Raw genomic sequence first — 57671 nt, 5'->3', positions numbered from 1 at the left:
CGGCGCGGGGAGCAACGGCCTGCGCCATGAACGCACAGATGGCCCGCAGGTCCTCGGCCTCAGGCTCGAGCCGGATCTTCTCCAGGGCAACGACGTCGCGGCTGTGAAACGGTGTGAGCAGCCAGCCGGTACGGGCGCTGGCGAGAACGGCGAGGTGCGGGCTGGATCCGCGTCGGCTCTGCTGGACCAGGGCGAGCAGCTGCGGGAGGTCGAGGTCCTTGGCCATGCTCTGGTTGAGGTAGTCGACGACAAGCAGCACGGGTGCGAAGCTCGACCGCACGACTGCGGCCAGATGGTCCACCACTCCTGCGGCGTTCCCGGGACGCACGTGCAGAACTGTCCAGCCATCCCTGACGGCCAAGCCGGCGACCTCGAGCAACGTGCGTGTCTTGCCGATGCCGCCGTGTCCGCTCACCAGGACGGCATTCGGGCCGTCATCGGCACGCAACCGCTGCCAGAGGTTGCGGGGATGCCAGGCGGCCTCGGGGCGGGGCTCGACGTAGGGCATGACGTCGTAGAGCAGGCTGGACCGGTAGCCGTTCAGTGAACGCAGAACCGTCTGGTGGTGCACGACGCACGCCGGGCCGGCCGGGCCGGGCCGCACGATGTGCAGGGGGAAGCTGCGGGTTATCCCGAGCGAGGGCCACCAGTCGTCCGCCAGCTCCGTGGCGAGGGGGATGGCGGTGAGCGCGCTGGGACCTTCCGGCAGGCCGTGTGTGGTCACCACCCCGACCAGGTGCCCGTCAGCAAAAACCGGCGCTCCCGAAAACCCCTGCCAGGGGGACCCCGACTCGACATTCGCCGGAGGGCTGCCACTGACATCTACGCGCAGCAGCGCTTCACGCCGCCGGGTCAAATCCTCTATCTTGCCGACGGCGGAGTAGGTGCTTCGGGCGGCTCCGCCCGGAGCCTCCATGAACCGGGGCCACCCCACGACGCGCACCGACTCCAGCGATCCCATGCCCGTGCGGTCGATCTCGGCGACCGGGAAGGGGGATGCGTCCAGCCCAGGGTCGTCGATTTCGACGACCGCCAGGTCAGGACCCGTGCCGGTGCCCGGCAGCCGTGGGTCCCCCAGACGTACGACGCGCCCGGTGTACTCCTTGCCCACGGCGTCGTTCAGGAGCACCGTGCGGGCGTCGGCGACGACGTGGGCGCAGGTGAGGACGGCTCGGCCCGCGATGAGGAAGCCCGAGCCGAAGCCGTATCGGCCGTCGGGATGGCCGACCCCTCGATCGGCGGCTATCCCGAGGACGCGTTCCGCGACTTGCATCGAAGGTTGACTACGGGTCACCTCACCGCTTCAACTGGTCTGCCGAGTCGGAGATGCTCACCTGGTTGCCCTGAGCGTCCACCGGAGCTCCGAGTTGCACGGTCACGGTGCTGACGACCTCGTTGTTGTGGCTCAACTCGCCGCCCAGTTCTGTCTGGACGAACGGAACCTTGAACCCGGCCTTGCCGGTCTTGGTGCGTGTCGCGACGACCTTCAGCTCGATCGTCGCCGACGTCACCGGGAACTTCGGATAGCTGGTCCGTGTGACGGCGGCTGCCGCAAGATCGGCCTTCAGGGCCTCGATCGCCTCAGCGAGGCCCCATCCCTGAGCGTCGTCGTCGATAGTCACTGGCTCGCCCTTTCTCCGCTCGACCGGCCCGGCGGTCGCACAGTGGACCGTATCAGTCAGGGTCCATGACGGGCCGGGGCCGAGTCGGCGCACGGGGCGAGCGCTCCGCCGCGGCGCGCGGCAGCGGCGGGCGGCAGCGGCGCGCCAAGGCGCTGGCCTTCTACACCGAGAAGCTGGGGTTCACCAAGAAGACCGACGTCCCCGCCGGCGGGGCCCGCTGGCTCACCGTGGTGTCCCCTGCCGACCCGGACGGCGTCGAGTTGCTGCTGGAGCCGGACGGTCACCCGGCGGCGGGTCCGTTCAAGACGGCCCTGGTCGCCGACGGCATCCCGTTCACCCAGTTCGCCGTCGAGGACGTGTACGCCGAGGTCGAGCGGCTCAAGGGGCTGGGCGTCGAGTTCACCCAGGAGGCGACCGACCTGGGGCCGGTGGTCACCGCCGCCTTCGACGACACCTGCGGAAACCTGATCCAGATCGCCGCCATGAAGTAGTCCAACGCCTCTCGGGCGCACAACGGGGCCAGGTGGTGCTCCGTGGCCTGCGGGTCCATCGTCGGTCAAGAGCGAAACGTCGTCATGCGGCTGCGTCACCGTGGCGTCGGCGGGAGTGGCCCTCCTGGTCAACCGGCTTCCGCGTACTCGGCGAGAATCTCGTCGACCACTCGTGCGGCCTTCTCTGCCACAGGGTGATCGCGGTGCGGCGCACCGGCGTAGACCACCAGCGCCTTCCACAGCGCCCAGCCCCGTCCACGGGCCCATGTGCCAGGGTCCGTGTCGAGCGTCGCGCGGAACGCTTCGCGGCTCGCTCCGGTCAGCAGCGTCCAGGCGATCGCCACGTCACAGGCGGGGTCGCCGACGCCGCAGGTGCCGAAGTCGATGACGGCGGCCAGCGCGCCGTCGCGGACCAGGAGGTTTCCCGGGGCGATGTCACCGTGGAACCACGCCGGCGGGCTGTCCGAGGACGCGCGCAGCGCCAACTGCCAGATTTCGGTGACGACATCCCGGGGTACCCGGCCGTCGAGCGCCTCGGTCGCCCGTCGCGCCTGGGGGTCGTAGACCCGCAGCGGCCCACCGCGAAACCAGTTGTGCAGCCCCGGCTCGGGTCCGCCGGTCGGGTCGACGCGTCGCAGCGCGACGAGGAAGGTGGCCAGGCTGACCGCGAACCCGGTCAGGTCGGTGATGGTGTTGATGCCGGCGACGTCGCCGTCGATCCATTCGTACACGGACCAGTGGAAGCCGAACTCTTCGTCGGGCTCGCCCTTCGCCAGCGGTGTGGGTATCCGCAGCGGCAGCTGTGGCGCGAGTACCGGCAGCCAACGGTGTTCCTTCTCCACCGCGAGCGCGTACTCCGCGGCCGTGGGCAGCCGTATCGACATACGGTCACCGAGGTGAAAGGTCTGGTTGTCCCAACCGCCGGTGGCGACCGGCCGCAGGGGCAGGTGAGCCCAGCGCGGGAACTGCCTGGCGATCAACCGTCTCGCCAGAGCCACATCAACCATGCGTCGATCCGGTACGGGGACGGTGTCCGGGTCAGAGGTCACGCCACAACGTCACGGTGAGGACGCCCCGACGGCAACCGAATTCGCCCCCGGCCCTCGGGTGACCGCGAATTCCCGCGACGACCTTCCGTCCTCGCGCCGGCCGGGAGCGACCACGGTCGACCGGGCCGGCTACCGGTGTCAGGCTGCCGACCCCTTGACAGGCCGCCCGCGCTGCCGCAACATTCTTGAAACCTGAATCGATTCAAGCAAGCGCTTTCCCGGCAATGGGTACGCCATCGCCGGCATGTCCACCTGCCGCTGTGTTTCTCGGCCTCACACGGCTAGCTCGACCCGCTGCGCGGCCCTCGATCGCCGCGCGGGCGGAGCTGAATCGTTTGTAGGGCGGGAGCGGTGCCATGGACAACAACCAGGCTCTGATCACCTGCCGAACGCTCCACGTCGGCGCCGGCGAGAAGCGTTCGGCTCGGCGGGGCGGTCGCGGTCGGGACCGACCCGATCACGCTCGCCCGCGACGCTGTCCACCCGGAGCCATGGGCACCCCCGGGTCACCGTCGACCTGACCGACGCACGGTGCCGCTCCGAATCTGACATCTCGTTCGACGCCCACGACGGCCGCTCCGGTACCGCCGTCTTCGGGCATTCAGACAGGAGGATCAGTCACATGGCCGCAGAAGTGTCCCGACGAACCGCTCTCGGACTGGTGGGCGCCGCCGCCGCGGCTCCCGTCCTGCTGGGCCGGGACGTCGCCTGGGCGGGGCCCAAGGCGCCTGACGTACAAATCCTGATCAACGGTGCGCCGGCGACGCCCGGCAGCCACCCGTTCCCGGGCGACATCAACACGCTGGTGCTCGACAACGGACTGATCCGGTTCACCTTCGGCCGGGACGACGCGGCCGGCGGCATCGTCACCGGCTGGACCGACGTCTCCATCACCGCGACCTCGGTCGTGGTGGACGGCGTGGAACTGGCGCACAACCTCAACGGCACGGAGCCCCGCGACCCGGACCGCCAGCACTCGTTCTACGTCGACGCGGGCGGCGGATCCAGTCGGCTGGTCTGTACCGAGGTCCGGGTACTGCGGGTCGGCAGAGATCTCGTCGAGGTGGCGTTCGTGGACAACACCAGCCCGCGGCTGCGCCACGAGCACCATCTGATCATGCGGCGCGGCCGGCGGGGCCTCTACGGGTACGACATCCTCACCGCCGTGGTCGCGCAGTCCATCAACGAGGTCCGGATGAACACCCGCTGGGACCGGGCCATCCTGGACCACGCGTTCAACTGGGAGCGTGGCAAGGGTCAGCAGCCGACGTACGCCTACCTGGGTACGCAGGTCGCGGTCCAGGACGAGGCCCGGCGGGTCGACGGCATCAACAACCCGGACCTGCCCTCGCCGGAGAGCAACTCGGGCAACCTGCCGCCCGGTAGCGTCTACTCCAAGTACGACTGGAGCCTGTACCACCACGAGAACCCGATGTTCGGGCACTACGGACACGGATTCGGCGCCTGGTTCACGCCGCTCGGCGGGGTGACCGACCAGACGCTCTGTGCGTTCTACGGCGTCGGCCCCAACCACCAGGACCTCGCCATCCACCAGGACGCGCTGATCCTGAACTACTTCGGTGCCAACCACTACGGGCTGCCGGCGTATCCGCTGTTCGCCGGATACCAGCGGCTGTACGGGCCGTGGTTCACGTTCGTCAACACCGGCGACCCGGACGACCCGGACGCGATGATCGCCGAGGCGGCCGAGATCGCCAAGGCGGAGATCGCGGAGAACCGGGCCGGTTCGTCCTGGATCGTCGACCCCTTCTACCCGCCGCCCGGCCAGCGCACCACGGTCACCGGCCGGCTGCGCATCGCCGACGGCCGGCCCGCCGGCGGGCACTGGGTGCTGCTGTCCACCCAGGACGTGGCCGACGTCTACACCATCCACGAGCCGACCTACTTCGTGAAGACCGCCGACGACGGCAGCTTCAGCCTGCCCGGAATCCCGCCGGCCTGGCAGCCGGGCACCCGCACGCCCGGCACGTACAACCTCTATGTCTTCGCCGCGACCGGGTCGGTGACCGACCAGCTCAAGCTGACCGGGATCACGGTCAGCGGACGACGGCACGATCTCGGCGACATCGAGTGGGCACCGACCAACCACAGCACGTTCCTCTGGCAGATCGGCGCCGCCGACCGGATGGGCGGCGAGTTCGCCCTCGCCACCGACCCGGAGACGTTCACCAACCCGCGCAACTTCGAGAAGCCGGCCCGGGTACCGGGGGACCTCACGTTCACCGTCGGGGAGAGCTGGGAGCCCCAGGACTGGTACTACGCCCAGACCAACGCGGGCACCTGGACGATCGCGTTCGAGTTGGACCGCGCGTACACCGGCACCGCGTACCTCACGGTCTCCAGTTCGATGCAGCGGAGCGGCCGGCCCACCGTGGCCGTCAACGGTTCCACGACGGGCATCACGGGCTCGCTGCCGAACAACAACGACTCGACGATCGCCCGCCAGGCCGACCGCAGCGGATTCCCCCGGCTCGCCACGCTGTCGTTCCCGGCGTCGATGCTGGTGGTCGGGACCAACACGATCACGTTCACCCGGGGCGCCGGCGCGCCGGAGGGCAACGGGCTGGGCTGGGACACGCTGCTGTTGGAGGCGGACGAGGACTCGGCGCCCCGCCCCGCGCGGCTCACCGGCCGGGTGGTCGGTGTCGACCGCGGGCACCACGGCCGGCCCGGTGCCACGGTCTGGACGGTCGAGGTGACCAACACCGGCCGTGGCGCCGCCAACGACGTACGGCTGGACGGCTTCGCACCGACCGGACCGGGTAAGGCCGGCAGGTCAGGCCACGCCATCACGAGCCGGGACCCGGGTCGGTTCCCGGTCCCCGTCGCGGCCAGCATCCCGCCCGGCGGGACCGCGAGGTTCGAGGTGCGGGTGGACCTCACCGGCGCCCCGAATCTGTTCCGGAGCAGGTTCGAGGTCAGGGTCAGTGCGAACGGTGGGCGGACCCGGGCCGCGTTCACCGGGCGCTGACGCCCGTGCCGGGGTCCGACCAGGTGGCGTCCGGCGGCGACCACCGATGAGAAACCCCGTCGCTGGTGATGCCTCGTGCCCGCCGCCGCACGGGCACGAGGCCACCCGTGCCGTACGGGTCCGCCGGCATTCTCCGTGTACCCGATCCGACCGGGGCCGGCGCCACACGCCGACGCCGGTGGTGACCCCGCGACCGTCGTCGTGCGGCGCCCTGAACCATTCCCGTCCCTGTCGCTCGAGGCACAGGCGCCGATCCAACAGGAGAGAACCCATGGAAAATCCGGAACTTCCGTATCCAGGCCGTACTTCCGGTCCGGACCCGGCTGGGGAGCGGGGCACCACCAGGCGGACCCTGCTCCGAGTCGTCGGTGCCTCGCCCCTGGGCCTGGCGGTCGCGACAGCCCCCGGCTCGGCATCGGGTTCGACGATCCCCGCCGCGCGGGGCGGAGCCGCGGTGCACGGATGCGTGGCGAAATTCGGCGCGTTCCCGACACTGCCCATCAGCACCGTCCAGGATCGGGACCAGATGCTCTGCCAGCTGGGTATCCGGCTGCCGAGCCTGGGGTCGTGGCTCGACGACCCGAACCGGTCGTCGAACGTGACCGGGGATCCCGCTGCCCGGCTCTGGTTCGACGCCCTCGGCCAGCCGGTGCGGAGGGGAGCACTGGGTGGACTCTGGACGAGCTATGACGACGCGACCGGCGACGGCGCGGTCGGACTCGGTACCGGCGACAACCCCGAGGTCGACGGGTGGGAATACACCCCGATCGAACTGTTGTCGATGAAGGACGGGACGCGGGTGCGGACGCCCGACGACTGGTGGAACAGGCGCCGCCCGGAGATCCTCAAGGCGGCCCAGGAGGAGCTGTACGGCAGGATCCCGGACCGCCGCCTGTGGCCGAAGATCACCTGGGAGCTCGGCGAGGTCTCGTACGGCACGGCGGACGGCGTCGAGTACGCCGAGCGTACGGTGACCGGAAACATCGACACGTCCCGCTATCCGCAGCTGCGGAACGCGCCACGGCTCTTCGGCACCCTGCGGATCCCCCGACAGGCGTACGACGCCCGGGCCAAGGTCCCGGTGGTGATCGTGTTCCGTGGTGCGGGAAGCGGAACCGAGAGATGGTCGCACCTGGGGCCGGTGGGGTGGGGCATCCTCGGGTTCGCCAACGCCCAGCTCCAGCCCGACAGCGGCGGGGCGAACATGTCCAGCTACATCATCGGCCTGATCAACAAGGGCAACTGGCGGAAGCCGGACGACTGGGGCACGTTGGCCGCGTGGAGCTGGGGCATCAGCCGGTTCATCGACTTCTTCGACGCGCCGACCGGGTACGTCGGTGTCGACGCCAACCGGATCGGGGTGCAGGGGCACTCGCGGTACGGAAAGGCCACCACCGTCGCCGCCGCCTTCGATCCCCGGATCAAGGCGGCCTACGCCAGCTCGTCCGGATCTCTCGGGGCGAGGATGAACCGCCGCCACTGGGGACAGGATCTCGAGGTGGAGGGCGACTACCCCAACAACGCCGGCGAGAGCCTGGAGTACCACTGGATGGCGGGGAACTATTTCAAGTGGATGGGTCCGCTGGTCGACGATCCGGACAACCCCGGTGTCGGCCTGGTGAAGAACGGCACCTACAAGCCGCGCAGGCTGGAACTGATGAGCGTCGACGGACATTCGATGGTGGCACTGGCCGCGCCGCGTGTGGTCTACATCACCGGCGGCAACGCCAGCGACGCGTGGGCCGACCCGCGGGGCATGTACCTGGCCGCCGCCCACGCGACCGCGGTCTACCACCTGGTCGGTGTCGACGGACTGGTCGTGCCTCCGGGTACCGAATTCACCTCGGGCCCCGGCGAGTCGATCGGTGGGACTCCGCCGTTCGACGAGGCGTTCATCGAGGGGTACGTCGGCTACCGGCGGCAGAACGCCGGTCATGTCGACTCTCCCGGGTGGCCCGCGTTCGTCGAGATGTGCAAGAAGGTCTTTGATCTCGCGCCGTTCCCCGACGTCACCGACGTCAGGTCGGGGAAGAAGGTGACCAGCCGGAAGTGGAAGGTCGAGGGCCTGACCGGTCCGACCCGGGTCAGCGTCGTCAACGGCGAGTACCAGACCAGGGGAGGCTGGAGCAGTAGGCCGGGCGTGATCGAGAACGGACAACAGATCCGGGTCCGGCACACGAGCTCCCGCTGGGCCGACGCGCCGGTGGTGACCACGCTGAGGATCGGCGACGACACGTACACCTTCACCAGCATCACCGCTGCCGACAGTGGCCATCCGATCCGACCGGGTCACGACCGCCCGTAGGCGTGGCTGGTCGGAAGGTCACCGGGTCGCACACCGGGAGGCCCGGGCGTGATGACCGGGCGGTCGGCGCCACCGGCTGGCGCCGACCGCGAGGCGTACTCCGGCGTCGGCCCGGCCGCGCCGGGGTACGCCGTCCGGCTGCCCTGGTCGCGCCGCGCTGGCGCTGTTCGCCGTCGGCCCGGTGGCCTTCCCGAAGCCCGACCGGCCCCGCAAGGGGCGCCGGGCAGTACGGATCACAGTGTCGCGGAGGGCGGCCGAAGAGGTGGTGCCGTCGCCACCGCCGGGCGCGGCCGGTCTCGGCAGTCGGGTGATCCCGGCCGGACGCGGTACGGGCTGACCCGTCGTCCACCGATCGGTTGACCGGCAGACCCACCGGGTCCCGCGCCAGCCGTGGCTGCGTGGTCGATTCGACGCCGGGGTGCGGACGGCACGCTTCTGACATGGCAATCATCGAGGTAGAGAACCTCGTCAAGCGCTACGGCGAGCACACCGCCGTGGACGGGGTCAGTTTCGCCGTCGAGCAGGGCGAGATCTTCGGCATCCTGGGCCCCAACGGGGCCGGCAAGACCACCACCGTCGAGTGCGTCGAGGGATTGCGCGCCCGGGACGGCGGCGCCGTACGGGTCTGCGGCATCGACCCGCAGGGCGACACCGGTGAGCTGCGGCAGCTGCTCGGCGCGCAACTGCAGGAGAGCGAGCTGCCCGACAAGCTCAGGGTCGGCGAGGCGATGGAGCTGTACAGCTCCTTCCACCGCGACCCCGTCGACTGGCGGGAGCTGATCGACACCCTGCACCTCGCCGACAAGCTCAACACGCAGTTCCGGCGGTTGTCCGGCGGGCAGAAGCAGCGGCTGTCGATCGCCCTCGCGCTGGTCGGCAACCCGAGAGTCGCGGTGCTGGACGAACTCACCACCGGCCTCGACCCGCAGGCGCGACGCGACGCCTGGGACCTGATCGAGGGCGTCCGCGACCGCGGCGTCACGATTCTCCTGGTCACGCACTTCATGGAGGAGGCCGAACGGCTCTGTGACCGCCTGGCCGTTATCGACTCGGGCCGCGTCGTCGCGCTCGACTCGCCGGCCGGGCTGGTCGCGCGGGTCGACGACCGGCAGCGGATCCGGTTCCGGCCGTCCGCGCCGTTGGACCACGCCGTCCTGACCGCGTTGCCCGAGGTCACGTCGGTCGAGCGGGCCGGCGGCCAGCTGGTGGTGACCGGTACGGGGAACCTGCTGCTCGCCGTCACCACCGTGCTCGCCCGCCACCAGGTCATCGCGGCCGATCTGCGGGTCGAGCAGACCTCGCTCGACGACGCGTTCGTCGCGCTCACCGGCCGCCCCATCGACGCCTGAGGAGACCACCATGTCCGCGCTGTACCGCCTCACCGCCACCGAGACCAGACTGTTCTTCCGCGAGCCGATGATCGTCTTCTTCACCCTCGGGTTCCCCCCGATCCTGCTCGGCATCCTCGGCGCGATCCCCGCCTTCCGGCAGCCCGAGGAGACCCTCGGCGGTCTGCGGGTCATCGACCTGTACGCGCCGATCATCGTCGCCATGGGTCTCGCCATGTTCGCGCTCAACAGCCTGTGCCAGCTGTTCGCCACCTACCGGGAGAAGGGCGTGCTGCGACGCCTGCGGACCACCCCGGTCGAGCCGAGGGTCATGCTCGGCGCGCAGCTGCTGATGTCCACGATCATGTCCGTCGTCACGATGCTGGTCGTACTCGCCGTCGGCCGGTTGGCGTTCGATGTCCGCCTGCCCCGGCAGGTGCCGGCGTACCTCGTCGGCTACGTGCTGGCGGCGTTGGCGATGTTCGCGATCGGTCTGCTCGTCGCCTCGATCGCGCCGACCGGCAGGAGCGCCGGCGCGATCGGGACCCTGCTGTTCTTTCCCGTCGTGTTCTTCGCCGGCCTCTGGGTGCCGCGCGACAGCATGAACGACGTTTTGCGGACGATCAGCGACTTCACCCCGCTCGGCGCCGGCGTGCAATCATTGCAGGACGCCACGGCCGGTCACTGGCCGCAACTACTGCACGTGGCCGTCATGATCGGCTGGACGTTGGTGGCCGGCGGGCTGGCCGCACGGTACTTCCGCTGGGAGTAGATCGTGAGCATCGAGGCCGAACTGCGTGCGGAGTTCGACCGCTGGGAGCGCACGGAGAACGCGGCCTTCCAGGCGCTTCCGTACCTCCTCCTGACGGTTTGCACCCTTGTCTCGCTGCTGCTGTCGCTCTGGGACGTGTCGCCGCACCTGCCGGTGGTGCTCGGACTCTCGATCGCGACCGCGATCTGGCTGCTCTGGTTCCACACGCTCCACCCGCAGTGGCACCGGAACGCCCCGCTGATGGGCGGGTACTACCTGGGCCTGATGGTGCTGACGGCCGGTCTGGTGGCGCTCGCGCCGTGGTACGGCCTCTTCGCCTTCGTCGGCTACCCCCAGGCGTTCGAGTACCTGCGGGGCCGCTGGCGGTACGCCGGCGTCACCGCCCCGGCGACGATCTCGGCGGCGGCGTACCTGGGCGGGCTGGCCAACATCATCGACGGCCTGTGGTGGGCGTGGATCGCCATCAGCCTGATCAGCACGGCGCTGGCCGGGGCGTTCTCCTACTTCGTCGAGATGGGCGAGCAGCGCAACCGCAAGCAGAAGCAGGCGCTCGTCGAGTTGCACGAGGCCAACGTCAAGCTGGAGGCGGCGCTGGAGGAGAACGCCGGCCTGCACGCCCAGCTGCTGGTCCAGGCGCGCGAGGCCGGGGTGCTGGACGAGCGGCAGCGGATGGCGCGGGAGATCCACGACACCCTGGCCCAGGGCCTCGCCGGCATCCTCACCCAGCTCCAGGCCGCCGAGCAGACGCTGGACGAGTCGGCGGTGGTGCGCCGGCACGTGACGAACGCGATGAACCTGGCTCGGGAGAGCCTCACCGAGGCCCGCCGGACGGTCCACGCGGTGGAGCCGGAGGTGCTCGCCGAGGCCCGGCTCCCCGAGGCGATCAGCGACGTGACCCGGCGTTGGTCGGAGGTGCACCACATCGAGGCGGTGCTGACCACCACCGGCGACCCCCGGCCCATGCACGCCGACGTCGAGGTGACGCTGCTGCGGGCCGCGCAGGAGGCGCTGACCAACGTGGCCAAACACGCGAAGGCCAGCCGGGTCGGCCTGACCCTGTCGTACATGGAGGACCTGGTGACGCTCGACGTACGGGACGACGGCGTGGGTTTCGACCCCCACGCCAGGCGCGCCCACGGTGCCACGGACGGCGGGTTCGGGCTCGCCGGCATGCGCCAGCGGGTGCAGCGCCTCGCGGGCCGGCTCGACGTCGAGTCGGAGCCGGGCGGCGGCACCGCGATCTCGGCCTCGGTGCCGGCGATTCCCGCCGGGGGTGGGCGGTGATCTCACTGCTGATCGTCGACGACCACCCGGTCGTACGGGACGGGTTGCGGGGCATGTTCAGCGCCGACCCGCGCTTCGAGGTGCTCGGCGAGGCCGGTGACGGCGCCGAGGCCATCGCCGCCGGGGAGCGGCTCCGGCCCGACGTGATCCTGATGGATCTGCGGATGCCGAGGACGGACGGCGTCACCGCCATCCGGGAGTTGGCGAAACGCGGAGTTCCGGCACGCGTCCTGGTGCTCACCACGTACGACACGGACAGCGACGTGCTGCCCGCCATCGAGGCCGGCGCGACCGGTTACCTGCTCAAGGACGCGCCGAGGGAAGAACTGTTCCGCGCCGTCGAGGCGGCCGCGCAGGGACAGGCGGTGCTCTCTCCCGCCGTCGCGACCCGGCTCATGGGGCAGATCCGCCAGCCCGCCTCGGAGCCGCTGTCGCAGCGTGAGCTGGAGGTCCTGCAGCTGATCGCCCAGGGGTCGACCAACCGCGAGGCCGCCAGGCAGCTGTTCATCAGCGAGGCGACGGTCAAGACGCACCTGCTGCACGTGTACGCGAAACTCGGCGTCAGCGACCGGGCGGCCGCGGTGGCTACCGCGTTCTCCCGTGGCTATCTGACACCGCGCCGCTGACGCCGGGCCCGGACCGGCCCGCCGGTGGCCGGTTCAGCAGGGTCGGGCGTCGTCTCGCAGGCCAGCCGCTCGGCGCCAGCGGGCGACCTCGGCCTCGTGTGAGCCGGCGGCGGTCGCGGCGGCGACCGCCGCCGGATCCGCCCGGCCGGTCAGCAGGGTCAGGGGCCAGGCCGGCACACCGCCGGCACCGTCGTAGGCGACCCAGGCCCACGGGCCGTCGAAACGCCACGCCCGGCCGTCGGCGTCGGCGACGTCGTCGCCCGCCTCCAGGAAGGCGTACGGTCGGAAGACCGGTTCGAGCGTGAACGGGACACCCGCGTCGGGCTCGATGCCCGTGCCCTGGAACTCCGCTGCCGGGTCCGGAGCCTCCCCGGCGGGCAGCACGATCAGGACGAGGCTCGGACGGGGAAGCCAGCCGGTCTCCTGTGGTGGGTCGTACTCGTGGACCTCGATGACGTGGATGATCCGGGCGGGGATGCCGACCCGGCAGGCGTCGCCGGGTGCGAGACGGCCGGCCGGCGGGTCAGTCGTGTACAACGCGTCCGGATCGGCGTGGCACAGCGCGGCCTCGCCGTTCCAGCGCACGCCCTCCGCGTCCGGGTCGATCTCCCACCACGGCCAGCGGACCACGACGTCTGTCTCGTCGACGTGGGTGACGACCGTTGGCGCGAACGGGCAGGAGATCCGGAGCACGTCCCCGACGCGGTAGGCCATGGGGGCAGGTTAGTGCGCGGCTGAACTGTCGCTTCGTGACCATCACCGGTCGACGTACCGCCGGAGTCGTCGCCGTTGTCACCGCCTGTCGGGCGGCGCGAACCCGGTCGGCGGAGAACGGCGCGCGGACGTCGTGGGGTGCTTGACACCCAACTAGTAACTCGGTTACTAATATGCGGTGACCATCGCAGAAACCTTTCTCGGTCTGCTCGAGCCCGCGCCGCGGCACGGCTATGACCTGCGCCGAGAGTACGAGACGTCGTTCGGCGAACGCCGGTCGATCAAACCCGCCCAGGTATACGCCACTCTCGGCCGGCTGTGTCGGGACGGCGCGATCCACGTCGTCTCGGTCGAGCAGGTCGGCGGCCCGGAGCGCACCACGTACGCGTTGACTCCGGACGGGGTGACCCGGCTGGAGAAGTGGTTCGCCGAGCCGGAGGGACACTCGCCGTACCTGCAGTCGGCGGTTTTCACCAAGGTGATCCTCGCGCTGCGCTCCGGTCGGCCCGCGGACCACGTGCTGCGGGCGCAACGGATGGCGCACACCGCGGCGATGCAGGACCTGGTACGACGCAAGAGCGGCGCCGACCTGGCCACCGTCCTCTCCTGCGACTTCACGATCTTCCACCTGGAGGCGGACCTGCGCTGGCTCGAGCACACCGCGGCCCGGCTGGACCGCCTGGCGGAGGAACTCCCGTGACCGGGGCGGCCACGGCACAGCCCGTCGTGCCGGAACCGATCCTGACCGCGGAGGAACTGCGGCTGTCGTTCGGGCCGACCCGTGCCCTCGACGGCGTCGACATCGAAATCGGCGCGGGCGAGGTGGTGGCGCTGCTCGGCCCCTCCGGCTCGGGCAAGTCGACGCTGCTGCACTGCCTCGCCGGCATCCTGCGCCCGGACAGCGGCCGCGTCCGCTACCGCGGGGCCGCCCTCGACGAGCTCTCCGAGGAGGCGCTCGGCCGACTGCGGCGCGCCGAGTTCGGCTTCGTCTTCCAGTTCGGTTCGCTCGTGCCGGAACTGACCGCCGTCGAGAACGTCGCGCTGCCGCTGCGGCTCGGCGGCGCCCGGCGACGGCCTGCCGAGGACCAGGCCCGGCAGTGGCTGGATCGCCTCGGTGTCGCCGACGTCGCCGGCAAACACCCCGGCGAGATGTCCGGTGGCCAGGGGCAGCGGGTCGCGGTGGCGCGCGCCCTGGTGGCCGGGCCGCGGGTGGTGTTCGCGGACGAGCCGACCGGCGCGCTCGACACGTTCAACGGCGAGTTGGTCATGGAGGAGTTGATGGGGGCGGTCCGCGCGGAGGGCACGTCGGTCGTGCTGGTCACCCACGAGATGCGCGTCGCCGCGTACGCCGACCGCGTCGTCGGCCTCTGCGACGGTGCCGTGCTCGCTCCGGCGGGCATCTGATGGGCGGCTTCGACGTCGCGCTGGGGCTGCGACTCACGTTCAGTGGAAGCCGGATCCGGCAGGTCATGATGGTCGGCGGAGTCGCCGTCGGAGTCGGGTTGCTCCTCGGCGTGCTGGGAGTGCTGCCGGCCGCGTCCGAGCGGACCGCCAAGACGACGAGTCGGGGTGTCGAGCCGGGCCCGGACCGGGCCGAAGGGGTCGACGCCCGGCTGTCGGTCGGCGTGTGGCGGGGCCGCGAGCTGCGGGTGCTGTTGGTCGAGACGGTGGGACCGCCGGTCGCGCCGCCGCCCGGCATTCCGCGTACCCCGGGCCCGGGTGAGGTCTTCGCGTCCCCTGAGCTGGCTCGCGCGCTCGCCGGTGCGCACGGCGCGGAACTCGCCCCCCGACTGCCCGGCCCGGTGATCGGCCAGGTCGGCCCGGCAGGGCTCGTCGGGCCCGAGGAGTTGTACGCGGTCGCCGGTGTTCCACCCGGCACCCTCGGCGGCGAGGGCTACGCGACCGGCTTCGCACGGCCGGTCGGCGGGCTGTTCAGCTCGCAGGCCGCGTACACCGACGGGACCGGTCAACGCAGCGAGTCCAACTCGGCCGCGACGCTCGCGGTTCTCGTCCCGCTCGCCGGTGTCGGCCTGGTTGTTCCGGTGCTGGTGCTGGTCGGGACGGCCACCCGGCTCTCCGCGGCGACCCGGGAACGGCGGGCCAGCGCCATCCGGCTCGCCGGTGCCACACCCCGTCAGCTCCGCCGGCTCGGTGGGATCGAAGGGGCGACGATCGGCGCCCTGGGCACCGTCGCCGGGCTGGCGCTCTTCCACCTGCTCCGGGCCCCGACGGCGGTGCTCGTCCCGGTACGGGACGGCCTGTTCGCCACCGACGTCGCGCCACCCCTGCCCGCCGTGCTCGCCGTCCTCGTCGGCGTGCCGGTGCTGACCGCCACCGCCGGGGTACTGGCGCTGCGCAGAGCGGTACGCGCGCCGCTCGCCACCCGTCGACACGTTGCCCGACCCCAGGCCGGTACGGACCGGCTGGTGCCGCTCGCGGTGGGCCTGCTCGCGCTGGCCGCGGCGTACGTCGACCGTGCCGCGCTGAGCACCGGTGCCTGGCACGCCCAGGCCCTGCTCCTCGGCGGTTCCGTGGCCTGCCTGCTCGGCATCGCGGTCGGTGCCCAGCCACTGTCGCGGCTGGCCGGGATGCTGCTCGCCCGTTGGGCGCCCGGTGTGGCCGGCCAGATCGCGGGGCGACGGATGCTGCGGGACCCGGCCACCGCCGCCCGCGCCGTCGTCGGCACCGCGCTCGCCGTTGTCGTCGTCGGCTGGCTCGTCGCGCTGCTCCCGGTCCTGGCCCCGGTGACACCGACGGGCAACGGCCACCTGATCGGTGTGCTGCCCGAAGGCACGGTGGTGGTCACCCTGGGCGACGCCTCCGACGTGGACCGGGCGACGGCCGCGCTGCGCGCCGTACCGGGTGTCCACGTGACGGCCGCCGTCCGGAACGTGACGTTGCTGCCGCCGCAGGTGCCGATGTCGCGGGAGTTCAACGGCGACCCACGGACCGATCAGGGCGTCCGGGCGATAGTGGCGGACTGCGGACAGCTCGCCGCCGTCCTGGGAAGCGGCTTGCCGGGCTGTCGGCCGGACACCGTCCACCGCCTGCCGGACAGCTCCTTCGACGCCGCCACCCTGGCCTCGGCGGGGCAGCTCCAGCCGCTCGGCGCGGACGGCGACCGCTCCGATCCGGCCGCACCGGTGCTGCGCCTCCCCGCCGCGCTGGAGACGTTGACGCTTCCCGCCGGGCTGGGCGACGACACGCCCGTGGGTTTCGCGATCCGGGGTGACCTCCTCGTCCCGCCGTCAGTGCTGGCCGGCTGGATCGGTGTGGACCGATGGTTTCCGACCCTGCTGGTCGGCACCGACGGCCGCGCCGACACGGTGGAGGCGGTCCGCAGCGGGCTCGGCGCGACGCTGCTCCCGCTGCCGCCGGCCACACCCCGCGAATCCGTCGTCCTGGAACGGTCCGAGTCGGACGGTTACCGGCAGGTCGCGGTGATCGTCGCGCTCGCTGTCGTGCTGACCGGCGGGCTCTCCCTCGCGGTGACCACCACCGACGCGATCCGGGAACGGCGGCGGGCGCACGCCGCCCTGACGGCGATCGGCGTACCGGCCCGGCTGCTGCGCCGCAGCGTGCTGCTGCACACCGCGCTGCCGCTACTGCTCAGCGTGGGGTTGGCGATTGTCGTCACCTCGACCACCTCGTGGCTGTACGTGCGGTTGTTGAACAGCGACCCGGGTACGGTGGCGGTCGCCCTGCCCTGGACCGGCTATGTCGCGATCGGGGTCGCCGCCGTCGCGGCCTGTGTGCTGGCCACCGCAGCCGCCCTGCCGCTCGTCCGGTCCGCCACCCGCCCCGACGCGCTCCGATCCGAGTAGCCCGGACGGCGGGGCCGCCTCCCCGGAGGCGGCCCCGCCGTGACCGGCGGTACGGGACGGTGAGGCAAAGCCGTCCCACCTGGCGTACCTGACCGACCGGGTCCGTCGGGCCGAGGGCCGGCCGGCGCCCGGCGGGTGGCGTGCGCGGATACTCGTGCGAGGAGGTGCGGTGATGGCGCAGGAGCCGTACGCGGGGCTCGCCACGACGTTCGACACGGTCGCGGAGTCGTACGCGCGGATTCGACCGGGCTACCCGGGGCGGTTGTTCGCCGACCTGGCGGCGTCGACGGGGCTGTCGAGCGCCGGGACGCGGGTGCTGGAGGTCGGCACGGGCACGGGTCAGGCCACCCGAGGGCTGCTCGACCGGGGCTGGAGCGTGGTGACCCTGGAGCCGGGGCGGGAGCTGGCCGCGGTGGCCCGCCGCGTACTCGCCGAGCGCGGCGACGTGGACGTCGTGGTGTCGCCGTTCGAGCGCTGGGAGGCGGGTGACCGGAGGCCGTTCGACCTCGTCTTCGCGGCGACGTCGTGGCACTGGCTCGATCCGCGGGTCGCCTACCGGCGGGCCGCCGAGCTGCTGCGTCCCGCCGGTCACCTGGCGATCGTCGCCACCGAGCACGTGTCACCGCCCGGCGGCGACGACTTCTTCCAGCAGGTCGAGCGCGTTTACGACGAGGTCGGGATGGGCGACGGGCAGGGCGGCCCGAAGCCTCCCGAGGCGATCGCGGCCCCGGACGTCGACGCGATCGTCGACAGCGGGCTCTTCGCGCAGCCGGTCGTGCACCGCTACGTCTGGAGCCGGGACTACACCGTCGAGGAGTACCTGGAGCTGATCTCCACGTACTCCGGACACATCGCGGCCTCGTCCTGGCAGCGGAGGACGTTGTTCACGGGGATCCGGGAGCTGGTCGCCGCCCGTCCGTCCGGGACGGTGCGCAAGCACTACCTGAACATGCTCCAGATCGCCCGACGGCTCGACTGATCCGCCGGGCCGCCGGCCCGAACGGCGGGGCGTGCGCACGCGTGCCGCCGGCCTCCGCGGGCAACGAACAGGGGTGGCACCCGACAGGCGCCACCCCCGTTTGTCCATGCTGTTTACGTCGCCGTACAGGTCAGGGCCGGTGCGGCGTTCGTGCCGGTCCAGGAACCGTTGAATCCGAAGCTGGTCGACGCGTTGGCGCCCAGCGTGCCGTTGTGACCGACGTTCGCGGCCGTGACCGCCGACCCGCTCGAGGTTATCGACGCGTTCCACGAGTTGGTGATGCTCTGGCCGTTGGGCCAGGTCCAGCGCACCGTCCATCCGGAGATGGCGGCGTTGCCGGCCCGTACCGTGACCTGGGCGCCGAAGCCACCGGACCACTCGTTCGTCTTCGTGTAGGTCGCGGTGCAGCCACCGTTGCCGGCCGGCGGCGGAGTGGTCGGCGGCGGGGTCGTCGGCGGCGGGTTCGTGGGCGGCGGGGTGGTCGGCGGCGGGTTCGTGGGGTCGCCTCCGCCACCGCCGAAGGTCACGTCACTGCACAGGTAGTACGGCTGGTCGAGGTGGCTCGCCTGCCAGATCGTGTAGATGACGTGTCGCCCGGTGCGGTTGCCCGCGTTCACCTGGGCCTCGTACAGACCGGTGGTCGGGTAGCTGCCGGTACGCAGCACCAGGTCCAGGCTGCCCCAGGTGAGCGGCTGCCGTGTCGGGTCGAAGCCCTGCTTGGTGATGTAGATCAGCATGTAGTCGGCACCGTGTCGGGCACCGTCGGTCAGCGTCAGGGTGAAGTTGTTCGGCATCGGCTTCGCGACCCACGCGCCGACCGCGTCGAGCGAGGCGTAGAGCCCGCCCTGGGTGCGGCCGCCGCTGCAGAGCTGCCCGTCCGGGACGGCGGCCTGGTGGTTGCCGCCGACGTTCTCCCGGAACAGGCCGTTCCAGTTCCACATCGTGTTCGGGTTGGCCTGCCACGCCTGGGCGCACATCGGGTCGGTCTGCGCCATGTTCGGGTTGAGGTGGTCGTCACCCCAACGTTCCCAGCATCCGTAGTTCCGGGACGGCGGGTTGGTGACCGATCCGTGCGCCGAGGCCGGGCCGGCGTGGTTGACGACGACCATCGTGAACCCGGTGGCGAGGACGGCGACCGTACCAAGTATCAGACGGCGGGCTGTTCGTGAGAACTTCATCGATGCTCCAGCGTTCCGCCGGCACGTGTCGCTCGACGGGATGCCCGGACCCGCGAGGAAACACGCGCCGATCAACATGATGGACCTCGGAAGCGCGCGCTGTGGGGTTGCGCTTCCTCTGATGGCTGGACTCCCGGCGCCGATGCTACCAGCTGCATCCATGTAGGTAACTCAATCACTGTCGAAGACCCGCCGGACCCTCCGCGACGTGGGGGCCGTGGGTCCGCTCACCTGACAGCCGCGACCGGACCGCGGTGACCCGTTGCCGGGGACAGCGGTCCGGCCGACGGTGCTCTCCGGCCGCCCGGTCCGGGACGGTACGGAGCGGGCCGCCGCCCGTCAGTCGATGATCGACCGCCAGAACGGCACGTGGTGGTCGCGCTCGAGGTCGGTCCGGCCGATGCCGTCGCGACCGGGCGCGAGCGCCTGGACGTACCCGGCCTGAGCCTGCCACCGCGGCCACTCGGGCAGGTCCGACCGGTTGGGGTCACCGGTGTGGGCGAAGCTGCTCCAGTAGCGGACCATCGCGGTCGAGAGCGCCGTCTGGTCGGTGGAGAGCGGACGGGCATAACCGACGGCGAACAGGTACGGCAGCTCGGACAGGTGGTAGGCGCCGGTCGGGAAGCTGGGCGTCGCGGCTTCGGTGAAGAACGGCGCCTGCCGGTCAGCGAACTCGTACGCGTATGTGGGCACGTGGCGACTCGTCGCGGTGACGGTGTCCAGCATCGGTCGGACGTACTGGTGGTCGGTCATCACCGCGCCCAGCACCTCGCTCGCCTTGTCGGGCCGGGGGAGCGGGTAGCGACGCAACACCGCCGGGGCGTCGGCGCCGAAGGTGGCCTCGACCTGTTCGCGGTACTGGGTGCCGGTGAGCGGGCAGGGTGCCTGCTTCTTGGGTGGGCAGAGCATTCCGGTGCGTTCCATGCCCCAGACCTGCGCGCGGTACTCGTCCCGGGTCACGCCGACCAGCATCGGGACCCGGTGGAACGCGCCGCTGGCCAGCGCGGCGGCCGGGTCGACCGGCAGCACCGGACCACCGGCGACCAGTCCCGGCTCCCAGGGCCCCCGACCGGGGTAGCCGGCCCGCTCGACGAGTTCCGACGCGGACAGCTCACGAAGGCAGGCCGCGACACCGGCCGGATGCCGGTCGCATCCGGCCGCGGTGCCGAGCGCGGCACCACCGGCGTACGCCTCCCGCCGGGTCCGTACCGGGTTGGTGCACGCGTTGCTCTGCACGATCGCCCGGTGGAACAGCCCACGTGAGCCGGGGGCCGCCAGGTGCGCACAGACACTGGTGGCGCCCGCCGACTGCCCGGCGATCGTTACGTTGCCCGGGTCGCCGCCGAAGGACGCGGCGTTGGCCCGTACCCAGCGCAGCGCGGCCTGCTGGTCCTCCAGGCCGAAGTTGCCGGAGGTGCCCGCGCCCGGTGCCGACTCCAGCCCCGGGAGCGCCAGGAACCCGAGCGGGCCGAGGCGGTAGTTCACGGTGACCACGACGACGTCACCGTCGGCCGCGAGCCGCTGCCCTCCGTAGGTGTCGCCCTGGCCGAACAGAAAGTGCCCGCCGTGGATCCACACCAGCACCGGAAGCCGTCGCTCCGACTCGCGTGGGGGAGTGGTCACGTTCAGGTACAGGCAGTCCTCCGCCACGCTCGGCCGGTCCATCGGCAGACCCGGCAACTGGGCACAGGCCGGCGCCGGCACGGTCGCGTCCCGGACTCCGGTCCAGGCCGGTGCCGGACGCGGCGACGTCCAACGCAGCGCGCCGACCGGGGGCGCCGCGTACGGTACGCCGAGGAAGCTCCGGTGGTCGGCGGCGACCGTGCCGCGGACGGCACCGCTCTCGGTGCGGACCACGGCCGGGTTCCGGTCGCTGCGGCTGTCGGTGTCCACCGTCGCCGATCCGCCCGTCGGTGCCACGGCCAGCGTCAGGATGACGGCACCGAGGGCGCCGACCGCCCCGGGAAGCCGCCAGCGCCGGGCACTCCAACCAGTCATTCTCATCACTCGCTCCATCTCTCGTCGGCCGAGCCGCGCGACGCCGCGCGGGTCGGTACCGGAAGCATGGGCGGCGGTCGTCCGTCCCAGCCGGCGCGCGCTAGTGCACCCGGGACCGGGCCGGCGCCGGACCCGCCCGGGCCTGCCGGACGGCTAGGCTCGACGCCGCCGGGTGCACTAGACCGGGACCCGGGCGAGCCGGAGAGGAGAGGCGGTTGGCACCGGACGGCGAAAGTGGGGCGCCCTACGCCCGCATCGCGGCCGAGCTGCGCCGCCAGATCATCACCGGCGCCATCGGCGCGGGAGAACGCGTTCCGTCGACCCGACAGATCATGCGCGACCACGGCGTGGCGATGGCGACGGCCAGCCGGGTACTGGCCCTGCTCCGGCAGGAAGGGCTCGTCGAAGCGGTACCCGGGGTCGGCACCGTCGTGTCCGGACGGTCGGTCGACCCGGGACGGCCCCGTCGAGCGGGACGGCACGCCCCGGCCGCCGCGGCACAGGCCGGAGAGCGGGTCCCCGGCCGACCCGACGCCGAGGTGTTCCTCGACCGGGTCGTACGCCGAGCCATCGAGATCGCCGACGCGGAGGGGATGCCGGCCGCCACCATGCGTCGGATCGCCACCGACCTCGCCGTGCCCACCGTCTCGGTGCACCACCGGGTCCGGGGCCGGGAACACCTGGTCACCCTGATGGCCGACACCGTCTTCGCCGGGTACCCGGTACCGCTGCGGCCGCCGGCCGGCTGGCGCGCGCAACTCGAGATGTTGTGTCGGACGCAGTGGGCGATGTACCGCCGCCACCCGTGGCTGGCACACGTGGTGTCCCTGACCCGCCCGCTGTTCGCCCCGAACGCCATGGCGCACACCGAATGGGCGATGCGCGCGGTCGCCGGTCGGGGCCTCGACGCGACGACGCTGGTGCACGTCGCCGCCATGGTCGGCAACTTCGTGCGGGGTACGGCGGTGAACCTGGACCGCGAGGCGGATGCCGTACAGGACACCGGACTCACCGACGACGAGTGGATGCACGCGCAGCGGGAGAGCCTGGCCGCCGTACTGCGCACCGGCGCGTTCCCGATCCTCGCCGGCATCACCACCCGGCCTGACGTCGACCTCAACATCGACACCCTGTTCGAGTTCGGTCTGGCGCGCACCCTCGACGGCATCTCCGCGCTGCTGGACGAACACGCCCGATGAGCCGACCGGCACTGCGACCGCACGCCGCCGAACTGGCCAGCCGACGGCGGACCGGAGCACCACCGGCTCGACGATCAAATCCTCGCGCCGGCGTCGGCCACCCCGGCCGCGTCGATCACGGCCTCCACGGCGAGCCGTACCAGGGTCCGGACGTCCAGCCGATCCATGATCTGCGTCTCACGAACGCATCGAGTGTCCGGGCGGTGTCGTAGCCTCAGGGCTCTCGCGCCGACGGGTGCGGACAACTTCATCTGCTCCCGCGCGGGGGAAGCCGGTGCGAAGCCGGCGCTGACCCGCAACCGTGTGCGAGCCCGATCCTGTCGGTCCGGGCCCGTGAGTCGGAATGCCCGCGTGGGGAGTGAGCGGCTCAACGTCGTGGTCTACGGATCGAGCCCGGGTCAGCCAGGGCCGTACGCCGGCCGGGCGGACGCGGTGCGTCGGTCACCGCTCCGAAAGGCGACCCTCTGATGGCTCCTGGTCTAGTCGCCCGGCTCCAGCCGGCGCTGGTCCTGCTCGCGTTCCTCGTCGGCACCGGCGCGACCACGCTCGCCACCGGCGGTGTGGCCACCGCCCGGCGTCGCGTCAACTAGGTGGGCACCCTGTCGCGGCGGGTGCCACGGGCGTTGCATCCCGGCGCGTGGTGGCTGTGGGCGTTGGGGCTCGCCACCGCGGCCACCCGCACCACCAACCCGCTGCTGCTGGCACTGATCATCGGCGTGGCGGCCTGTGTGGTCGCGGCCCGCCGGGGTGACGCGCCGTGGGCCCTGGGCTTCCGGCTCTACCTGTGGCTCGGCGCGATCATCGTGCTCTCCCGGGTGGTGTTCCGGATCGTCTTCGGCGGCGGACAGGGTGATCACGTCCTGTTCATCCTGCCGGAGATCCCGTTGCCGGAACTGGCGGCCGGTATCCGGCTGTTCGGGCCGGTCGCCGTGGAACAGGTGCTCGGCGGCGTCTACGACGGGCTCCGGTTGGCCACGATGGTGATCTGCCTCGGCGCCGCGAACGCCCTGGCCAACCCGAAACGGCTGCTGCGGGCCGTACCCGCGGCCCTCTACGAGGTCGGCACCGCCGTCGTCGTGGCGCTGTCGGTCGCGCCGCAGCTGGTGGAGAGCGTGCTGCGGGTCCGGCGGGCACGGCGGTTGCGGGGTGCCCGGGGCGGTGGCCCGCGCGCCCTGCGGGGCATCGTCATCCCGGTGCTGGCCGACGCGCTGGACCGGTCGCTGGCGTTGGCCGCGGCGATGGACTCGCGCGGCTACGGTCGCCGGGGGCGCCAGTCGGCGGCGGTGCACACACTCACCGGACTTCTGGTGGTCGGCGGGCTGTGCGGGGTGTGTGTCGGGGTGTACGGGCTGCTGGACGCCTCCACCCCCCGCTACCTCGGGCTGCCGATGCTGGCCACCGGCGTGCTGGTCGCCGCCGCCGGCCTGACCGTTGGCGGCCGACGGGTGCTGCGCACCGTGTACCGCCCGGACCGGTTCGGCTGGCCGGAGGCGCTCGTCGCCGCCTGCGGGATCGCGGCCGCCGCCGGGCTCTACCTGACCACCCGGGTGGAACCCGGCAATCTCTACCCCTCGCTCAGCCCGTTGGCCTGGCCGCAGTTCGCGGTCCTGCCGGCCGCGGCGATCCTCACCGGGTTGCTCCCCGCCTGGCTGGCGCCGCCCCCACCCGACGAGACCGACCCTGCGGCGGCAGCCGTCGCGGCGACCCCGGAAGAGCCCGCCCTCCGATGATCGAGTTCGACGACGTCACGATGACCTACGCCGACGCGGCGGACCCGGCGATCAGCGGGGTGAGCCTGCACATCGGCGAGGGGGAGCTGTGCCTGGTCGCCGGGCGTACCGGTGCGGGCAAGTCGACGCTGCTGCGGGCGGTCAACGGCCTCGTGCCGCACTTCACCGGGGGACGGCTGCGGGGCCGGGTCACCGTCGCCGGTCGCAGCACCCGCGACCAGCCGCCCCGCGAGTTCGCCGACCTGGTGGGCGTCGTGGGCCAGGATCCGCTCGCCGGCTTCACCACGGACACCGTGGAGGAGGAACTGGCGTACGGGATGGAGCAGCTCGCCGTACCCGCACCGGTGATGCGCAAGCGCGTCGAGGAGACCCTCGACCTGCTCGGCATCGCCGAACTGCGCCGACGTCCACTGCGTACCCTCTCCGGCGGCCAGCAGCAGCGGGTCGCGATCGGCGCCGTGCTCACCGCCCACCCGAAGGTCCTGGTCCTCGACGAACCCACGTCGGCGCTGGACCCGACCGCCGCCGAGGAGGTGCTGGCCGCGATCACCCGGCTGGTGCACGACCTGGGGGTGACCGTCGTGGTGGCCGAACACCGCCTGGAGCGGGTCGTCCAGTACGCCGACCGGCTCGTCTACCTGCCCGGCGACGGCAGCGTCGTCACCGGTACGCCGGCCGAGGTGTTGACCGGTGCGGCGGTCGCCCCACCCGTGGTCGAGCTGGGTCGGCTCGCCGGCTGGCACCCGCTGCCCCTGTCGGTACGCGACGCCCGCCGGCTCGCGGCCCCGCTGCGTACCCGGCTCGCCTCGGTGTCCCCGCCCCCGGCGGCCACCGTGGAGGGTCCGGTCCTCCTGCGTGCCCGACAGGTGGTGGTCCGGTACGGCGCCGTGTTCGCGGTACGCGGTGTCGACCTCGACCTGCGCGCCGGAACCGTCACCGCGCTGATGGGACGTAACGGCTCGGGCAAGTCCTCGCTGCTGTGGGCGTTGCAGGGTTCGGGTCCGCGCCAGGGCGGCCGGGTCGACGTCAACGGTGTGGACCCCGGGAGGCGACCCGCCCGCGAGGCCCGCAGGCTCGTCGGCCTCGTCCCGCAGACCGCGAGTGACCTGCTCTACCTGGAGACCGTCGACGCCGAGTGCGCGCAGGCCGACCAGGAGTCCGGCGCGGTGGCGGGGTCCTGTCGGGCTCTGCTGGACCGGCTCGTGCCGGGCATTCCCGGACAGCGGCACCCCAGGGACCTCTCCGAGGGGCAGCGACTCGCCCTGGTCCTGGCCGTGCAGCTGGTCGCCGCCCCGGCGGTCGTGCTGCTCGACGAGCCGACCCGCGGCCTCGACTATCCGGGCAAGAAACACTTCGCGGCGATGGTGCGCCAGCTCGCCGCCGACGGTCGCGGCGTCGTCGTCGCCACCCACGACGTCGAGTTCGTCGCCACCGCCGCGGACCGGGTGGTGGTGATGGCCGAGGGGAGCGTCGTCGCCGACGGACCGACGCCCGAGGTGGTGGTCGCCTCACCCGCCTTCGCCCCGCAGGTGGCCAAGGTCCTCGACCCGCTGCCGTGGCTCACCGTCGACCAGGTCGCCGCCGCGCTGGACGGAACCCCGGCATGACCAGCGGCCCGCCGCAGACCCCGACAGGTCACCCTGGAGGCGTCCACCGGTCGCTGGTACGCCTGCGGGCCCGCAACTCGGTGGTCCTCGTCCTCGCCTCGGCCGCCGGGCTGGCGATGTTCCTCTGGCCGCTGTTCACCACCCCGGTGCCGACGGCGATGGCCCACTCCTCGGACGCCCCGCTGGTCTTCGTGGTGATCCTGCCGGTCATGATCGCCGTCGTCCTGAGCGAACTCACCTCCGGCGGCATCGACACCAAGGCCCTGGCCATGCTCGGTGTCCTCTCCGCCGTCAACGCCGCGTTGCGGCCGCTGGGCGCCGGAACCGCCGGCATCGAAACCGTGTTCTTCATGCTCGTGCTGGCCGGGCGGGTCTTCGGTCCCGGCTTCGGATTTGTCCTCGGCTGCACCAGCCTCTTCGCCTCGGCGCTGCTGACCGCCGGCATCGGGCCCTGGCTCCCGTTCCAGATGATCGCCTCCGCCTGGGTGGGGCTCGGTGCCGGCCTGCTGCCGCGCCGCGTACGTGGACGCGCCGAGATCGCCGTGCTCGCCGGGTACGGCATCTTCGCGGCCTACTTCTTCGGCTTCCTGATGAACATGTGGTTCTGGCCCTACGTCTCCCAGGGCACCCAGCTCGACTTCGTCGCCGGCGACCCACTGCTGGACAACCTGCACCGGTTCGCCGTCTTCACCCTCACCACCTCGACTCTCGGCTGGGACACCGGCCGCGCCCTGACCAACACCGTCGTCATCCTGCTCGCCGGTCCGGCCGTACTCGCCGTGCTGCGGAGGGCCGCCCGCCGGGCCGCCTTCGACGACCCCGTCGAGTTCGAACCACTCCGGCCGGGGCAGGGGCGTTGGCGGCCGGGCCGAGCATGAACAGGACGTCGGCCCAGGCGGCGCCGGCGATGCCGTACCAGCAGCCCGTGGACCGGCCCTCCGCGCCGGACCGGGTGCCGGCCAGCTTCCTGGCGACATCCGCCCGCCGCTGTCGGGTCAGCCTCGACGGGGCGTCGCCTCAGTCGACGAACTCGATCACGTCGGCCGGCTCCCGGCGCGGCACGCCCGGCGGCGGCGTGGCGTCGACGGCGAAGCCGAGCCGGATCACCAGGTACGGCTCGCCGACGCCGGCGAGCAGGTCGCGCATCAGCCAACGGGGCCAGTCCAGCTCGATCGGGTCGCTGAGCGGGGCGGTGGCGAGGCCGTCGGCGACGGCGGTGAGCAGCAGGGCGGACAGTGCCTCGCCGCCGGTGAGCAGATCGCGCGGGCTGTCGCCGCGACCGAACAGGATGACGTACGCGGCTCCGCGGTCGGTTCCCGCACCGGCGTCCAGGCCGGGTGTGCCGCCGAGGGCGTGGTCGCGGATCGGCACCCGGCGGGGTGCCGGGCCGACCGCCGAGGTGCTCGGCACGCCGTCGCGGCTGTCCGAGGGCCGGTTCGTCCAGCGGCGGAGTTCGGCCCGGTACGCCGGGTCGTCCAGTTCGGCGGCGGCGGCGTTGGCGGTCGCGACGGCGAGCATCGACAGCTGGTCAGGGCGGACCAGGTGCAGGTGGGCACCCTCGGCCTCGACGACCGTACGCAGCCTGTCGACCATTGCCCTGGGGACCGGCCGGTCGGCGAACGCCCGCCGGTCACTACGTCGGCGGGACCCGGCGAGATGCTGGCGGATCTCCGCCGGCTCCGGGTCGTGCCGACCGACGACCGTGACCGTGGCCAGCAGGTCCGGGTCGGAGTCGTCCGGAACCCGGGTGACCTCGGTACGGTGACCGGCGACGGCCAGCGCCAGCCGCGCGTGGTGCAGGGCGGCCCCACAGCTGACCAGCAGCAGCCGGCGCTGGGCGTCGGTGCTGCGCAGCTGCCTTGTCGGGTCGGCCCGCAGGGTCAGCACGTCGCCGGGGCCGACCCGCCAGCGCCACGGCTGGGTGTTGAACACCGAGGGCGCGCGGAGGGCGTACCGGGCGGCGGCGGTCAGCGCGGCCCGAACCTCGGTGGGCGTCGGGGCGGTGTTCGGGTCTGCGGTCATCACGGTCACTCCTCGTCGGGGTCGACACACCACGTCGGCTCGTCGACAGCGGACTGCTCCTCGTCCGGTCTCGACACCACCACGATGGGGCCGACCCGGGCGGCGGGGGCAGGGCCCCAGGTCCCCTCTCCGACGGGCCGTGGTCCCCCGCCGAAGGTCCCCGGCTCGGGACCTTCGGCCCTGTCGGTCCAGGCCGACGGCGGGTAGGAACAAGGGGTGATTCGTGTCTTCCTGCTCGACGACCACGAAGTGGTCCGGCGCGGCCTGGCCGACCTGCTGCAGAGCGACGGTGATATCGAGGTGGTCGGCGAGTCCGGGTCCGCCCAGGAGGCGACGCGCCGGATTCCCGCGCTTCGGCCGGACGTGGCGATCCTGGACGCCCGCCTGCCGGACGGCAACGGCATCGACGTGTGCCGGGACGTACGGGCGGTCGACTCCACGATCAAGGGTCTGGTGCTGACCTCGTACGAGGACGACGAGGCACTGTTCGCGGCGATCATGGCCGGGGCGGCCGGGTACGTGCTCAAGCAGATTCGTGGCACGGACCTGGTCGACGCGGTCCGCCGGGTGGCGGCCGGCCAGTCTCTACTGGACCCGGCGGTCACCGCCCGGGTGCTCGAACGGATCCGCATCGGTGTCGAGCAGCCCACCGAGTTCCAGTCCCTGACCGAACGGGAGCGCCGGATCCTGGAGTACGTGGCGGAAGGGCTCACCAACCGGGAGATCGCCGCGAAGATGTTCCTGGCCGAGAAGACCGTGAAGAACTACGTCTCCAGCCTGCTGGCCAAGCTCGGGCTGGAACGGCGTACCCAGGCCGCGGTGCTGGCCACCCGACTGCTCGGCGAACGACACTGAGCCGCCCGGCCCGGCTGACCCGACCTGGCGGGCCCTGTCGGCGGGACCTGGCGGTTCAGGGCGGGCGGGTCGGTGCCGGGCGGCGTACCAGGGCCGAGCGCGTCGACACCGGCTCAGTCCCGCAGCGGTACCCGCCAGGCGATCGTCGTACCGGTCGGCTCGCTTCGGCCGATGTCGAAGGTGCCACCGTGCGTCTCCGCGCGTTCCCGCAGGTTGACCAGGCCGCCCCGGGCCCGCGCCGGATCGGTGCCCGCCCCGTCGTCAACCACCCGGACCGCCAGTTCGCCGTCGCGTACCTCGACGAACACCGTGACCCGGCTTGCCCGGGCATGCCGGACCACGTTCGAGAGCGCTTCGCCGAGGACCGCGAGCAGGTCGGGACGTAACCGGTCCGGTACCGCGCTGTCCACCGGGCCGGACATCTCCAATCCCGGACGGAACCCCAACGACCCGGCGAAGCCGGCGACCAGGTCCCGGATCTCGGTCCGGAGCGCGGCGGTCATCGGGGTACGCAGCTCGAAGATCGCCCGTCGGATGTCCCGGATGGTGGCGTCCAGATCGTCGACGGTGTCGTTGAGCCGCTGCCGTACGTCCGGCCGGCCGGCCAGCGGTGCCACCGTCTGGAGTTGGAGGCCCATCGCGAACAGCCGCTGGATCACCACGTCGTGCAGGTCCCGGGCGATCCGCTCACGGTCCTCCAGGACCACCAGCAGTTCCCGTTCCTCCTGCGCCCGGGCCCGTTCCAGGGCCAGCGCCGCCTGCCCGGCGAACGTCGCCAGCAGGGTGCCGTCCACGTCGGTGCCCACCTGCTGACCGATCGGGTAGGCGATGACGAGCACACCGTGCAGGGTGTCGCCGGCGGTCAGCGGTGAGATCACCGCCGGGCCGGCACCGACCGGCGCGGGCCAGGGCGCCGCCTTGGCGAGGCTCTCCAGCACCGCCTGCCGGCGTCGGGTCACCGGTTCGACAAGGTCGGTGTCGGCGGCGGCCAGCACCGTGCCGACCAGGTCACCGGCGCCCCCGCCGTCCGCGACCTCGACGGTGAGCTGTCCGGTGTCGTCGTCGTAGAGCAGGACGAGAGCCAGGTTGGCCTCGGCGACCTCCCGGGCCCGCCGGGCGATCAGCCGCAGCGCGTCGGTGCGGCGTACCTCGCCCAGCAGCACCCCGGTGATCTCGGCGGCAGCCGCGAGCCACCGCTCGCGCCGATGTGCCACGGCGAACAGCCGGGCGTTCTCGATGATCACCCCGGCGGCGGCGGCGAGCGCCACGACGATCTCCTCGTCGTCGTCGGTGAACTCGGCCGTGCCCTGCTTCTCGGCGAGGTAGAGATTGCCGAACACCTGGTCCCGGATGCGTACCGGCACGCCGAGGAAACTGTGCATCGGCGGGTGGTTGGGCGGGAAGCCGTACGACTGGGGGTGCCGGGTGATGTCGGGCATCCGTACCGGCCGGGGGTCGGCGATCAGCAGGCCGAGTACGCCCCGGCCGTGCGGCAGGTCGCCGATCCGGTCCCGGGTCGTGGCGTCGAGGCCGTGGGTGATGAAGTCGGTCAGTTGCCGGTCGGGCCCGATGATGCCGAGTGCGCCGTACCGGGCGCCGGCGAGCCGGCAGGCCGCGACCACGATCCGGTCCAGGGTGCTGTGCAGGTCCAGGTCGGTGCTGATGCCGACGACCGCGTCCAGGAGCGCGCGCAGCCGCTCCCGGCTGGTGACCACCTCACCGACCCGGTCCAGCATCTCCTGGAGCAGTTCGTCGAGCCGGATCCGGGACAGCGGCGTGAGACCCAACGACGGTGCCGGGAAGCCCGCCTCGGTCGGAGACGGCTGCGTTGGCTCGGCCACCGGCCGATGTTACCGACCGGAGGGCCGACCTCGGCAGTCCCGGAGCGGGGTCGCCCTACGCCGTACGGCGCCGCCGACGAGTTGTCGGCCCGGGTACGCCAGCCCGCGCCGGTTCCGGCAGGCCGGCCAGCCCCGCGCCGGTTCCGGCAGGCCGGCCAGCCCCGCGCCGGGTCGGGCAGGCCGGCGAGGGCGTATCGCGGGCCGGAGCGGGCTCCCGGCGTCCGGCCCGGTCAGCGGGTGGTGTCGCGCGGGTCAGCTGCGCAGGAAGGCGAGCAGATCCTTGTTGACCTGGTCCTGGAGGGTCGCGGTCATCCCGTGCGGTGCGCCGGGGTAGTAGATCTCCTGCGCGTTCGCGACCAGTTGCGCGGTCTTGTGCGCGGAGTCGTTGACCGGGACGATCTGGTCGTCCTCGCCGTGCATCACCAGCGTGGGGACGTCGAACTTGGCCAGGTCGTCGCGGAAGTCGGTCTCCGAGAAGGCCTTGATGCTCTCGTAGGAGTTCTTCAGGCCGGCCTGCATGCTCCACAGCCAGAACTGGTCGAGAGTGCCCTTGGACACCTTTGCCCCGGGCCGGTTCGCTCCGTAGAACATCTGGGCCAGGTCCTGGTAGAACTGCGACCGGTCCTTGACGAGGTTGGCGCGCAGGTCGTCGAACACCTGGATCGGCAGGCCCTCGGGATTGTCCGGCGTCTGCACCATGATCGGCGGTACGGCGGAGATGAGCACCGCCCTGGCCACCTGGCGTGTGCCGTGCCGGCCGATGTAGCGGGCGACCTCCCCACCGCCGGTGGAGTGGCCGACCAGGGTGGCGTCGGTCAGGTCCAACGCCTCGATCACGGCGGCGAGGTCGTCGGCGTACCCGTCCATGTCGTTGCCCGCCGAGGCCTGGTCCGACCGGCCGTGACCCCGTCGGTCGTGCGCGACCACCCGGAACCCGTTCTGCGCCAGGAAGAGCATCTGACCGTCCCACGCGTCAGCCGTCAGCGGCCAACCGTGGGAGAAGGTGACGACCGGGCCGGTGCCCCAGTCCTTGTAGTAGATCCGGGTGCCGTCCTTGGCGGTGACCTGACCCATGACTTCCCCCGTACGCCGTCGATTCGGTGACTCGGCCCGACCCGTGCGGGGCCGACCGACGGAGCCTTTCCGGCGAGGAGCCCGGCCGGTTCACTCCGATATCTGCATCTTGCCGGCTTTCACCAGGTTGTGGCGGCGGATGACGGGTCGGCACCCGCGATCGAGCGCGACCTGGGCCATCCCGTCAATCAGCCCGGAAAACCCCAAACATAGCCAGATGGGAATCCGGGCCGCAAACACGGCTGGTTGTCGTCGCGCTCGTCGCGGGTCCGTTCCTCCCGGCCGGTACGGGTTCATGCACTGGCAGCCGCCGTGGATGGCCACACCGGGCGACGCCGTCCGGCCCGCCGCCCCGAACGGGGTACCCGGCCGGTCCTGCCCGGGTACGTCGAACGGTCCGGAGCCGTCCCCCACCGGCACCGGTACGACCTTTCGGTCCACAGCGGAGCGGCCCGTACGCGACGCGGGTGACCGCCGTCGTACCCGCCTTCGGCGTCGGCAGTCGGTTCCGGAAGCGGGATTCCCTACTCCCGTCGGCCCGGTGGCGACCTTCGGAGGTCGGGTTGGGCGGGTGATGCTCACCGCTGAGCCGCTCGATCATTGGTGGCTGGGGAGCGGAGTGGATAACTTCGAGCCTTCGGGGCGGGCGAGGGACGGGGGCTGGATGACGGACGGTAACGCGGCATATCGCTACAGCAACACGGTGGTGCTGTCAGTGACGGCGTTGGAGGCACCGGTGGTCGTGACCTCCGACCAGATCGACGACGAGTTGAGCGGGACCCTCGAACGGCTGCGGCTGCGCCGGGGCATGCTCCAGCGGATCGCCGGCATCCGGGAGCGGCGCTGGTGGCCGGACGACGTCAGCTTCGTCGACGCCGCGGTGACGGCCGGGGCGAAGGCGCTGTCGGAGGCGGGCGTCGACGCGCACGACGTCGGTCTGCTCATCAACACGTCGGTGTCCCGGGCACATCTGGAGCCGTCGACGGCGGTGGCCGTCCACCACTCGCTGGGTCTGCCGCAGACGGCGTTGAACTTCGACATCGCCAACGCCTGCCTCGGATTCGTCAACGGTATGCAGGTCGCCGCGAACATGATCGACGCCGGGCAGATCCGGTACGCGCTGGTCGTCGCCGGGGAGTGTTCCCGGCAGGCGCAACAGGCGACCATCGACCGGCTACGCGGCCCGCGGACGACCCGCGCCGACGTCCGGGACCAGTTCGCCACGTTGACCCTCGGCTCAGGTGCGGCGGCGATGGTGCTGGCCGCCGCGGACGCACACCCGGACGGCCACCGGTTGATCGGCGGGGTGAGCCGGGCGGCCACGCAGCACCACGAGTTGTGCGTGGGGGACCACACGAGGATGCGTACCGACGCGAAGGGGCTGCTCGACGCGGGACTGGAACTGGCCGAGGCGACCTGGGCGCATGTCGGCCCCTGGGACTGGCAGAAGATGGACCTGTACGTGATGCATCAGGTCTCGGTGGCCCACACCCGTGGTGTCGTCGACCGGCTCGGCCTCGACCCGGCCCGGGTCCCGGTGACGTTCCCGCTGCTGGGCAACGTCGGACCGGCGTCGCTGCCGCTGACCCTGGCACAGAACGCCGACTCGCTCAGCCCCGGCGAGCGGGTGTTGTGCATGGGAGTCGGCTCCGGCCTCAACACCTGCGCGCTGGAGATCGTGTGGTGACCGGCCCGGGGCAGTGGGGGCCGCCGGCCCTGCCCGGTCTGGAGCACGCCTGGTCCCGGTCGGTCACCGCGCTGGACAGCCAGGGCGTACGGCGTACCTGGCACGTGCTGGACAGCGCCTGGAGCGGAACGACTGATCACACCGGGTACGCGGGAACGCTGCTGTGCGTACACGGCAACCCCACCTGGTCGTACCTGTGGCGGCACGTGCTGGCCCGGTTCAGCCGACCCGGCGCGCCGCCCTGGCGGGTCGTCGCCGTCGACCATCTGGACATGGGTTTCTCCGAGCGCACCGGCACCGTACGCCCGCTCGCGCAACGGATCGCCGACCTCGGTACCGTCACGGACGCTCTCGGCCTGACCGGCCCGGTGGTCACGGTCGGGCACGACTGGGGCGGAGCCATCTCGCTGGGCTGGGCGCTGCGTCACCGCGACCAGCTACGCGGCGTGGTGCTGACGAACACGGCGGTGCACCAGCCGAGCGGGTCACCGGCACCCGCGCTGATCCGGCTGGCCCGACTGCCCGGCGTCCTGCCGGCGGTGACCGTGTCCACGCCGACGTTCCTGCTGGCCACCCTCGCGCTGGCGAATCCGTCGCTGCCGGCCCCGGTCCGCGACGGCTACCTCGCCCCGTACCGGTCGCCGGACCGGCGGGCGGCGATCGGTGGTTTCGTGGCGGACATCCCGCTCACCCCCGAGCACCCGAGCTGGTCCGCACTGACCGAGGTGGCGGAGCGCCTGGACACGCTGGCCGAGGTGCCGGCCCTGCTGCTGTGGGGGCCCCGCGACCCGGTCTTCGGCCAGGCACACCTGCGTGACCTGCGCGCCCGGCTGCCGCATGCCCAGCTGCACCGGTTCGAGGGTGCGGGGCACCTGCTCGCCGAGGACGCCGACGTCGCCGGTGCCGTGGAACGCTGGGTGACCGATCTGGACCAACCGAGTGTGGTGGCGGCCGCCGACCCGGGGCCGGAGACCGCGCCGGCAGCAGGGCCGACGGATCCGGCGCCGGAAACCGCGCCGGCCGTGGATCCCGCTCCGGAGTCCGTCCCGGCCTGGCGTCCACTCTGGGCGGCGCTGGAGGAACGTGCCGACGACCGGTCCGCCGCGCTGGTCGAACTGGCCCGGGGCGGCCGACAGGTGAGCTGGTCGCTGCTGTGGCGGCGGATCCGGGAGATCGCGGCCGGGCTGTCCGCCTCCGGAGTACGCCACGGCGACCGGGTGGCGCTGCTGGTACCACCCGGCGCCGACCTGACCGCCGCCGTCTACGCCTGCCTGCGTATCGGCGCGGTGATCGTGGTCGCCGACCCGGGTCTGGGACTGACCGGGATGAACCGGGCACTGCGCGGCGCCGCTCCCGCGCATCTCATCGCCATCGGTCCCGGGCTCGCCGTCGCCCGGGCGCTGCGCTGGCCGGGACGGCGTCTCGGAGCCGGACCCGGTGCCGCCGCGCTGGGCGCGTTGACCCTGGGCAAGCTCGCCCGGCTCGGCGCGGGGCAGCGGGAGCTGCCGGACCCACCTGAGCCGGACGACGACGCCGCGGTGCTGTTCACCTCCGGTTCCACCGGGCCGGCGAAGGGCGCCGTCTACACCCACCGTCAGCTCGCCGCGATGCGGGACGCGCTCTCCGGTCTCGGCCTGGACGCCGAGGCCGGGATCGTGGCGGCGTTCGCGCCGTTCGCACTCTTCGGTCCGGCCCTCGGCGCGTCCTCGGCGATCCCGGACATGTCGGTGACCGCACCCCGGACGCTGACCGCCGCCGCCCTCGCCGAGGCGACGGCCGCGGTCGACGCCTCGGCGGTGTTCGCCTCACCGGCGGCACTGCGCAACGTGGTCGACACCGGCGATCTGCTGGATCCCCGGCAGCGCGCCGCGCTGGCGGGGGTCCGACTGCTGTTCAGCGCCGGCGCACCGGTGCCCGCACCGCTGCTCGCCCAGGCGCGGGCGCTGATGCCCGGGGCACAGCCACACACCCCGTACGGGATGACCGAGGTCCTGCCGGTCACCGACATCACCCTCGACGAGATCGTCGACGTCGGGCCGGGTGACGGTGTCTGCGTCGGCCGACCGCTGCCCGGGGTGCGGGTGGCGATCGCCGTGCTGGACGAGACCGGTGAACCCGCGGCCGAGCCCGGCTGCCCGGTCGGGCGGACCGGCGAGATCATGGTCAGGGCGGCGCACGTCAAGGACCGGTACGACGCCCTCTGGCTGACCGAGCGGGCCAGCTCCCGGAACCCGGGCTGGCACCGCACCGGGGACGTCGGCAGGCTCGATCCGGACGGCCGGCTCTGGGTACAGGGCCGGCTGGCGCACGTGCTGGTCACCGCTGAGGGCGTACTCACGCCCGTCGGGATCGAGCAGCAGGTGGAGTCGTTGCCGCAGGTCGCCCGGGCCGCCGTGGTCGGGGTGGGTCCGCGTGGTGTGGCGCAGGTGGTGGTCGTCGCCGAGACCCGGCCCCCGGTACGCCGACCCCGGCTGGCGGGCCGGGAACTCGCCGACGCGGTACGCGGGGTCGTCGCGCCGCCGGTCGCGGCCGTGCTGCTGGTTCCGTCGTTACCCACCGACATCCGGCACAACTCGAAGATCGACCGTTCCCGGCTGAGCCGGTGGGCCGAACGGGTGCTCGCCGGTGGGAGGCTCAGCGGATGGTGAAAGTCCTGGTCACCGGTGCCAGCGGCATGCTCGGCCGCGCCGTCGCCACCGTCCTGGCCCGCCGGGGAGACGACGTCCGGGTCCTGCAGCGGCGGCCCTCCGGCCTGACCGACGTCGACGAGCGACGGGGCGACATCACCGACCCGGATGCGGTACGCGCGGCCGTCAGCGGGGTCGACGCGGTGGTCCACCTGGCCGCGAAGGTGTCGATGACCGGAGCCTGGGAACTGTTCGAACGGGCCAACGTCGGTGGCACCACCGCCCTGCTCGCCGCTGCCCGGCGAGCCGGCGTGTCCCGGTTCGTGCACGTCTCCTCCCCGTCCGTCGCCCACCACGGTGCCGGACTGGTCGGCGTCGACGCCGAGCCGGCCGACCCGGGACGGGCCCGGGGCAACTACGCGCGCAGCAAGGCCTCGGCCGAGCTGCTCGCGTTGGCCGCCGACTCGCCCGATCTCGCCGTCGTGGCGGTCCGCCCCCATCTCGTCTGGGGACCGGGTGACACCCAACTGGTCGCCCGGATCGTCGAACGGGCCCGGTCGGGCCGGCTGGCCCTGGTCGGTCGAGGCACCGCCCTGATCGACACCACGTACGTCGACAACGCCGCCGACGCCCTGGTCGCCGCGCTCGACCGGGCGCCCGAGACCGGCGTACACGGACGGGCTTTTGTGGTGTCCAACGGCGAGCCGCGGACGGTGGCCGAGTTGGTCGACCGGATCTGCGCCGCCGCCGGGGCGCCGTCACCACGGCTCCGGGTGCCGGTGGGCGTGGCCAGGACCGGCGGCGCCGTGGTGGAGCGCCTCTGGTCGGCACTGCGGCGCACCGACGAACCGCCGATGACCCGGTTCCTGGCCGAACAGTTGTCCACCGCGCACTGGTTCGACCAACGCCGGACCCGGGAGGCACTGCGCTGGTCACCACGGGTCAGCATGGAGGAGGGATTCGCCCGGCTGGCCGCCGCCCGCCCGGGCGACGCCGGCGACCGGACCGACCCCGCCGGGTGGTACAGCTAGGCCGCCTTCCAGGCGGCGTCCACCAGGGTGGGGAGCATCTGGGCCGCGGACCCTCGCAGGTTGACGGCGGATATCCGGTCGAGCGGTGTCGGCTCCGGGTTGATCTGGATGACGGTGGCGCCGGAGTGTGCCGCGATCCGGGGGATCTCGGCGGCCGGATACACGACGCCGGAGGTGCCGACCGTCAGCAGTACGTCGCACGCCGCCGCCGCGTCGACTGCCGCGCTCAACGCCGCCCCGGGCAGTGCCTCGCCGAACCAGACCACGCCGGGACGGACGAGTGCGCCGCAGTCGGCACATCGGGGCGGTGGTATCCGGCGTCCTTCCCCCGGCTCGTCGCCCTGACCGCCCTCCACCGCCGGAAAGGCCGCCGGGTGCCCCGCCTCCGCCACACAGCGGGGTGCGAAGAGACTGCCGTGCAGGTGGATCGGAGCGTGGGATCCGGCCCGTTCGTGCAGGTCGTCGACGTTCTGGGTGATCACAACGGTGCCCGGGACGAGGGCTTCGATGGCGGCGGTGGCCCGGTGTCCGGCATTCGGCTCGGCCCGACGCACCCGGGCGCGCCGCCACTCGTACCAGCCCCAGACCAGATCCGGGTCGGTGTGGAACGCCTCGGGAGTGGCGAGCCGCTCGGCGTCGAAGCGGGCCCACAACCCGGTGAGATCGTCACGGAACGTCGGTACGCCGCTCTCGGCCGAGATCCCGGCACCGGTGAAGACGACAACCCTGCGGGCCTGGCCGAGGAGCGCGGCGACCCCGGGTGGCAGAGCACTCATCCGGAAGATCCTGCCAGCCCGCAGGGAGCACGCCAGCCCCCGCTCGTGACCACCCTGTGCTGACCGGTGCCGGTCGGAGGGGACCGGCGGAGGCGCTGACGCCCCGCCCCGCAGGACGGCGGGACAGGGCAGGACGCCCGCAGGACGGCGGGACAGGGCAGGACGCCCGCAGGACGGCGGGACAGGTCAGGACGGCCGCAGCGCGCGGGCGAGGCGCTGGACGGCCTCGTCCATGAGGTCGGGTGGGGCGGCGGCGTAGGTGAGGCGTAGGTGCGGGGCCGGGGGCTCGGCCGCGTACCAGGGGCGGCCCGGAAAGACGATGACGCCTTCGGCGGCCGCGGCGGCGGCCAGTACGACGTCGTCGGTGCCCTCGGGCAGCCGGACCCAGAGGTGCAGACCACCGCGCGGGATCGACTGCGGGGCGAGTTCCGGCAGGTGCCGGCGGAGCGCGGCCAGCAGCGCCTCGCGGCGGTGGCGTAGCGCGGTGTGCAGGGCGCGGCGGTGCCGCGCCCAGGCCGGGGCCGTGACGAGGTCGAGGGCCGCCTGTTGCAGTGGACCGGCGACGAAGAGGTCGTCGAGCAGCCGGGCGGCGCGCAGGCGGGCGGCGGCCGGACCACGGGCGCCGATCGCGGCGACACGTAGCCCGGGAGCCGTCGACTTGGTCAGCGACCGCAGGTAGACGACGTGCCCGTCGGGGTCGTCGGCGGCCAACGGTGGCGGGGCGTGGCCGTCGATGGTCAGGTCGCGGGCGTAGTCGTCCTCGATCAGGAACGCCCCGGCATCGCGTACGGTGTCGGCGACCTCGGCCCGGCGGTGCTCGGCCAGGGTGGCGCCGTGCGGGTTGGCGTGCAGCGGTTGACAGTAGAAGAGCCGGGCGCCGGTACGGGCGAACGCGGCCGCGAGTTGGTCGGGCCGTACGCCGTCGGTGTCGACGGGCACCGGCACCACCCGCAGTCCGGCCGCCCGGGCGGCGGCCAGCGCCCCCAGGTACGTCGGCGACTCGACGAGCAGGACGTCGCCGGGGGCGGCGAGCGCCCGCAGCGCGGACGACAGCGCGGCCTGCCCACCCGGGCAGATCACCATGTCGTCGGCGCGCAGCCCGGCCCCGGATTCGCGGGCGAACCAGGCGCGCAGGTCCTCGCGCCCCACCACCGGCCCACGTTGCCAGGACGCGGGTTGCCGGGCGGCGCGGGCCAGCGCGGCGCCGAGCGCGGCGGCCGGCTGCAGCTCGGCGTCCAGGTAGCCGCCGGAGAGCGGGATCGCCCCGGCGGGCGGTAACGCCAGTAGCGCCTGCATCTCGTCCTCGCCCGGCCGGCGGGAGCCGAGCGCCACCGTCTGCCAGGACAGGTCGGCGACCCGTCGCTGCACCGGCGAGCCGGCCACGAAGGTGCCGCTGCCGGATCGCGCCTCGACCAGCCCTTCGGCGACCAGCTGTCGGATCGCCTCGGCGACGGTGACCGGCGAGGCCCGGTGCCGGGCGGTCAGCTCGCGTACCGGGGGCAGCCGGGTGCCAGGCTCCGCGACAGCCACGAGCGCGCGCAGATCTTGGATAACGCGGTGCACTGCGTTACCGTAATTCATGAAAGATCAGAGTAGCGCTACTGTCAACACCACGGTAACGGCGAAACGGCTGGCCGGCCTCGCGCTCGGCGCGCTGGGCGTACTCGCCTTCAGCATGTCGCTGCCCGCCACCCGGGTCGCCGTACAGCAGCTCGACCCGTGGTTCGTCGCCTTCGGCCGGGCGGTCGGCGCGGCGGTGCTGGCCGGGGCGTACCTGCGCCTCACCGGCGCGGGACGACCGAGCCGGGGACAGTGGTGGCGACTGGGTGTGGTCGCCCTCGGTGTTGTCGTCGGCTTCCCGTTGTTCACCTCACTGGCGCTGATCACCCAGACCTCCACACACGGCGCGGTTGTCATCACCGTGCTGCCCGCGATGACCGCCGTCTTCGCGGCACTGAGGGCCGGCGAGCGCCCACCGCCGCTGTTCTGGGTCGCGAGCGCCGGTGGACTGCTGGCGGTGCTCACCTTTCTCGGCGCCAGCGGAGCGGTGCACGGTGCGCTCTCCCCGGCCGACCTGTTCCTGCTCGCGGCGGTGGTGCTCTGCGGCCTCGGATACGCGGAGGGCGGTGCGCTCGCCCGGGAGCTCGGCGGTGCCCGGACGATCTGCTGGGCGTTGCTGCTCGCACTGCCGGTCACCGTGCCCACGGTGGCCGTCGCCGCCGTGGCCGACCCTCCGCACGCCGACCCCGTAACCTGGTCGGCGTTCGGCTACCTCACCGTGGTCTCGATGTTCCTGGGCTTCTTCGCCTGGTACGCGGGACTGGCCCGGGGCGGCATCGCCCGGGTCGGCCAGCTCCAGCTCGGGCAGCCGGTGCTCACCCTGGCCTGGTCGGCGCTGCTGCTCAACGAGACCGTCGGCGTCGCCTCGATCGCGGCCGCCGTGGTGGTGCTGGCCTGCGTCGTACTGATCCAGCACACCCGCGACAGCGTCCCGGTGCCGGCGGTGGGGAAGGTCTGACCAGGCCACCGGCGTACCGCGGCCGGCGGAGGAACCCGGCGCCACCCGTCCCGGTCGGGGCCGGGTCTACCGCGCCACCCGCCCTGGCCGGGTCCACCGCCCGGACGGATTCGGCACGGTCCGGCTCCGCGAACCCCCGTCCGGACCGCCGGACGCCGCTGCCCGACCTGACCGGACGGAACCCGATCGGCGGCGGCCCGGCGCCCGACCGGGTCACCGCCGGTCAGCGGGACTTGGGGCCCGCCGCCCCGGTTGGCAGGATGGACGGCGTGCCAGTCCTCCCGCAGTCCGCCCTGCGCCCCAGCTACCCGATCCGGACCGAGCGGTTGTCGCTGCGTCCGCTCGCCGTCGCCGACGTCGACGCGCTGCTCGCCTACCGGAGCCGGCCCGACGTCTGTCGGTACGTACCGTTCGAGCCGATGACCCGGGAGGCTGTCCACGAACGGCTCGCCACGCACTGGGCGGCCACCGCACTCACCGACGCGGGCCAGGGCCTGACCCTCGGGATCGAGATCGCCGAGACCGGTCACCTGATCGGTGACGTGATGCTCTTCTGGCAGAGCCGGGAGCACGCGGGCGGGGAGATCGGCTACCTCCTGCACCCCGACTTCACCGGTCACGGCTACGCCACGGAGGCGGCGTGCGCGATGCTGCACCTGGGTTTCGACCACCTCGGCCTGCACCGCATCATCGCGCGGGTCGACGAACGCAACGAAGCCTCGGCGAAGGTGGCGCGACGCCTGGGGATGCGACAGGAGGCCCGGCTCGTGGACAACGAGTTCTTCAAGGGCGAGTGGAGCACGGAACTCGACTTCGCGATGCTCGCCGACGAATGGCCCGGGTACCGCACGGCGTGATCGGTACAGGTGGCGGTGTGCCAGGCGCCCGAGGGGCAGCGGCGGGTCGCCGGGACGGTGACGGTCGCGGTGACGGTGTTCCTGAGCGCACGTCTGGTGCGCCGGATCGGTGCGGAGCGGCGGGGGTCTGTCATCCGGGGCGCGGTGGCGGCCGGCAGCTGAGGAGCGGCGGCGGGTCGGACGGGTGAACCCGCCGGGGGACCGGCGGCCCGCACCGGGGCGCGTCGGCTCAGGCGGTGGCGGCGTCGTCCGCCGTACCAGTGCTCGCGGACGTGCGGTGGAGGAGTTCGGAGAGGCCCGTGATGTCCATGGTCGCCGCGAGGAACGGTGGGATGTAGCGCATGTTGACTGGAATGCCGGACTCCTGACCTCGGCTCCAGGCGTACACCAGCACGGACAGCCCGGTACTGTCGATGAACGTCAGCTCCCCGACATCGAGCGTCAGCGTACGCGGAGCGGCGTCCAGCACCGAGGCCAGCGTGGACCGCAGCAGTTCGGCGCAGGGAAAGTCGAGGTCACCGGCGATCGTCACGACGCTGTGTTCGCCCTGATCGACATCGATCATCAGTGGCATCGACGCCGGTCTCGCGCGATCCACGTCCCCACCTCCCACGTCATCCGGCAGATTCAACTGTAGGGGACCGGCCGAGATGCCGCCTGACCGGCCGGTGGTCAGCGGGAGCCGGGACTGCCGTTAGATGCCGGGTGACAAGTAACCGCGTAGGCTGGGCCGCAGGGCGGACAGATCAGGAGTACCCGACGCACGTGAACAGCGCCAACGTTGCCGGATGGGATTCGGGCGGTCGCCGGGTTCCCCGGTTGGCGGCGCCGGACGGATCGGGGGCGAGCCCAGCGGAAGCACTGCCTGTGGTCGCCTCATCAGCAATCGGTGATGGGGTAGTCGACAATTTTCGCGAAGGTGTGGTCGTCTGCGACCCCGCCGGGGTTGTTCTCGGCTTCAGTCGGCCCGCCGCCCGGCTGCTGTCCGGACTTGTCGTCGGCCGTACGTTCGTCGGCTGCGGGCTGCCTCCGCTCGCCGCCGGTGAGCAGACCGTGGCGGGCCGGCGGCTGCGCTGTCGACAGGTCAACCTCACTGTCAGTGGCGACGCCCGCACGGTATGGTATGTCGAGGACGTGACCGACGCTGTCGCCCGCTCCGACGCGCTGCTGGCCGAGCGGGGCCGTGCGCGGTTCCTCGAAACCGCGAGCCAGGTGCTGGGCAACCAGTTGCAGGAGGACCGGGCCGCCCGGGCAGCCGCCCGACTGGCCGTACCCAGGCTCGGTGACGTCGCCGTCGTGGTGCTGACACCGCGTCAGGGCCGGGCCCGGTGGTGGCGTGCGGTCCTGGACGACGACCGCGAGCCCGTGGTGGACGGCGGCTCGCTGACCGCGGACCAACTGCCGCCCGCGATCGTCGAGGCCTGGCAGGGCGGCGAGCCGTCCGAGGCCGACTGGCTGGCCGACCAGTTCGCCGACCTCGGCTGGCTCGCCGCGCACCCACCGGCGTCGGTGCGGGTGGTGCCGTTGCCGGGCTGGGCCGGCCCGGTCGGCGGGCTGTTGGTGGTACGCCACGGGCTGGAGTTCGACAGTCACGACCTGGAACTGCTGCGTGGCTTCGCGGCACGGGCCGGCCGTGCGCTGGACGCGGCGGTGCTCTACCACGACCAGGCCGAGGTCGCCGACACGCTCCAGGCGAGCCTCGCGCCGATCGACCCACCACCGGTGCCGGGTGTGCAGTGGGGGGCGGCCTACCGCCCCGCGCAGAGTTCGCTGCGGATCGGTGGGGACTTCTACGGCGCGCACGCGCAGGCCGACGGCAGCGCACTGTTCTTCCTCGGGGACGTCTCCGGAAAGGGCGTCGACGCCGCGGTGTTCACCGGTCAGCTCCGCCAGGCCGTCCAGGCACTGCGTCGCATCGAGTCCGACCCCGCCCGGCTGATGTCGCTGCTCAACGGCACCATGTTGGAGACCACGCGGGCGCACGGTCACGGCCGGTTCGCGACGATGGTGCTCGGCCGGGCACATCCCGCGCCGTCGGGTGGCCTGGCCCTGACCCTGGCCAGCGGCGGCCATCTGCCGCCGCTGGTGCTGCGCGCCGACGGCACCGTCGAAACGGTCGACCTGCGCGGCATGCTGATCGGGGTGGTACCCGACGCCCGGATCGCCTCGGTCACCGTGCAACTCGGCCAGGGTGAGACCTGCCTGCTGTTCAGTGACGGTGTGACCGAGGCACGCGGCGGGATCCGGGGCGAGCAGTTCGGCGTCGCCCGGCTGGTCGAGGCACTCGGCGGTTGTCACCGGATGCCGGCCCCCGCACTCACCGAGCGGGTCGAGCAGGTGGTCAGCGACTGGCTCAGCGGACGCGACCACGACGACATCGCGGTCTTCGCCATCCGGGCGGTGTCACCGGCCGCGCCGGCGCGACACCTGCGGGTGGTCCCGTGACCGCCGTACTGGGCGAGCGGCTGGAGAGCGCCTACCCGGCGTACCTCCGCTGTCTGGACGAGGCCGACGAGAACGCGGCCATCGACCTGGCACTGGACCTGCTCGACAACGGCGTCGCGCCGGAAGACGTGCTGCTCTCCCTGGTCGCACCGGCGCAGGCCCAGGTCGGCGAGTGGTGGCAACGCAACGAGTGGAGCGTGGCTCAGGAGCACGCCGCGACCCACATCAGCGAGCGGGTGGTCGCGGCGGTCGCGTCGACCGTACGCCGGAAACCGTCCCGCGACCGGGTGGTCGTCGCGTGCATGGACGGCGAGTGGCACTCGCTTCCGGCTCGGCTGGTTGCCGAGGTGCTGCGCCTCGACGGCTGGGAGGTGACGTTCCTCGGTGCCAGCGTGCCGGCCGTTCATCTCGTGTCCTACCTGCACCGACACGACCTCCGGGCGGTCGCGCTCGCCTGCTCGCTGCCGATGCGGTTGCCGCACGCGGCCCGCTTCGTCGACGCGTGTCGGCGGACCGACGTGCCGGTGCTGGTCGGCGGCCGGGGGTTCGGGCCGGGCGGCCGGTGGGCGGCCCGGCTGGGCGTTCCGTGGGTTCCGGACGCCCGGGCCGCGTCCGTGGCCCTCGCCGCGATGTCCCTGCCCGCCCCGGCCACCCCCGCGGGCGTCGGCGACACCGACGTCGAGTACGCCGGGCTGCTGGCCGCCCGGGTCGAGCTGATCGACCTCTGCGTCGCCGGTATCCCCGACGTCGCGCGGTACACCCCGGCCCAACTCGACGCGACCATCGCGGACCTCGGCTACATCGTGGACTCGCTCGCCGCCGCGGTCTACGTCGACGACGTGACCCTGTTCGCCGACTTCACCACCTGGCTCGGTGAGGTACTGGGCAGCCGGAACGTGCCGCTGCGGACCGTCGACGCGGCGTTCGACCTGATGGCCGAGCGGCTGCGTGACTTCCCCCGCGCGTTCCGTTTCCTGCGCGGCACCCGGCTGGCGCCTGAGGGATCCTGACCGGTCCGGGGCGACGGCGGCGCCCGCGACGGCTGCCGCTCGTCGACGTCGCCGTCGGTAGCATCGCGCGGATGCGGGACATCGGGGCGCTGATTCCGGAAGCACGGCGTGCGGACACCGCCGGCCTGCGGGCGTACGACGCGGACGCACTCGCGCGGTACGTGGCGGACCCGGCACACCCGTGGTGGCGCCGTCGGCCCTGCGTGGTGGCGCTGGCCGGGCGGGTGCCGGAGGAGCGGGTCGCCGAGTTGGTCGCCCGGGTGTGTGATCCCACCGACGTGGCCGGGGTACGCGTCGCGCTCCTGGACCTCCTCGCGGACCGGACGGAACTCCTGCCCTGGCTGTGCCACGAGGACCGGCGGCACGAGCGGTCGTTCGGGATGGCCGAGGCGATCCTCAAGGTGCGTGGCCTGCTCGGCGACCGTTCGGCAGCGAGCGGGTTGGCGACGCTGGCGGCGGTTGCCTGGGGGCGTGACCAGGCGGCGGGCGAGGCCGGGTTGGACGGGCTGGTCGCCCGGTACGGTGTCGAGGCGGTGCTGGCCGAGCTCGGCGACGAACGGGCCGAGGACCGGATCTTCCGGGTCCGGATGCGGGACCGGGCGGGTGAGGACGTGACCGAGGCGCTCGCCGACCCGGACCCGGTGGTCGCCCATGTCGCCCAGTCGCTGCTGACCGACCCGGAGCGGCTCCGTGCCTACCTCGCCGAGGCGCCGACCACCGAGGCGAAGCTGTGGGCCGCGTACGCGTTGTACGGCCTCACCGACGACGCCGTCGAGACGCGGGTGATCTACGACGGGCTGGGCCGCCCCCGGGTGGAGGTCGACGGGCTGGACGAGGAACTCCGGCAGGTGATCCTGCACGAGTACGCACCGGGCTGTCAGCGGCAGAGCGATCCCCGGTGGCGGGTCGAGGTCCTGTGTACCGAGCCGCCGGCCCGACCGGACCAGGACGAGCAGCTCGGCCGCGCGGTGGCCGCGCTCGACGCGGCGGGGTTGGCGCCGAAGCCTCCGGTCCACTGCGGTGACGCGCACCAGCAGGGAGACGGCACGTACCACGTGATCGAGGTGGGCGGGAGCGAGTTGTTCATCAGCACGCTCGGGCCGTTCGCCATCGCCGAGCGGATCGACCCCGCCGTCCGTCGAGCCCTCGAGACGGCCGGTTTCCGGTGGATCGACGAGACCATCGGCGCCGTCCGGGCCACCGGTCTCCACGTCTACCACTTCGGCGCGCGTACCCCGCTCACCGTCGACACCCTGCTGTTCTACTGGCAGGACTAGCAGCTGGTGCGGCGTGGTCGACCCGCCCGGTCGGGTCGGCGACCCGGCCGTGGCGGCCCCTGTCCGGCGCCGCGTTCCACGCCCGTCGGGTGTCCGGAAGACCTGTCCCAGCAACATCCGGAGGTTGTCGGTGGAGCGGGCTAGCCTGTGCGTATGCGGGAGTCGAGAGCCGGGAACCCACTGTCCCGGGATGCACTGTCCGGGGGTGGGTGTGATGGCTGACGCCGCCGACGTCCGTCGTCTGGCGCTCGCACTGCCGCACGTGGTCGAGATCGACAGTGCGGGTTTCGACTTCCGGGTCGCCAACAAGGGGTTCGTCTGGTCGTACCCCGAGCGCAGCCCCGGTGGGCCGCGGGTCATCCGGACCGATGTCGCGGTGCTCTACGTCGGCGACGAGGCCGAGAAGCAGGCGCTGCTGCTCGGCGAGCCCGAGGTCTTCTTCACCACGCCCGCCTACGACGGCCTGCCCCTGGTCATGCTGCGGCTGGCCCGGGTGGACGTCGCCCGGCTGCGGGAACTCGTCACCGACGCGTGGCACATGCGGGCCCCGGACACCCTCGTCGGCGACCTCGACGACGGCGTCCGTCCGTCCGTCCCTGGTCTCAGCGGCGCCGAACGCTAGGTCGGGGATCGTCGTACCGACCGGTCGGCACGGGGCGTTTGCCGGTCCGGGGATCCTCTAGAGTTCCCTGCCATGACCGTCGTGGAGGCGCCCCTGGACGCGCCGACGTCCGCCGCCCCGGAAGGCGCGGCCCCGCCCACGCGGGTGACCACGCCACGTCCACTGGGACTCGCGGGCTGGCCGCGTGTGGTGCGTACGCTGATGATGATGGCCGGCGCGGCGACCGCACTCGGGGTCGCCTACACGAACCCGGACCGTCACCTGTCCCAGTACCACTCGAAATGGCTGCTGTGGGCGTCCGTCGCGGGGGTGCTCGGCGCACTCAGCGGGTCGACGATCGGCTCCGGTGTGGCGCGCTGGCACGACCTGCAGCAGATCCAGCGGGTGCCGGTACGCCGGGTCGTCCCGTCGGTGGTGGCCTTCCTCGCGCTGGTGGCCGGTGCCGTGGTCGCCACGCACGCCATCCTCGGCAGTGGACTCACCTGGCGGTCCCTGGCCTTCGTGTCGTTCGTCGTTCTGGGAGCGTTGCCGGCCGGGGCAACCCTCGCGGGGCTGCGGGTCGTGTCGATGCGTGGCCTCACCGGCACCCCCGGCGAGCAGTTGGCGGCGTTGATGCGCCTGCGTCGGATCCTGGTCCGCGTGTTGCAGATGATGGGTTCGCTGCTGCTCATGATGGTGCTGGTCGGCGCGACCGCCGTGGGCTGGGGCAGTTCGGAGCGGATTCCCCAGTCGACCGCGTTCGTGATCGGTGCGGCCGGCTCGATCCTGATCGCGCTGATGCACATCCCCACCGCGACCCTGCTGCGCCGCCGCTGCCAGGTGTACGTGGACGAGTTCTCGGACCTCGCCCACGTGGCGAAAGCCGATCTGATCACCGCCGCCGAGGACCGGATCAAGCTGGAGGAGATTCTCGGCGTCAACCGCACCTCCGTCAGTGAGCTGCAGTCCGGCCTGGTGATCCTCGGCCCGCTGCTCGCCACCACGATCGCCGCCGTCATCCCCAAGTTCTGAGCGGGCACCGGCCTGGGGCGGGCGTACGGTCGGCCGTGGCGGCGGGTGGCGAAGCCTCTGTCAGGTGGGCGTACGGTCGGCCGTCGTGGCGGGTGGCGGAGCCTCTGTCAGGCCGGGGTGGTTGGCTCCTCGGGCTCGCCGAGCGCGTTGCGCAGCCACTGCTCGACACCGGCGACGTGCACCGTGGCCCAGGCCCGCGCCACCTCGGGCTGGCGTGCCTCGATCGCCTCGCAGATCGCCTCGTGCTGCTCCCTGGTCCGTCGTACCGCGCCCTCCTGCGTCAACCCCCGCCAGATCCGGGCCCGGGTCGTCGGCCCGGACAGGCTGTCGATCAACGAGCAGAGCACCCTGTTCCCGGAACCCGCGGCGATGTGGCCGTGAAACCGGAGGTCGTTGGCGACCAGCGCCTCGACGGTCGGGGCGTCGCCCAGTTCGGCCAGGATCGCCCGCAGCTCGGTGACCTCGCCGTCCGTCATCCTGGTCGCGGCCATCTCGGTCGCGGCGGGTTCGAGGACCCGCCGCACCTCGAGGAACTGCAGCACGGTGTCGTCCTGGTGGAAGTCGACGACAAAACCGATCGTCTCCAACAGCAGGTCGGGTGCCAGGCTGGTCACGTAGGTGCCGTCGCCCTGCCGGACATCCAGCACCCTGATCAGCGACAGCGCCTTCACCGCCTCACGTAGGGAGTTGCGGGACAGGCCGAGCCGGTCGGCGAGGTCGGCCTCCCTGGGCAGCCGGGAACCGGGAGTGAGTTCGCCCTGCACGATCATCGCCTTGATCTTGTTGATCGCCTCGTCGGTAACCGGCACCGTGCGCCCCCTCACGAACATCCGATGTATCCAATCGTACCGATGGGGCGCGCGGACGCCCGTGATCAGCCTTGTTCACCACGGCTGGTGGGTGAGTGGCGACTCTGGGCACCTCCGCCGACGGCAAAGCAGACACACATCCGATGTATGTCTGCGGTGATCTCAGCCAGGGGCTCGACCGGATACACGTTTGTCTCTACGCTGACACATGTCCGCAACCTCCGACGGCCCCGGATTTTCGGCAGGTTCAGGGGCCAGGCAGGCGCGGTCAGCCCTTGCCGGGTGGTGGACCGCGCTCCGCCGGCCGGTCCGGCGCACTTCCGATCCAGAGGGGACAGCCCGATGACACCTTCTCTGACCGCGACAGTCATCCGATCTATCGGCACCGGCCCGGGTGTGCCCGCCATCGGCGCCGCCGACCGGCGCCGGCCGGACCCGCACCGCTCGGCGAGCGGAGTCGTCCGATGAGGCGGCCGGTCGCCGCGTCGCTCGTACCCGTGGTCGCCACCGGCGTGCTCGCCGTCGTCACCGCCGCCGGGCCCTCGAATCCGGCGCTCGCCGCGTCCAATCCCGCACTCGCGCTCTGGTACGACGAGCCCGCCGCCGACTGGGAGACCCAGTCCCTGCCGATCGGCAACGGCGCCATGGGTGCCAGCGTCTTCGGCGGCATCCAGTCCGAGCACCTGCAGTACAACGAGAAGACGCTCTGGACCGGCGGCCCGGGCGACGGCAACTACCAGAACGGCAACTGGACCTCGCCCCGTCCCACCGCCATCGACCAGGCCCAGGCGCTGATCGACAGCCAGCAGCGGGTGGCGCCGGACACGATCGCCGGCCTGCTCGGCGGCCCCCGCGCCGGATTCGGCGGATACCAGAACTTCGGCGACATCTTCCTCGACATGACCGGCACACCCGCCTCGGTGTCCAACTACCGCCGCGAACTCGACATCGCCGAGGCCACCGCCCGGGTCAGCTACGACACAGGTGGCGTCTCCCACCGGCGTGAGTTCATCGCCAGCCATCCGCGCAACGTCATCGTCACCCGGCTCACCGCGAGTCAGGCCGGGCGGGTCTCGTTCGTGCTCCGCCACGTCCCGGCGCGGACCGGGGCCACCACGACGGTCAGCGGCGACCGGATCACGGTACGCGGCACCCTGGCCAACAACGGGCTGCTCTACGAGTCGCAGATCCGGGTGATCCTCGACGGCGGCACCCGTACCAACGGCACCGACCGGATGACGGTCAGCGGGGCCGACAGCGCCACGATCATCCTCTCGGCCGGCACGAACTACGCGCCGACGTACCCCGGCTACCGGGGGGCGGATCCGAAACCCCGGGTGACCGCGGCGGTCGACGGCGCCGCCGGCCAGTCCTGGGACGCGCTGTGGAACCAGCACGTGTCCGACTACCGGGCCTTGTTCAACCGGGTGTCGCTCACCATCGGCGGCCAGATGCCGAACATCCCGACCGACGACCTCCGGTCGGCCTACACCGGCGGATCCAGCCCGGCCGACCGCGCCCTCGAGGCGCTGTTCTTCCAGTACGGCCGCTACCTGCTGATCGCCTCGTCCCGGGCCGGCTCGCTGCCGGCGAACCTGCAGGGCGTCTGGAACAACTCCAACAGCCCACCCTGGTCCGCCGACTACCACGTCAACATCAACCTCCAGATGAACTACTGGCCGGCGGAGATCACCAACCTCGGCGAGACCACCGCCCCGCTGTTCGACTACATCGACTCGCTCCGCCCACCGGGCCGGGTGACCGCACAGAACATGTACAACTCGCCGGGCTGGGTGGTGCACAACGAGACGACACCGTTCGGTTACACCGGCGTGCACGACTGGGCGACGTCGTTCTGGTTCCCCGAGGCCGGCGCATGGCTGGCCCAGCACCTGTACGACCACTACCTGTTCACCCGCGACGTCACCTTCCTGCGCGACCGGGCGTATCCGGTGATGAAGGAACTCGTCCAGTTCTGGACCGCCAACCTGCACACCGACCCGCGCGACAACCGGCTTGTCGTCTCACCCAGCTACTCACCGGAGAACGGCGACTTCACCGCCGGCGCGTCCATGTCGCAGCAGGTCATCTGGGAGCTGTTCAGCAACACCATCGCCGCCAGCGGCACCCTCGGCCTCGACAACGACGCCCGGACGCAGTGGCAGTCGACGCTGAACCGGCTCGACCCGGGGCTGCGGATCGGCTCGTGGGGGCAGCTCCAGGAGTGGAAGGGCGACTGGGACAACCCGTCGGACACCCACCGGCACGTCTCGCACCTGTTCGGTCTGCATCCGGGTCGGCAGATCTCCGCGCTGACCAACGCCGAGTACGCCAACGCCGCCCGGGTCTCGCTCAACGCCCGCGGTGACGGCGGCACCGGCTGGAGCAAGGCCTGGAAAATCAACTTCTGGGCCCGGCTGCGGGACGGCGACCGTGCCCACAAGCTGCTGCGCGAGCAGCTCACCGGCAGTACCCTCGCCAACCTGTGGGACACCCACCCGCCGTTCCAGATCGACGGCAACTTCGGCGCCACCTCCGGAGTCACCGAGATGCTGCTGCAGAGCCAGGTCGGCGTGATCGACGTCCTCCCGGCACTGCCCTCGGCCTGGCCGAACGGCGTGGTCACCGGGCTGCGTGCCCGGGGCAACGCGACCATCGACGTCGAGTGGGCCAACCGTGCCGCGACCCGGATCACCATCAGTGCCGGCAGTGCCGGCAACCTGACCGTCCGTAACCCAATCCTGGCCACCGCCGACGTCGTCGACGTCAGCACCGGCCAGGCCGTGCCGGTCACCCGCAACGGCCCGCAGGTGACGTTCGCGGCCGTGGCGGGCCGCAGCTACCGGGCCACCGCCGGCGCGACGCCGCCGCAGCCGGGCCGGATCCAGGCCGAGTCGTACTCGTCGCAGTCCGGCACCCAGAACGTCTCCGACGCCGGGGCGCGGGGCGGCGTCAAGGTCGGCCACATCGAGAACGGGGACTGGCTGGGCTTCGCGTCGGTCGACGCGGCCGGCCGTACCGGCATCACCGCCCGGGTCGCGTCCGGCGGTCCGGGTGGCCAGATCCAGGTCCGTACCGGCTCGCAGACCGGTCCGGTGCTCGGCACGCTGACCGTGCCCCACACCGGCGGGTACGGCACCTTCGTCGACGTGTCCACGTCGTTGACCAGCGGATCGGGTCCGGTTTTCCTGGTCTTCACCGGCAGCGGCGGTGGACTGTTCGACGTCGACGAGTTCGAGCTGACCGGTACCGGTCCGCCGTCCACCAGTAACCTCGCGCTGAACCGGCCGGCGACCGCCGACAGTTCGTGCGCGACGACCGAGGGGCCGGAGAAGGCGGTCAACGGCAGCGTCTCGGGCGGGTGGAGCGACAAGTGGTGCTCGGCGGGCTCGTCGAAGTGGCTGCGGGTCGACCTCGGGGCGACGACAACCGTGGGCCGGTTTGTCGTACGGCACGCCGGTGCGGGCGGGGAGTCGACGACCTTCAACACCCGGGACTTCGACATCCAGGTCTCCACCAACGGCACCACCTGGACGACCGTGGCGTCCCCGCGTGGTAGCACCGCCGACGTCACCACCCATCCGGTGAGCCCGGTGAGTGCCCGTTACGTCCGGCTGAACGTCCTGACCCCGACCACAAACGGCGACAACCGGGCCCGTGTCTACGAGTTCGAGGTGTACGCGTCCTGACCTCCACCCGTTGGTCCGAGCACCCCGACGTCGGCCCTCCGGCGTCGGGGACACCTCCCGGCAGGTCGGGGCGTGCGGCGCCGGACGGTCAGGGGCGGATGGTGACGTACCAGCCGTTGTGGTCGGTGTGCCGCATCGGATACCTGCGCGTCGGGCCGAGCGTGACGTCATCGGTGGTGATCAAGTGCTGCACGTTGCCGTCCCCGCGATGCCGGTGGCCGGCGGGGACGCAGTCGCGCACCGCCGGGGTTCCGTCGTCGCGCAGGTTCAGGTCACCCGCGACGAGCGCGGGTGCCGCCGAGCCGACCTCGGCCCGCATCGCGGGCACCTCGACCTCCAAGAGCCGCCGGCACTGCCGCAGCGCCATCGCCGTGGAGGAGAACGTCAGGTGGGTGGTACAGGCGTAGTAGTTGTCGACCGCCGCCACGCAGAGCCAGACCCGCAACTCGTCCGGGCCGTCGCCCTGTTGCGGAAAGCGGCCGTTGAAGACCGAGAGGCCCGACCAGGCCGCGGCACGGACCCGGCCGAGGATCGCGATGCCGTACGCCTCGCCGTTGAGGCACCGGTACGCCCGCGACGGGTCAGCCCGGTCAGCCGTCGGCTGGAACGCCCAGAACACCTGGTCGCCCAGGAAGTTGCGGACCATCGCCGGGTAGAGGCCGGTCACCACGTCGTCCCGGCAGACCTCGTTCAGGGTCACGATCTGCGGCCGTAGCACCGTGATCGCCTCGGACGCCTCCGCCACCACCCGACCGTTGTTCCGCTCGGCGTAGCAGGCCGCGAGTCCGCTGTTGCAGAGGTTGAGCTGCAGGGTGGCGAACGGGGTCGTGGCCGGCGAGGCCGTCGGCTCCCTCGGTTCGAGGGGACGGCCGACCGGGCCGACGCTCGGACCGCCCAGCTCGGCGCAGGGACTCCGGCCCGCCTCCGGACAGAACGTCCACAGCGCGGGCGGCGGTCCCGTCACGGTCGACGCCGGGTCGGGCCGGTCGGCCGGATCGGGCCGGTCGGCCGGATCGGGCCGGTCGGACCCGCATCCTGGTAGCAGCGTCCCGGCGAGCAGCAGCACGCCGAGCACCGGGAGGCTCCGACGGGTCGACCCGCCCGCCCGGACGAGTGCCGAGGCGACGCGTCGCAGGCGCCACCGTGGCGCGGCACCCGAACCCCGCCGCCCCCGACATGTCAACCGCACACCACAACGTCCTCACCGGACAGCACCGCCATCGGCGGGGCCGCGACGGTGATCCCGCCGCGCGCGAAAATGGTCACCAGCGTCCGTCCGTATTCCTCGGGAGGCCATCCGGCCGGACGCCGCCAAGCGTGCCATCGCACCGGACGGCGGCACAACATCAACGGCCGTCGCCCTCCGTCGAGGAGCAGAGCCCCGGCGGGAGGGTGGCGCCGGTTCGGTTGCGGCATGCCGGGGAGCGTACGTGCGGGATGCCGGGGGTGCTGCCCGCCTCGGGAACCGGTCAGGGTTCCCGGGCAGGCGGGGCGGAACGCCGGTCTCCGCCCCGCCTCCCGGGCAGGTGCCCACCCGCCCGGGCGGACGAGCCGCCTCAAGTCCCGTTGTTGCCGGTCGTCGGAGTGGACGTACTGGTCACCAACTCCACCCGCCGATTCTCCGCCCGGTTGGCCGGGGAGGTGTCCGGCACCTTCAGCCGGGTCTCGCCGTACCCCCGGCTGGTCAGCCGGTCGGCGGCGACGCCCTGGTCGACCAGGAAGGTGAGCACCGCTCTGGCCCGGACGCGGCTGAGCACGAGATTCGACCCGGCCGAGCCACTGGAGTCGGTGTGGCCCTCGACGCGGATCCGGGTACTCGGATTGTCCCTGAGGATCCGGCCCAGCCGGACCAGGGTCGTCCGGGACGCGGCGGTGAGCGACGCGCCCCCGAGGGAGAAGGTGAGCGGCGGCAGCTTCGCCACCTGTCGGCGTACGTCGGCGACCTGGAGCCGGTCGACAACCTGGGCGCCGGTGCTCCGGGCAGCCGCGAGTACCGCGGTTTTCCGGACCTCGGAGGAGGCGGTGCCGGTCAGGGTGAGTGTTCCGCCGTCCAGTGCGACCGTGGTCCCGTCGGCCTTCCCGCCGAGTGCGTGCAGCACGCTCGGCAGGCCGGACAACGCGCTGTCGGTCACGCTGTCGTCGACCGTCAGCCGATCGTCGACGTCCTCGGTGCCGACCATCTCCGCCGCCGCCCGGACCAGCGCGACCCGGGAGGCTTCGGTGGGCACCGTACCGCTGACCGACACCGTGCCGTCGGCCAGAGTCAGCAGCACCGACGGTGGTACGGGCACCGGGGCGCGCTCCGACCCGGGCGGCACCTCCGCCTCGGCGGCGCGTACGCCCTCCAGCGCCCGTACGATGCCGAGCGCCTGTGCTGCCTCGGCCGACGAGGCGGCCCGTAGTCGTCCGTCGCGCCCGGTGAAGGTGACCCGTACGCCGGACAGGCCGGCGGAGTGCAGTGCCTGTGTCGAGCGCTGGGTGAGGTCCGCCTCCATCCGGTGCCGGTTCGGGAACTGTTGGGCGGTGAGCAGGACGACCAGGCCGAGAATCGCGACCACCAGGCCGACCAGCGGGTGGAACCTGCGCGCCGTCCTCGGCGTCCCCGGTGCCTTGGTCATCAGATCCCCGGTCATCAGATCCGTCCCGTCTCGCGTCCGGCCACCAGCCGCCGGGTGAGCTCGTCGAAGCCCTCCTCGTCGCCGTCGGCGAGCAGTTGGGCCTGTCGACCCCAGGTCACCAGGCTCGGGGCGAAGCTGAGGCCGGCCGCCTCGATGGCCGTACGCCGGGTGTCGTCGTCGGTCTGGGCGAGCTGGCCGAAGGTGTGGATACCGGCGGCACGCAGTGCGGCCGCCATCTTCGGCCCGATGCCCTCGATACGTTCCAGGTCGTCGTCGGGCTCGGTCGTCGTGGTCGTCGCGGTCACACCGTCGGCCACCGGTGGGGTGTCGGTCCCGGGTCGAGGCTGGTGGTCCGTGGTCGGCGGGACGTTGTGCTCCGTGGGGACCGGTCGGATGTCGTGGTCTGTGGTCACCGGCGGGACGTTGTGCTCCGTGGGGATCGGTCGGATGTCGTGGTCCGTGACCACCGGCGGGACGCTGTGCTCCCGGGTCGCCGGTCGGCTGGTGGTCACCGGTCGGAGGTCGTGGTCGCCGCTCGCCGGCCGGGCGACCGTGTCGTCCGCCGGGGACGGCGACGGCCTCCTGCCGCCCCAGAGCAGCCAGCCGACGAGCAACCCCAGAAGGAATGCCGCCAGAACGATGAAGAGCGACTGGTTGATGAACCAGACCACGTTTGTCCTCCATGCCGATTATCAAGGAATGCGTCTGTCGGAGTTCAGCTGACATGCGTTTCCCACCCGAATCACGGAATGTGGATGTGGTGCTGGGAAAGAGGTGTCGGCTGAACGTCCCGAGCGCAGGAACGCGATCATCCTATCTGGACGGTCGTGGTCCGGGTGTCGGGACTGATCGCGATCGGATCACGATTCACTTTCGTTTTGAATGGTGTCGTCCCCGTCGTCTCTGCACCGGAGGGGGAAGGGCGGCACCGATCCTGTGTTCGGTCTGCTGGCCTGCGCAGAGGGGCTTACGCCAGCATTCCCGGCCACCTTCCCGCCGTACTCGGGATCGACGTGGAAATCGGTACGACATGCGTACGGAAAAGCGCCCCGGAAGGCGGGGATTCCGTGTACGTGTCGTGGTGGCGCACATCTGCTCGGTGATCACGCCAATCGGAAAGGGCGATGTCACGCGATGCGCCGGTCGATGGCGGAATCGTATCCGGCGGTGGACGATACGACGTCGTCCGTCGTGGTCGACGACTCGACGAGCGCCCGCCCCCGAAGTGCGGTCCGTCCGGGCGGCTGGCACGCGGTGGAGCAAGGTCAGGCCGATGAGGGTGGATGACGGATCCGCCACCCGGCGACCTGCTCCGCTCGACAGTGTCGACGGTGCCGACCGGAACGGCTCGTCACCGGAGAGTCCGGTGACGAGCCGTTTCAGGTGCTGAGGAACGGGACGGTCAGCTCAGGACGGGTACACCTCGAATTCGTAGATGCGGGCGGCGGTGTCGGTGTTGCTGGTCGGGGTCAGGACGTTGAGCCGTACGTAGCGGGTGTCGACCGGTGTGACGGTGTGGGTGGTGACGTTGGCGGTGTTGCCCCGGACCGTGGCGCGGGTGGTCCAGGTGGTGCCGTCGGGGCTGGTCTGGATGTCGAAGTCCCGGGTGTTCCAGGCGGAGTTCTCGCCGCCCGCACCCGCGTGTCGGACCACGAACCGGCCCACCGTGCTGCCGGCGCCGAGGTCGACCCGCCACCACTTGTTGCCGCCGACCGAGCACCACTTGTCGGTGTTGCCGCCGGTGACAGTGCCGTTGACCGCCTTCTCCGGCCCCTCGTTCGCCGCGCAGGAGCTGTCGGCGGTCGCCGGCCGGTTCAACGCCAGGTTGCCGCCGCCTCCACCGGCACGCCGGGTCTCGAACTCGGTCGTCCAGTACGCCGTCCGGTCCAGGTACGCGGTCTCCGCGGCGGCGCCGGTCTCCCCGTACGCCCCGTCGTAGGTGAGGTAGCCGGGACCGGCCGGCGGGGTGCTGTCGGCCGGCTCGATGGTGGAACCCTCGTGCCACTCGTTGAACGAGGTGATCGACACCCAGCTGGGCAGCCCGCCGGTGGACGGGTCGAGCGCGTTGCGCCACTGGAGGTCGTACGTCGCGCCGTCGGCCCGGCCCAGCGTCGGGGTGGTGTTGCCGGGTACCGCCCGGTCGTCGATGTACCCGGGGCCGACCGAGGGTGCCCAGATCAGGTTGTTCGCCTTGGCGTACGCGCTGGCCTGGGACCAGCCGGGGGCGGTCGCCCCGGCGATCGCGTCGTAGGTGTACATGCCGGAGAAACCCGCGATCTTCGTGGTGTCCGTGGTCTGGGCCAGGATGATGTTCGAGCCGTTGACCTGGCTCAGCGCCGACCAGTCCGCGACGTTGAGGCTCTCGAAGACGTAGAAGGCCGGCCGGTTGCCGTGTGCGGCGTCCCGGTAGAAGGCCGGGTGCCCGCCGTACCGGCTGTTGATGTAGTTGATGTCGGCGACGGTGGACGGACCACTGCGTCCGCTGTACGGCTCCAGGTGCCAGGCCACCTTGATGCCCTGCTGCTGGGCGGCGTCCAGCACACCCATGGCGAGCTGGTCCTCGTACGAGTTCTGGCCCCACCAGCTGTAGACGATGACGCCGGCACCGGACTGCCGTACCCAGCGCATGTGCTGGGCCACCGCACCGGCGTAGTCACCGGAGTCGTACGCGCCGAGCGTCGGGTAGGAGTTCGCCCCGACGCTGTCCGGCGGGGTGTGCCCGCCCTGCTGCCAGTGCCGCCACTGCCCGTACCGGTCCGGGTTGCCGTACCAGGAGTAGTAGAAGAGGTGGACGTTCGGCGACAGTGCCGGCAGCGGCTCGGGGTAGGTGCCGCCGGTGAGGGTGAAGCTGTCGATGTCGAAGAGGCCGCCGGTTCCGGTGCCGGTGAAGACGAGGTGGAGGGGTCCGGTTCCGTTGGTGAGGGTGGTGGTGATGTTGGCGTAGGTGCCGTATCCGCCGGTGTTGGGGACGGTGGCGGTGCCGAGTAGTGGGCCGGTGGGGGATTCGGTGCGGATCTGGATGGTGCCGCCGGTGCCGCCGGAGGCGACGCGGGCGGTGAAGGTGGTTTTGCCGGTGGGGTTGGTGGTGTTGTAGGCGAGCCAGTCTCCGTTGTCGATGTAGCCGACGCGGTTGCCGCCGTGGGCGTTGGGGTCGGCGACGGTCTGGGTGCCGGACTGGCTGGTGTACGACTCGGCCTCGATCCG

At 72.2% G+C, this 57671-nt stretch carries 46 protein-coding genes and 1 riboswitch (1 of these 47 running past the window's edge); of the genes, 29 read left to right on the top strand and 17 right to left on the bottom strand.

Annotation, left to right across the window (positions count from 1 at the left end):
- Together V1633_RS30185 and V1633_RS30180 are read right to left on the bottom strand one after the other, a co-directional pair.
- Window positions 1-1273, bottom strand: partial view of a serine protease gene (locus tag V1633_RS30185; protein WP_331217697.1) — the beginning only. 3359 nt of this gene lie to the left of the window's left edge; only the first 1273 of its 4632 coding nucleotides appear in the window; the start codon lies at window positions 1271-1273; its stop codon lies off the left edge, out of view.
- Between the two features lie 22 nt (window positions 1274-1295).
- Window positions 1296-1622 (bottom strand): trypco2 family protein, encoded by a 327-nt coding sequence (locus tag V1633_RS30180; protein WP_331217696.1) that lies wholly within the window; start codon window positions 1620-1622, stop codon window positions 1296-1298.
- Window positions 1623-1687: 65 nt separating this feature from the next.
- Here V1633_RS30180 and V1633_RS30175 point away from each other — a divergent pair, with 65 nt between their 5' ends.
- Complete coding sequence (locus V1633_RS30175) at window positions 1688-2113, top strand: VOC family protein (RefSeq protein ID WP_331217695.1); 426 nt, start codon at window positions 1688-1690, stop codon at window positions 2111-2113.
- Window positions 2114-2241: 128 nt separating this feature from the next.
- Here V1633_RS30175 and V1633_RS30170 read toward each other — a convergent pair whose 3' ends face one another.
- Window positions 2242-3120 carry an aminoglycoside phosphotransferase family protein gene (locus tag V1633_RS30170; protein WP_331217694.1) on the bottom strand — a complete coding sequence of 293 codons (879 nt, stop codon included), beginning with the start codon at window positions 3118-3120 and terminating at the stop codon, window positions 2242-2244.
- 664 nt (window positions 3121-3784) lie between these two features.
- On the opposite strand from V1633_RS30170, the gene V1633_RS30165 reads away from it, so the two are divergent.
- From V1633_RS30165 to V1633_RS30140, 6 genes are all read left to right on the top strand, one after another.
- On the top strand, window positions 3785-6154 hold the full coding sequence (locus V1633_RS30165; RefSeq protein ID WP_331217693.1) for a polysaccharide lyase family protein: 2370 nt from the start codon (window positions 3785-3787) through the stop codon (window positions 6152-6154).
- Between the two features lie 466 nt (window positions 6155-6620).
- On the top strand, window positions 6621-8459 hold the full coding sequence (locus tag V1633_RS30160) for a glucuronyl esterase domain-containing protein (RefSeq protein ID WP_331217692.1): 1839 nt from the start codon (window positions 6621-6623) through the stop codon (window positions 8457-8459).
- Between the two features lie 440 nt (window positions 8460-8899).
- On the top strand, window positions 8900-9808 hold the full coding sequence (locus V1633_RS30155) for an ABC transporter ATP-binding protein (RefSeq protein WP_331217691.1): 909 nt from the start codon (window positions 8900-8902) through the stop codon (window positions 9806-9808).
- A 10-nt stretch (window positions 9809-9818) separates the two neighbouring features.
- Entirely contained in the window at window positions 9819-10559 is a 741-nt protein-coding gene (locus tag V1633_RS30150) for an ABC transporter permease (RefSeq protein ID WP_331217690.1), read from the top strand.
- A 3-nt stretch (window positions 10560-10562) separates the two neighbouring features.
- Window positions 10563-11843, top strand: coding sequence for a sensor histidine kinase (locus V1633_RS30145; RefSeq protein WP_331217689.1), 1281 nt, complete (start codon window positions 10563-10565; stop codon window positions 11841-11843).
- Complete coding sequence (locus V1633_RS30140; protein ID WP_331217688.1) at window positions 11840-12469, top strand: response regulator transcription factor; 630 nt, start codon at window positions 11840-11842, stop codon at window positions 12467-12469. Before V1633_RS30145 ends, V1633_RS30140 begins: the two co-directional genes overlap by 4 nt.
- Before the next feature lie 33 nt (window positions 12470-12502).
- Here the strand turns inward: V1633_RS30140 and V1633_RS30135 are convergent, their stop codons facing one another.
- On the bottom strand, window positions 12503-13183 hold the full coding sequence (locus V1633_RS30135; RefSeq protein WP_331217687.1) for a hypothetical protein: 681 nt from the start codon (window positions 13181-13183) through the stop codon (window positions 12503-12505).
- Window positions 13184-13361: 178 nt separating this feature from the next.
- Here V1633_RS30135 and V1633_RS30130 point away from each other — a divergent pair, with 178 nt between their 5' ends.
- The 4 genes from V1633_RS30130 to V1633_RS30115 all read left to right on the top strand — a co-directional run bounded on the left by V1633_RS30130 (window position 13362) and on the right by V1633_RS30115 (window position 17986).
- Window positions 13362-13883 (top strand): PadR family transcriptional regulator, encoded by a 522-nt coding sequence (locus V1633_RS30130; RefSeq protein ID WP_331217686.1) that lies wholly within the window; start codon window positions 13362-13364, stop codon window positions 13881-13883.
- Window positions 13880-14587, top strand: a complete 708-nt coding sequence (locus V1633_RS30125; protein ID WP_331217685.1) for an ABC transporter ATP-binding protein — start codon at window positions 13880-13882, stop codon at window positions 14585-14587. The genes V1633_RS30130 and V1633_RS30125 overlap by 4 nt, the downstream gene beginning before the upstream one ends.
- A complete protein-coding gene (locus V1633_RS30120; protein ID WP_331217684.1) occupies window positions 14587-17007 on the top strand; it encodes an ABC transporter permease in 2421 nt (806 codons plus the stop codon). The genes V1633_RS30125 and V1633_RS30120 overlap by 1 nt, the downstream gene beginning before the upstream one ends.
- Window positions 17008-17179: 172 nt before the next feature.
- Window positions 17180-17986: a class I SAM-dependent methyltransferase gene (locus tag V1633_RS30115; protein WP_331217779.1), complete on the top strand. Its 807-nt coding sequence runs from the start codon at window positions 17180-17182 to the stop codon at window positions 17984-17986.
- 113 nt (window positions 17987-18099) lie between these two features.
- On the opposite strand, the gene V1633_RS30110 is transcribed toward V1633_RS30115, so the two are convergent.
- Together V1633_RS30110 and V1633_RS30105 are read right to left on the bottom strand one after the other, a co-directional pair.
- The gene (locus tag V1633_RS30110; RefSeq protein WP_331217683.1) at window positions 18100-19164 is read right to left on the bottom strand and encodes a lytic polysaccharide monooxygenase auxiliary activity family 9 protein; all 1065 of its coding nucleotides are present in this window, start codon (window positions 19162-19164) and stop codon (window positions 18100-18102) included.
- A 339-nt stretch (window positions 19165-19503) separates the two neighbouring features.
- Complete coding sequence (locus V1633_RS30105; RefSeq protein WP_331217682.1) at window positions 19504-21168, bottom strand: carboxylesterase/lipase family protein; 1665 nt, start codon at window positions 21166-21168, stop codon at window positions 19504-19506.
- A 209-nt stretch (window positions 21169-21377) separates the two neighbouring features.
- Between V1633_RS30105 and V1633_RS30100 the strand changes: the two genes are divergently transcribed.
- The 5 genes from V1633_RS30100 (at window position 21378) to V1633_RS30080 (ending at window position 26576) form a co-directional block, all read left to right on the top strand.
- Window positions 21378-22361 carry a TetR/AcrR family transcriptional regulator C-terminal domain-containing protein gene (locus V1633_RS30100; RefSeq protein ID WP_331217681.1) on the top strand — a complete coding sequence of 328 codons (984 nt, stop codon included), beginning with the start codon at window positions 21378-21380 and terminating at the stop codon, window positions 22359-22361.
- Between the two features lie 240 nt (window positions 22362-22601).
- Window positions 22602-22730: riboswitch (cobalamin riboswitch) on the top strand.
- A 98-nt stretch (window positions 22731-22828) separates the two neighbouring features.
- The gene (locus V1633_RS30095) at window positions 22829-22951 is read left to right on the top strand and encodes a hypothetical protein (RefSeq protein ID WP_331217680.1); all 123 of its coding nucleotides are present in this window, start codon (window positions 22829-22831) and stop codon (window positions 22949-22951) included.
- Entirely contained in the window at window positions 22952-24091 is a 1140-nt protein-coding gene (locus tag V1633_RS30090; RefSeq protein ID WP_331217679.1) for an energy-coupling factor transporter transmembrane component T, read from the top strand.
- Window positions 24088-25698: an ABC transporter ATP-binding protein gene (locus tag V1633_RS30085; protein WP_331217678.1), complete on the top strand. Its 1611-nt coding sequence runs from the start codon at window positions 24088-24090 to the stop codon at window positions 25696-25698. The genes V1633_RS30090 and V1633_RS30085 overlap by 4 nt, the downstream gene beginning before the upstream one ends.
- Window positions 25695-26576, top strand: coding sequence for an ECF transporter S component (locus V1633_RS30080; RefSeq protein ID WP_331217677.1), 882 nt, complete (start codon window positions 25695-25697; stop codon window positions 26574-26576). The genes V1633_RS30085 and V1633_RS30080 overlap by 4 nt, the downstream gene beginning before the upstream one ends.
- Before the next feature lie 139 nt (window positions 26577-26715).
- Here V1633_RS30080 and V1633_RS30075 read toward each other — a convergent pair whose 3' ends face one another.
- Window positions 26716-27720, bottom strand: coding sequence for an Acg family FMN-binding oxidoreductase (locus tag V1633_RS30075; RefSeq protein WP_331217676.1), 1005 nt, complete (start codon window positions 27718-27720; stop codon window positions 26716-26718).
- 216 nt (window positions 27721-27936) lie between these two features.
- Here V1633_RS30075 and V1633_RS30070 point away from each other — a divergent pair, with 216 nt between their 5' ends.
- Window positions 27937-28575, top strand: coding sequence for a response regulator transcription factor (locus V1633_RS30070; RefSeq protein ID WP_331217675.1), 639 nt, complete (start codon window positions 27937-27939; stop codon window positions 28573-28575).
- A 113-nt stretch (window positions 28576-28688) separates the two neighbouring features.
- Here the strand turns inward: V1633_RS30070 and V1633_RS30065 are convergent, their stop codons facing one another.
- Together V1633_RS30065 and V1633_RS30060 are read right to left on the bottom strand one after the other, a co-directional pair.
- Window positions 28689-30311 carry a GAF domain-containing sensor histidine kinase gene (locus V1633_RS30065; protein WP_331217778.1) on the bottom strand — a complete coding sequence of 541 codons (1623 nt, stop codon included), beginning with the start codon at window positions 30309-30311 and terminating at the stop codon, window positions 28689-28691.
- Between the two features lie 357 nt (window positions 30312-30668).
- Complete coding sequence (locus V1633_RS30060) at window positions 30669-31490, bottom strand: alpha/beta fold hydrolase (protein ID WP_331217674.1); 822 nt, start codon at window positions 31488-31490, stop codon at window positions 30669-30671.
- Between the two features lie 664 nt (window positions 31491-32154).
- Between V1633_RS30060 and V1633_RS30055 the strand changes: the two genes are divergently transcribed.
- The 3 genes from V1633_RS30055 to V1633_RS30045 are packed head-to-tail and all read left to right on the top strand — an operon-like array spanning window position 32155 to window position 36835.
- Window positions 32155-33177 (top strand): 3-oxoacyl-ACP synthase III, encoded by a 1023-nt coding sequence (locus V1633_RS30055; RefSeq protein ID WP_331217673.1) that lies wholly within the window; start codon window positions 32155-32157, stop codon window positions 33175-33177.
- Window positions 33174-35825 (top strand): alpha/beta fold hydrolase, encoded by a 2652-nt coding sequence (locus tag V1633_RS30050; RefSeq protein WP_331217672.1) that lies wholly within the window; start codon window positions 33174-33176, stop codon window positions 35823-35825. The genes V1633_RS30055 and V1633_RS30050 overlap by 4 nt, the downstream gene beginning before the upstream one ends.
- Window positions 35819-36835, top strand: coding sequence for an NAD-dependent epimerase/dehydratase family protein (locus V1633_RS30045; RefSeq protein WP_331217671.1), 1017 nt, complete (start codon window positions 35819-35821; stop codon window positions 36833-36835). The genes V1633_RS30050 and V1633_RS30045 overlap by 7 nt, the downstream gene beginning before the upstream one ends.
- Here the strand turns inward: V1633_RS30045 and V1633_RS30040 are convergent.
- Complete coding sequence (locus V1633_RS30040) at window positions 36832-37611, bottom strand: SIR2 family NAD-dependent protein deacylase (protein ID WP_331217670.1); 780 nt, start codon at window positions 37609-37611, stop codon at window positions 36832-36834. The genes V1633_RS30045 and V1633_RS30040 overlap by 4 nt on opposite strands.
- A 186-nt stretch (window positions 37612-37797) precedes the next feature.
- Window positions 37798-39192 carry an aminotransferase-like domain-containing protein gene (locus V1633_RS30035; RefSeq protein ID WP_331217669.1) on the bottom strand — a complete coding sequence of 465 codons (1395 nt, stop codon included), beginning with the start codon at window positions 39190-39192 and terminating at the stop codon, window positions 37798-37800.
- On the opposite strand from V1633_RS30035, the gene V1633_RS30030 reads away from it, so the two are divergent.
- The 3 genes from V1633_RS30030 to V1633_RS30020 all read left to right on the top strand — a co-directional run bounded on the left by V1633_RS30030 (window position 39191) and on the right by V1633_RS30020 (window position 41148).
- Window positions 39191-40129 (top strand): DMT family transporter, encoded by a 939-nt coding sequence (locus V1633_RS30030; protein WP_331217668.1) that lies wholly within the window; start codon window positions 39191-39193, stop codon window positions 40127-40129. The two genes, V1633_RS30035 and V1633_RS30030, sit on opposite strands and share 2 nt — an antisense overlap.
- A gap of 269 nt (window positions 40130-40398) precedes the next feature.
- On the top strand, window positions 40399-40986 hold the full coding sequence (locus V1633_RS30025) for a GNAT family N-acetyltransferase (protein WP_331217667.1): 588 nt from the start codon (window positions 40399-40401) through the stop codon (window positions 40984-40986).
- 15 nt (window positions 40987-41001) lie between these two features.
- Entirely contained in the window at window positions 41002-41148 is a 147-nt protein-coding gene (locus tag V1633_RS30020) for a hypothetical protein (RefSeq protein WP_331217666.1), read from the top strand.
- A 67-nt stretch (window positions 41149-41215) separates the two neighbouring features.
- Here V1633_RS30020 and V1633_RS30015 read toward each other — a convergent pair whose 3' ends face one another.
- Window positions 41216-41551: an STAS domain-containing protein gene (locus V1633_RS30015; protein ID WP_331217665.1), complete on the bottom strand. Its 336-nt coding sequence runs from the start codon at window positions 41549-41551 to the stop codon at window positions 41216-41218.
- 356 nt (window positions 41552-41907) lie between these two features.
- Here V1633_RS30015 and V1633_RS30010 point away from each other — a divergent pair, with 356 nt between their 5' ends.
- From V1633_RS30010 to V1633_RS29990, 5 genes are all read left to right on the top strand, one after another.
- A complete protein-coding gene (locus V1633_RS30010) occupies window positions 41908-43431 on the top strand; it encodes a PP2C family protein-serine/threonine phosphatase (protein ID WP_331217664.1) in 1524 nt (507 codons plus the stop codon).
- The gene (locus tag V1633_RS30005; protein WP_331217663.1) at window positions 43428-44441 is read left to right on the top strand and encodes a cobalamin B12-binding domain-containing protein; all 1014 of its coding nucleotides are present in this window, start codon (window positions 43428-43430) and stop codon (window positions 44439-44441) included. Before V1633_RS30010 ends, V1633_RS30005 begins: the two co-directional genes overlap by 4 nt.
- Window positions 44442-44512: 71 nt before the next feature.
- Window positions 44513-45718, top strand: a complete 1206-nt coding sequence (locus V1633_RS30000) for a hypothetical protein (protein WP_331217662.1) — start codon at window positions 44513-44515, stop codon at window positions 45716-45718.
- A 214-nt stretch (window positions 45719-45932) separates the two neighbouring features.
- Window positions 45933-46340: an MmcQ/YjbR family DNA-binding protein gene (locus tag V1633_RS29995; protein ID WP_331217661.1), complete on the top strand. Its 408-nt coding sequence runs from the start codon at window positions 45933-45935 to the stop codon at window positions 46338-46340.
- Window positions 46341-46412: 72 nt separating this feature from the next.
- Window positions 46413-47351: a hypothetical protein gene (locus V1633_RS29990; RefSeq protein WP_331217660.1), complete on the top strand. Its 939-nt coding sequence runs from the start codon at window positions 46413-46415 to the stop codon at window positions 47349-47351.
- Window positions 47352-47458: 107 nt separating this feature from the next.
- Here the strand turns inward: V1633_RS29990 and V1633_RS29985 are convergent, their stop codons facing one another.
- Window positions 47459-48181: a FadR/GntR family transcriptional regulator gene (locus tag V1633_RS29985; protein ID WP_331217659.1), complete on the bottom strand. Its 723-nt coding sequence runs from the start codon at window positions 48179-48181 to the stop codon at window positions 47459-47461.
- Between the two features lie 443 nt (window positions 48182-48624).
- Between V1633_RS29985 and V1633_RS29980 the strand changes: the two genes are divergently transcribed.
- Window positions 48625-51849 (top strand): glycosyl hydrolase family 95 catalytic domain-containing protein, encoded by a 3225-nt coding sequence (locus V1633_RS29980; protein WP_331217658.1) that lies wholly within the window; start codon window positions 48625-48627, stop codon window positions 51847-51849.
- Between the two features lie 88 nt (window positions 51850-51937).
- Here V1633_RS29980 and V1633_RS29975 read toward each other — a convergent pair whose 3' ends face one another.
- The 4 genes from V1633_RS29975 to V1633_RS29960 all read right to left on the bottom strand — a co-directional run.
- Window positions 51938-52924: an endonuclease/exonuclease/phosphatase family protein gene (locus tag V1633_RS29975; RefSeq protein ID WP_331217657.1), complete on the bottom strand. Its 987-nt coding sequence runs from the start codon at window positions 52922-52924 to the stop codon at window positions 51938-51940.
- Window positions 52925-53405: 481 nt separating this feature from the next.
- Window positions 53406-54482, bottom strand: coding sequence for an OmpA family protein (locus tag V1633_RS29970; RefSeq protein WP_331217656.1), 1077 nt, complete (start codon window positions 54480-54482; stop codon window positions 53406-53408).
- Window positions 54482-55138 carry a helix-hairpin-helix domain-containing protein gene (locus tag V1633_RS29965; protein WP_331217655.1) on the bottom strand — a complete coding sequence of 219 codons (657 nt, stop codon included), beginning with the start codon at window positions 55136-55138 and terminating at the stop codon, window positions 54482-54484. The genes V1633_RS29970 and V1633_RS29965 overlap by 1 nt, the downstream gene beginning before the upstream one ends.
- A gap of 736 nt (window positions 55139-55874) precedes the next feature.
- Window positions 55875-57671, bottom strand: a 1797-nt coding sequence (locus V1633_RS29960) for a carbohydrate-binding protein (RefSeq protein WP_331217654.1), incomplete at its 5' end; no start/stop codon positions are given.

Origin of the sequence: Plantactinospora sonchi, assembly GCF_036422035.1 — a bacterium.
GTDB classification, from domain to species: domain Bacteria; phylum Actinomycetota; class Actinomycetes; order Mycobacteriales; family Micromonosporaceae; genus Plantactinospora; species Plantactinospora sonchi.
The sequence above is the reverse complement of the archived record's forward strand: the minus strand, read 5'-3'. Positions and strand labels throughout refer to the sequence as shown.

Coding starts and splice junctions, on each gene's coding strand:
- V1633_RS30150 (WP_331217690.1), top strand. CDS start 9,819: ATGTCCGCGCTGTACCGCCTCACCGCCACCGAGACCAGACTGTTCTTC.
- V1633_RS30105 (WP_331217682.1), bottom strand. CDS start 21,168: ATGAGAATGACTGGTTGGAGTGCCCGGCGCTGGCGGCTTCCCGGGGCG.
- V1633_RS30115 (WP_331217779.1), top strand. CDS start 17,180: ATGGCGCAGGAGCCGTACGCGGGGCTCGCCACGACGTTCGACACGGTC.
- V1633_RS30170 (WP_331217694.1), bottom strand. CDS start 3,120: ATGGTTGATGTGGCTCTGGCGAGACGGTTGATCGCCAGGCAGTTCCCG.
- V1633_RS30045 (WP_331217671.1), top strand. CDS start 35,819: ATGGTGAAAGTCCTGGTCACCGGTGCCAGCGGCATGCTCGGCCGCGCC.
- V1633_RS29995 (WP_331217661.1), top strand. CDS start 45,933: ATGGCTGACGCCGCCGACGTCCGTCGTCTGGCGCTCGCACTGCCGCAC.
- V1633_RS30055 (WP_331217673.1), top strand. CDS start 32,155: ATGACGGACGGTAACGCGGCATATCGCTACAGCAACACGGTGGTGCTG.
- V1633_RS30000 (WP_331217662.1), top strand. CDS start 44,513: ATGCGGGACATCGGGGCGCTGATTCCGGAAGCACGGCGTGCGGACACC.
- V1633_RS29990 (WP_331217660.1), top strand. CDS start 46,413: ATGACCGTCGTGGAGGCGCCCCTGGACGCGCCGACGTCCGCCGCCCCG.
- V1633_RS30030 (WP_331217668.1), top strand. CDS start 39,191: ATGAAAGATCAGAGTAGCGCTACTGTCAACACCACGGTAACGGCGAAA.
- V1633_RS30095 (WP_331217680.1), top strand. CDS start 22,829: ATGGCTCCTGGTCTAGTCGCCCGGCTCCAGCCGGCGCTGGTCCTGCTC.
- V1633_RS30165 (WP_331217693.1), top strand. CDS start 3,785: ATGGCCGCAGAAGTGTCCCGACGAACCGCTCTCGGACTGGTGGGCGCC.
- V1633_RS30110 (WP_331217683.1), bottom strand. CDS start 19,164: ATGAAGTTCTCACGAACAGCCCGCCGTCTGATACTTGGTACGGTCGCC.
- V1633_RS30040 (WP_331217670.1), bottom strand. CDS start 37,611: ATGAGTGCTCTGCCACCCGGGGTCGCCGCGCTCCTCGGCCAGGCCCGC.
- V1633_RS30065 (WP_331217778.1), bottom strand. CDS start 30,311: ATGCTGGACCGGGTCGGTGAGGTGGTCACCAGCCGGGAGCGGCTGCGC.
- V1633_RS30175 (WP_331217695.1), top strand. CDS start 1,688: ATGACGGGCCGGGGCCGAGTCGGCGCACGGGGCGAGCGCTCCGCCGCG.
- V1633_RS30035 (WP_331217669.1), bottom strand. CDS start 39,192: ATGAATTACGGTAACGCAGTGCACCGCGTTATCCAAGATCTGCGCGCG.
- V1633_RS30075 (WP_331217676.1), bottom strand. CDS start 27,720: ATGACCGCAGACCCGAACACCGCCCCGACGCCCACCGAGGTTCGGGCC.
- V1633_RS30080 (WP_331217677.1), top strand. CDS start 25,695: ATGACCAGCGGCCCGCCGCAGACCCCGACAGGTCACCCTGGAGGCGTC.
- V1633_RS30060 (WP_331217674.1), bottom strand. CDS start 31,490: ATGGGTCAGGTCACCGCCAAGGACGGCACCCGGATCTACTACAAGGAC.
- V1633_RS29980 (WP_331217658.1), top strand. CDS start 48,625: ATGAGGCGGCCGGTCGCCGCGTCGCTCGTACCCGTGGTCGCCACCGGC.
- V1633_RS29970 (WP_331217656.1), bottom strand. CDS start 54,482: ATGACCGGGGATCTGATGACCAAGGCACCGGGGACGCCGAGGACGGCG.
- V1633_RS30085 (WP_331217678.1), top strand. CDS start 24,088: ATGATCGAGTTCGACGACGTCACGATGACCTACGCCGACGCGGCGGAC.
- V1633_RS30135 (WP_331217687.1), bottom strand. CDS start 13,183: ATGGCCTACCGCGTCGGGGACGTGCTCCGGATCTCCTGCCCGTTCGCG.
- V1633_RS30120 (WP_331217684.1), top strand. CDS start 14,587: ATGGGCGGCTTCGACGTCGCGCTGGGGCTGCGACTCACGTTCAGTGGA.
- V1633_RS29985 (WP_331217659.1), bottom strand. CDS start 48,181: ATGTTCGTGAGGGGGCGCACGGTGCCGGTTACCGACGAGGCGATCAAC.
- V1633_RS30015 (WP_331217665.1), bottom strand. CDS start 41,551: ATGATCGATGTCGATCAGGGCGAACACAGCGTCGTGACGATCGCCGGT.
- V1633_RS30155 (WP_331217691.1), top strand. CDS start 8,900: ATGGCAATCATCGAGGTAGAGAACCTCGTCAAGCGCTACGGCGAGCAC.